Here is a 57671-nt window from a genome sequence, read left to right on the forward strand (position 1 = left end):
GCATTATAGTCAAGATATGGATTCTTGACGCCACCTGCTGACATATTACCGTTTGCTTTAGCATCAGCTTCATGAGTAGTGAGGACATTAGATGTGTAGCAAGAGAAACTTAAAAAGTCAGCGGGATATTCTTTGATTAATTCATAATCTTCTGGGCGGTCATCTAGCTTAATTCCATCTCGTTCATACTCCTTAAGGCGGTATTCAGGGTAGCGGCCACCAGTTTGAACATCCGAATAGAAAAGCATCTCTTGCTTAGCTTTCATGACTAAAAGCTGATCTGCTGGATCTGATGTATATGGATAGTAAGCAGAGTAGGCAAGCATTTGACCAACTTGGTTATTTTTATCAATTTCATGAGCTAACTTAACGACTTTGCTGCTGGCTACAAATTGATTATGAGCTCCTTGAGCACGATTTTGCTTGCTTCCATCAATTAGACCTCCACCCATATAAGGAGCCATATCCATCGCATTAATTTCGTTAAAAGTAAGCCAGTACTTAACTTTACCCTTGTAGTGGTTCATAACGATGTCTGCATAGTGAACGAAGATATCGATCATTTTTCTGTCTTTCCAGCCGCCAAAGCGATTGATCAGAGATAGGGGAGTTTCATAGTGTGAAAGGGTAACAAGTGGTTCAATTCCGTACTTAGCACATTCATCAAAGACCTTGTCATAGAAAGCTAAACCTTCTTCATTTGGTTCTTGATCGTCTCCATTTGGTAAAATACGTGACCAATTCAGGGATAAACGGAACATATTAAAGCCCATTTCAGCCATATATTTAATATCTTCTTTATAGTGGTGGTAGAAATCGGTTCCTTCATGGCTAGGATAGTAATAGTTATCTAAAAGTGCAGGCTTTGCACCATCAGGTAATTTAAATTCTTTTCCCCACGTCATTGGAGTAACACCAGTTTTGCCATCGTTTGTTTTCCAAGTTACTTTTCTTGGCTCAGTAGCAGAACCATTAGTCAAAACATCAATAGCGTTTAATCCTTTGCCACCTTCGTTATAACCACCTTCATATTGGTTAGCAGCACTAGCACCGCCCCAATAAAAATCTTTCGGCATTGAGTAGGTTTTAGTCATTATTTTTCCCTTCTTTATTTGTTTAAATTTATAAAAAAAGTTCTAGACTTGCTCTAGAACTTTTACTTAAAAGCTGTTTGTCTCTAAAACGACATAATTTCGTTCATCGTAACGATTACGACTGGTTGAATATTCAACTGGTTGACCATTATTTAACCATACGATTTGCTCAAGCTCTAAAATTGGGTCATCTTTTTTAGCTTTAAGATATTTTTGATCCCAATCGTCTGCTTTAGCAGCCTTGATTTTACGATATGCGACGCCAAACTTAAGTTTTAAGTCATGATGAAGATAATTATAAATAGAATTATGCAAGATATCCTCAGTTAAGTTGGGAACTAAGTGAACTGGCATAAAAGTATGTTCAAGAATCAATGGCTTTCCTTCAAGTCTTCTTAAGCGACGGATATTATAAACTGGGTCGCTAGACTTTAATTTTAGGTAATGTTGAATATCTTCACTGGGAAACTCAACGTTAAACTCAATAATATCGCTAGTAACCTCATCTGATCCAAGTAGATTGGCTAAGCCACTAAAGGCATTTGCTGGTGAATCAAATTTATCCTGGATTGGAACCGGACCTAAGACAAAAGTTCCTAAACCAGATTCTTTATATACAAGACCTTTTCTTTGTAATCCATCTAAGGCTTTTTTGACAGTTAACCGGCTTACTTGTAATTCGTCTGCAAGTGTTTTTTGGTCAGGAAGGGGAGTTTGAGTTTTATATACTCCATCTTCAATTCTTTTTTGTAGAATTCGAGCAACTTTTAAGTATTTCGCTTCTGCAGTCATTATTTTTCAGCCATTTTTTTGTAAACAGCTACTACTTCTTTAGCTAAGTCAATAAAAGTAATGGCTGTCATCAAGTGGTCTTGTGCGTGAACCATGTAAAGGTCAACTTTTACGTGGTTACCTTGTGCTTCTTGGGTCAACATATCAGTTTGAACGTTGTGAGCATTTACTAAACCTTCATTTGCTTGCTTAATAAATTCGTCAGCCTTGTCAAAATCGCCTTTCTTAGCAGCTTGAATTGCTTGCATAGCAGCAGCTTTTGCATTACCTGCTTGCATAATAATTCCCATTACAGCTTGCATGTTATCGCTATTTTCTTGTGCCATAATTTAAATTCTCCTAGTTAATGTTTTCAAAATAAAAGATGCTCCTGACAATATTTTATTTTACTATGTCAGCGAGCATCTCCCATAAATTATTTTTGTTTTAATTCTTGAATTCCTTGATCAATTGCTGCATCACAGTCAATTGGTAGTTGTAGCATCATTTTTCCATCAATTTCAACTCCCTTAGGAATCTGAATAATACCTGGAAAATGATAGCCGTGGTGAGCTTTAGTTTCATCGTCTATATAGATAGAAACTTGTCCATCTGCGCTAACGCCAATTTTGAAGTGATGACCATCACGATCAAATTCATTAACAATTTTTACTTCGTCATTCATTTTGACTATTTGTCGCCCATTAATTCTTGAGCAGTTTCAAGAACATGTTCACCATTCATCATGCCATAGTCTTGCATGTTGATGACTGTTAATGGGATACCTGCTGCATCAGTAATCTTCTTAACACTGTCTTCCATGTATTGAACTTGAGGTCCAAGCATTAATACATCTGGGTGTTCCTTGTCAATTTCATCTTGAATGCCTGATGCTGCAGTAGCAAAGATCTTATAGTCCTTGCCTTTTTCTTTAGCTGCGTTTTGCATCTTTGATACTAATAATGAAGTTGACATTCCTGCTGAACAAGCAAGCATAATAGTTTTGTCTGCCATAATAATTATCTCCTTTGTGAATATAATTAAGTGTTTTTCAGTGTCTGAGTGTTGATCTATAAATTAAATGTATGCACTTTCATCATTGAAAGCATTTACATTATAGCACTTTTTTAATGATAAGTGTCAATTAATAACTGAAAAAATTATTTACCTTCAGCCTCGTCTTTCTTGAGAGCGGCAGCTTCACGTTTAACAAGAATGTTGTCGTATTTCTTAGCAAATGGCCAGTAGATTAAGGTTGAAATTACTAAGGTACATGCTTGCCAAATTGCCATCTTCCAGCCGCCAATTAGGAAACCAGAAATAACTGCTGGCATCGTCCATGGACAGGCAAAACCATTTAGAGGAGGAACAATACCAGTTTTAATTACGAAGTAGGTTGAAATAGCAACTACAACTGGAGTTAAGAAGAATGGTATTGCAAGGAATGGGTTCATAACAATTGGTAAACCAAATAGGAATGGCTCATTAATGTTAAAGATACCAGGAACTAATTCAACTTTACCAATTGAACGTAATTGTGCTGACTTAGCTGCAATTAAGATAAAGATAATTAAACCAATAGTAATACCTGAACCAGTTAAGTTAATGAAGTTGTTGTAGAATTCGTTAGTAACAACGTGAGCACCATTAGCAATGGTTAACTTGCCAGCCTTGTATAATTGAGCGTTGTCAAATGAGTTTGCTTGAAGCATAGGACCAGCAAGAGAACCGACGATTAAACCACCGTGGACACCGAAGAACCAGAAGAATGGTACTAAGAATCCAATGGCAATTGCGCCACCAAGTGAGTCAGAGATACCTTGAAGTGGAATTTGAAGAGTTTGGTAGGTCCATTGTAAAAAGTCTGAACCAGTAGTTAACTTGAAGCCTGCGTAAATAAGCATAGTACCAATTAAGATAATTCCTGATGGAATCATAGCAGTAAATTGGTTAGAAACAGCTGCTGGAACTTGTTCAGGCAACTTAATAGTCCAGCCTTTTTTCATAATAGCTGAGTAAATCCAGCCGACTAATAAACCAACAATAATTGCGGCGATCATACCGTCTCCGCCAAGCCAGGTAATATTAAATACACCTGTGACCGGGGATTCTAAGAAGCTTTGCAAGGCATGTGGTAACTTATCGATATTTTCGGTTACGGCTTTAGCAGTCATTTGACCGTCAATACCTTTAGCCATCGCATTCTTTAATGGACTATCAATGGTTAAAGTTTGAAGCATTAAGAATGCTGCTAAAGAAGTAAGGCCGGGAGCAAGTGGCTCATAGCCTTCATTTTTAACATAAATATAGGCGATACCAACAGATGCCCACATAGCCATAATACTAAAAGTAGTAGTGTATGCTTGGTTAAAGAATGCTCCCCAACCAGAAGCATTAATGGCATCAGCTACTGATTTGATCGGAATATTTCCTAAAATAAGGAAGATAGATCCGATTAAGATGAATGGTAAGGTGTAAATCATACCATTTTGCAAGGCTTGAATAGCCTTGGTATTAACAAATTTCATTACTGGGGGCAGGATGTGTTTATTAACGAAAACACTAACGCCCGATTTTTTCTGTTCACTCATTATATTTCGTCTCCATTATCTTTTAATACTTTTTGGAACCAATAAAATGATTTCTTAGGAACACGTTTTAAATCTTTCAAATCATGGTTTGACCGGTTAACATAGACAGCGCCATAACGCTTTTCCATATCGGCATGTGAACTTGGAATATCAATTAATCCCCAGCCTAGGTAGCCAAGAACTTTGGCACCATCTAAGAACATTGCATCTTTCATTGCTTTGATATGTTCTTCATGGTAAGCAATTCTTTCATCATCTTCGATCATATGCTCACCGTCCCAAGTTTCTTTTAAGCCAATTCCGTTTTCAATTGGGAAGACTGGGATCTTGTAATGGTTGTACATTGTCGTAATGGCGTTTCTAAAACCAAGTGGATCAATCGTCCAGCCCCAATCATTAGTCTTGAGATATTTATTTTCAACACCGCCATAATTCATGTAACGGTTAGGTGCTGCATCTTTTGGAATTTTATCGGCTGAGAGAGTCCAAGAAGAGTAATAGCTGAAAGCTAGAAAGTCAGCTTTTGCTTTTTTCATTTCTTCTTTGTCTTCCTCAGTAATATCCCAGTTAATATGATGATCTTTTGCATACTGCATAACTTCTGGCGAGTAACCACGTCCAGTATCTGCATCATAAATATTAAAGTTCAAAAATTCTTGAACTTGCTTAGCAGCCCAAACGTCAGTAGCCTTTGAAGTTTCTGGATAAATTTGTTGGTAGGCTAGCATGCCGCCAATTTTTACATCATCATATTTTTCATGAATATAATTAGCTAAACGAATGTGGCTAATCATTGTATGGTGAAAGATTGTGTACATGTCGTCTAAGGTTTTGTCGCCTTTTTCATAGCCAGAAATATTAAATACTTCGTCTTGGAAGTAGAGATTATGTTCATTAAAGACAATCCAGTATTTAACACGGTCTGAAAAATGATCAATCATCTTTTTACCAAATCTAACAAAGGCATCAACAACATGTCTTGACATAAAGCCGTTATAATTTCGGGCTAAATGTAGTGGCATGTCGAAGTGATAAAGACAAATCATTGGTTCAATACCACGTTTAAGCATGGCATTAATCAATCTGTCGTAAAAATCGATTCCTTTAGGATTAAATTCTCCATCTCCTTCAGGACAAACTCTTGACCAGGAAATTTGAATACGATACATATTCATATTCATTTCTTTCATCAGGTCTAAATCTTCATCATAACGATGGTACTCATCAATTGCGGTGTGCCAATCTGTGGTGTTTTCTGTAGCAGGTCGTACATCGTAAACTGATAAGCCTTTACCATCCTCATTCCAGGCACCTTCAGTTTGCATACTTGAAACTGAATTACCCCAGAAGAAGTCTTTAGGCATTTTCTGCTTATTCATAACATTCCCTCTTTGCAATCGCTTACATATTTTACGTGTATAAATATAAACTTATTTCTGGTAAAAGTAAAGCGCTTTTATGTAAAAATATATACTTTTCTTAAATTAGATAACAAAAAAGGACCGAGATAGTATTCTCAGTCCTTTTTGTGATGCTTTCAAACACATTTATTTAATAATAAAAAAGTGTCTATATAAAATTTAATGCTCTTTTTCAAAATCTGCAACAGCTCCACGCAAATTTGCTTCATTTTTTAAGGTACAGATGTCTAAAATTGGCTTAACGGTCGCAATATTTAATTTATTTCTTATTTTTGAAATTTCATCATTAAGAAGAGGTATTAATTCTTGGTTTTGAGAAATTCCGCCACCGATGATGATTTTTTCTGGATCAAAGCTATGTTGAATATTATAAATAGCAGTAGCTAAAGCATGAATCAGCTTGCCACGTTCTTCCTGTGCAACCAAATCATCAGTGTCAGCAAGTTCAAATACTGTCTTTCCATCAAAATCTTTACCAGTTTTTTCATTATAGTGTTTAGCCATTGAAACCGGAGAAGCCAAGGCACTAAGTTGTTGACCATCAATAATCATAAAGCCAAATTCACCACCATAAAGATGAGCGCCGTGCCAAATTTGATTGTTAATAATAATACTACCGCCAACTCCGGTTCCAATAACTAAGAAAGCCATGCTGCTGCATCCTTTAGCTGATCCGTCAACAAGTTCAGCTAGAGCGGCACAATTTGCATCATTTTCAATACTTACTGGCAAGCCAAATTTTTTTTCTAATTCGGGTACAATTTTAAAGTTATGGATATAAGGAAGGGCACTGGCTCCTTCGATTACTCCAGTCTTCTTATTAACAGCCCCAGGAGATGAGATGGCAACGCCATCAATTTTATTTTTTGCTTTAATTTCGTTTACAGCATCAGTTAATTCTTCATAGAAAGTATCTAAATTATCAGGTGTATCAATCGTAAAGACCATTTTTAGTTTTTGGTTTATCCAAGTAGCGATCTTGATTGTTGTACCGCCAATATCAATTGCAATTAAGTTCATAATAAATGTTTCCTCTCTTGTTTTTCTTCACTTTCATGCTAATTATAAATGAAAGCGTTGTCAATAAGTATATATTTTTAATGAACTATAAATAACGTTAAGTGCTTTGTTATAATAAATGCAGTTGATATAAAGGGGAAGAAGCCATGAATACGCCATCATCAAGGCAAGGAAATTTAACTAGATATGCTGTTTATTTAGTTCTTTATTTGATAGTAGTTGGAGTAAAGAAATTAACATTATTAAATGATCAAGTAAATAAGATTGGATATTTTTTCTTTTTAATTTTTTCGCTGTTTGCCTTATATTTCTACATTAGGCAATTTAATCGCGAGCAACGGTTCTTTGAAAAAAGGCCAAGTATGCCGCTTTTAGCAGATTACGGATTTATTGTGGGAGTTTCGATCTTAGTGATTCTAGGAAGAATTTTTATTTCATATCTACAGGCTAAAGGAACGGTTCCGTTGATGAATTTTCAAGTAATTTATCAAAAGGGTGAGTGCAATCTCTTATTTTGGTTTTTCATTTTTTCAATCGGGATCTTAATACCAGCGTTGCAAGTGTATTTAACGAATGGCTTTTTCTTTAATTACGGTTTTAGAGCACAAAATATGACTAGCGGAATAGTTGGGATCATTTGTTCAGGCTTTTTCTTCGGAATTCTCAATTTTCAAACTTCATTTGCCTTGTTTATTATTAACAGTCTTTATGGGATGCTTCTTGCTTGGTCGTACCTATATTCACAGCGAATAATGATGCCAATTTATCTAGCAATTTTAAATGGAATTTTTATGGTTATCTTGGCATAACAAAAAGGAGGAACAAAAAGTTCCTCCTTTTTTAATATAAGCGGATAGCGTGAATCGAACCCGCATCTTCAGCTTGGGAAGCTGACATTTTACCATTAAACTATACCCGCGTAAGCAAAATGATTATATCATTTTTGTTAACGATGTGGCAACTGATGTCGAGCCAAATTATATTCTGAACGGTTAAGTAGAGAAGTGAAGTTTTGAAAGAGCCAGCGACGTAATTCGGATGGCTTTAAGACTAATGGCATGCGTTCATGAACAGGAAGAACGGTACTGTTAGCAGCAGTTGTTACCATTGAAAAATCGTCGCCTTGATAAATGCCAGCGATTAAAGTCATTGGTTCTTCTTTAGCAGTAAAAGAAGAGTGTTCATGGTAGGTCTGATTATTTGAAGCAAGGTAAGTTTGTTTACTGCTTTCCCAAAATTCATTGGCTAAGATAATGCAGCGCTGCCGAGCAAATGAGTTGTCCCACATTGATGGTTTTTCTTCATAAAAACGTTCTATGCAAGCGTTGTAAAGAACACGATTCTTTTGAAAAGGGCTCGGATAGCCCCATTTCTTTTCAACCAGTTTTAATTCGTTGTTGCTGTAAAGCATTACTAAGGATGAAGATTTAGGATAGATTTGCGTGACAGCAGAAAATTTTTCTTCAATGTTTTTAGGTACAATCAGTGGTAATTTTAAATCAGTTGTCAAGTAAGTCTTAATTTCTTTAAGAGAGGGCATTGCATAGTGGCTACACATGATTTTTCATTCTTTCTAGTTTGATTAGTTCTTTCAATTTAATTCTAGCAATTTTTGAGTAAGTTTAAACGAATAAGGTTTTTTGCTAGAATTGGAGGTAAAGCTAAAGATTAACAAATATTGGAGAAAATTATGACGAAAGAAATTTTATTAACTGGAGATAGACCAACTGGTAAGCTTCACATTGGTCACTATATTGGGTCCTTAAAAAATCGTGTTAAGTTACAAAATGAAGGTAAATATGAACCTTATATTATGATTGCGGATACGCAAGCCTTAACTGATAACGCAAGAGATCCTGAAAAAATTAAAAATAGTTTGATTCAAGTAGCTTTAGACTACTTAGCTGTTGGTTTAGATCCTGAAAAATCTACTATTTATGTTCAATCGCAAATTCCCGCTTTGTTTGAGTTAACTGCATATTACATGGATTTAGTAACAGTTGCACGTCTAGAAAGAAATCCAACTGTTAAAACTGAAATTAAGCAAAAGAACTTCAAGGATTCAATTCCCGTAGGATTTTTAAACTATCCGGTTTCTCAAGCAGCAGATATTACTGCTTTTAAGGCAACAGTGGTCCCAGTTGGGGATGATCAAGAACCAATGCTTGAACAAACTCGTGAAATAGTACGTACTTTTAATCGGGTTTATAACACTGATATCTTAGTTGAGCCAAAGGGCTACTTCCCACCAAAGGGTCAAGGAAGACTTCCAGGATTAGATGGAAATGCCAAAATGTCTAAATCATTAGGAAATGCAATCTATTTATCTGATGATGCAAAGACTGTTCAAAAGAAAGTAATGTCCATGTACACTGATCCAAACCACATCCACGTGGAAGATCCAGGACAAGTTGAAGGAAATACTGTCTTTACTTATCTTGATGTGTTTGCACCAGACAAGGATAAAGTGGCTGAACTTAAAGAACAATACCAAAAAGGTGGCCTGGGCGACGTTAAAATTAAGCGCTACTTAAATAAGGTTCTCGAAGAAGAGCTTGGACCAATCAGAGAACGTCGTGAAAAGTTTGCTCAAAATCCAGATGCTGTTTATGAAATGCTACTAGAAGGATCAAAGAAGGCAAATAAAGTTGCTAACCAAACTTTAAAAGAAGTTAGAGAAGCAATTGGTTTAAATTATTTTGACAGATTAAATAAATAATTTAAAGAGGGTAAGAACAATGACAAGAGACAGGATTCCGTGGAAGCAATATTTTATGATGCAGGCTTTAGTTATTGCACAACGTTCTACCTGTGATCGTGCCTTAGTTGGAAGTGTATTAGTTAAAGATGACCGGATGATTGCGACCGGATATAATGGTAGTGTTTCGGGACAGCCTCATTGTGATGATGTTGGTCATTTGATGGTGGATGGGCACTGCGTAAGAACGATTCACTCTGAAATGAATGCCTTAATTCAATGTGCAAAAAATGGTATTTCCACTGAAGGTACTGAAATTTACGTTACTTATTTTCCTTGCTTTAATTGTAGCAAGTGCTTAGTGCAAGCTGGCATTAAGAAAATTAACTATTATTATGATTATCATGATAATCCTTTAGCCTTAAAACTATTGCGTGAAAAAGGTGTTGCAATTGAACAAGTAACACTTGATCATAAATACGTTCAAAGCTTAGCAGACAGGCTAGAGAAGGCTGACAATGAAAAATAAAATTATTAGTTTGGTGTCACTGCTTATTTGTTTATTAACGTTGACTGCTAGCACCAAGTCTTTTGTTAGTGATCCGCAAGGATTATTTGATAATCAGACAAAAGAACTTGTTAATCAGAAAAATGAGAGTTATCAAAAGACTAAAACTAAACCTGAAATTCGCCTTTTAAGCTTAAAAGACAGCAATGATTTAAATCGAATTCAGCCACTAAAGAATCAGATAATTATTGCTGTTGCTCTTCAAAACAAAAAGAAAAATGTTCAAATTATTGTCGGTAAGAATTATCAAGATCCTTTAACTCAAAGTAAATGTGGCAATATTGTTCGTTATGCGGGGAATAAATTAAGAAGTGAAAAGGCAGCAACTTTTAATTCCGGAATTCGATTAGTGTTTAATGCTTGCGCTACTTTGGTTGCCCAAAAAGATAAGCTGTCTTATGATAAAAATTCGCTAACACAAGATGAACTGCAAAAAATAGATCATCCACAGAGTGTAAACTTGGTTTGGGGATTAGTAATTGCAGCTTTAATCAGTTTCGGACTAGTTCTATTTAAGAGTTTTCGAAAAAAGAAGTAGGGACTTGACTAATTCTTAGTTAGCCGTTAAAGTATCAATAGAAATTAAATATTAGAGCAAATAAACTGTTAGGTGAGACTCCTACGTGAACATATGCTGTCGCCCAGCAACATCCAGAGATGCCAACGGGTCAAACAGGGATCGTCGATATAAGGCCCTCCCCAGCCAGCTAGTTATGTTAAATAACCTTACGTCACGTAGTGTTAAAACTGAACGACGAGTATAAAAATCGCTTGGATTTGAGCCGATGCAGTTTTTGCATCGGTCTTTTTGTTTGTTTGCTAGGTTCTTAAGAAAGGATGTTGAAGATGTTCAAAATCAACACTTCCGGCACAAGAAATACTACAGACACCAAGCTGGTGCGCCGGATTGCATGCGAAGATAAGTTTGCGACGCTGCAACGATTAAAAACCTCAATTAGCGGCCTTCAAAGTAAAGATGCGAGGCAACGCTTAGCAAAATACGGATCTAATGAAATAATAATTAAACATGATAAGACAAAACTTCACTATTTGTTAAAGGCTTTTATAACTCCTTTTTCCCTTGTTCTGCTTTTTTTAGCAATTGTAGCAATTTTTTTAAATTCCTCTCAACATACTCTTAACCTAAGTCCAGCAATTTTTGTTTTAGCAATTTTATTTATTTCAGCCATTTTAACTGCTATGCAAAATATTCGTATTAATACTAATATTCAAAATTTGATAAATCGAATTTCTAGAACAACTCAAGTAATGCGTGATTGTGAACCACAGCAACTTTTAACCCGTGATCTAACAATTGGAGATGTGGTACTACTTAAAGCTGGAGATATTGTTCCAGCTGACGTTAAATTACTGAAAAGTAATGATTTAGAGTGCTCATTACTTGGTGAAGAAGACACTGTGAAAAAGAGTGCTACTAATTACATTGGTAAAAATAATAACTTAGATTATGCTAATATTTTATATGCAGGCACGATTATTCTTTCAGGTTCAGGCATTGGCGTTATCTTTGCGACTGGTAAAGAAACTGTTTTTGGAAAGGTAGTTCAAAATCTTTCTAAGATTAATCTAGAGAACCATCTCTTTAATTTTAGTATGAAAAAATTAACCAAAATCTTTTTAACATTAATTCTAGTTATTGTTCCAGTTGTTTTGCTAATTAATGAAATAATGCGTGGTAATTGGGAGAATGCTTTGATTTTTGCTATAGCAATTACTATTGGCATAACGGCTGAGGTAATGCCAACAGCTATTGTAAATAACTTGGTAAAAGCCAATATCGATATGCCTAGGATTCGAGCGACATATGACAATTAATTATCTAAATAATTTATAGGAATTCCGTATTTTATAGAATTCCTTTTTTTAATGTACAAATTAAGTCCTACATGCTATGTTATACTAGCAATTAAAAGACTTATGAGAGGAAGAATAAAGATGGCTGAAAAGAAAACTTTCTATATTACTACACCTATTTATTATCCATCTGGAAAATTAACTATCGGTAATGCTTATACTACGATTGCTGCTGATACAATGACTCGCTACAAAAAATCTCGCGGTTTTGATACCTTCTTTTTAACAGGTACTGATGAACACGGTTTGAAGATTGAACAAAAAGCTGAAGCACAGGGTATTAAACCTCAAGAATTTGTAGACAAGATGGCAGCTTCTTATAAAGAGTTATGGAAGATGTTAGATGTTTCTTACGATCGCTTTATTAGGACAACTGATGAAGACCACGTTAAAGCTGTTCAAAAGATTTTTGAAAAGTTGTTAAAGCAAGGCGATATTTATTTAGGCGAATATACTGGCTGGTATTCAGTTGAAGATGAAGAATACTTTACTGAATCACAACTTGCTGAAGTTTATAAAGATGATAATGGTAATGTTATTGGCGGTAAAGCTCCGTCAGGCCACGAAGTTCGTTTGGTTAAAGAACCTTCATACTTCTTTAGAATGAGTAAATATGCTGATCGTCTTTTACAGTATTATAAGGATCATCCAGACTTTATTTTGCCTCACTCTCGTGAAAAAGAAATGGTAAATAACTTTATCAAGCCAGGTCTTGAAGATCTTTCAGTAACTCGTACAACAGTTGACTGGGGAATTCCTGTACCAAGCGATCCTAAGCACGTAGTTTATGTTTGGATTGATGCACTTTCTAACTATATTACTGCCCTAGGTTATGGCTCAGATGATGATTCATTATTTAAGAAATATTGGCCAGCTGATGTTCATTTAGTAGGTAAGGAAATTGTGCGTTTCCATACAATTTATTGGCCAATTATGTTAATGGCATTAGGCTTGCCACTTCCTAAGCAAATCTTCGGCCATGGCTGGGTTTTAATGAAAGACGGTAAAATGTCTAAATCTAAAGGTAATGCCGTTTATCCAGAAATGATTGTTAAACGCTATGGATTAGACGCTCTTCGTTACTACTTGATGCGTGCAATTCCATTTGGTTCAGATGGTATTTTTACTCCTGAAGATTTCGTTGAGAGAGTTAACTTTGATTTAGCTAATGACTTGGGTAACTTGCTAAATAGAACTGTTTCGATGATTAACCAATACCAAGATGGTCAAGTTGCACCAGTTGCAGCAGAACAAGATGAATTTGCTCAAGACTTAATTAAGACAGCTAACGAAACAATCGCAGAATATCAAAAGCACATGGATGCTCTCCACTTCTCTCAAGCTTTAGACAGTGTTTGGAAGCTTATTTCTCGTGCAAATAAATATATTGATGAGACAACTCCTTGGACTTTGAATAAAGAAGGCAAGAGCGAAGAATTATCTAAAGTAATGTCTAATTTAGCTGAAAGTCTTCGTTTAGTTGCTATTTTAATTGCACCAGTAATGACTCAAAGTCCAGTTAAGATGTTTGAACAACTTGGTCTTGACTGGAATAATGAGGAACAAAAGAAACTTGAATTTGGCGGCTTTGACTGGAATGTTAAAGTAACTGAAAAACCAACTCCAATCTTCCCAAGACTTAAGAATGATGTTGAAGTTAAATACATTAAGGAAGAAATGAAGAAGGCAAAACCAAAGAAGAAGACTAGAAGCCAGCAAAAAGAAGAAAAGCATATCACCATTGATGACTTTGACAAGGTTAAGATTCAAGTTGGTCAAATTTTATCAGTAGAACCAGTAAAGGGTTCAAGTAAGCTGTTGATGTTTAAGCTAGACTTTGGCGATGGAAATGAGCGTCAAATTTTGAGTGGTATTCGCAAGTTCTATCCAGATGCAAGCGAACTTTTAGATAAAAAGGTGCTAGCAGTAACTAACTTGAAACCACGTAAAATGTTAGGTCATGAAAGTCAAGGTATGCTTTTATCTAGTGAAAAAGATGGTCAGGTTAAATTAGCTATTGTAGGCGATGAACATGAAGTTGGGGCTGAATTAGGCTAATGAAAATTTTTGATTCGCATACGCACTTAAATGACGTGCCTTTTCGAGGAAAAGAAGAGATCTACCTTGATCGAGCAAGAGAATTAGGTGTGGTAAAAAGTGCGGTTGCTGGACAAGATCCAGAATTTAATGAACGAGCAGTTGATCTAAGTCAAAGATTTGATAATTTATACGCTATTGTTGGCTACTGTCCAGACGTAGCTAAGGATTATGATCAAAAATCAGAAGATAAGCTAGTTGAGCAGCTAAAAAAGCCTAAAACTGTTGCTTTAGGAGAAATTGGACTAGATTATTACTGGGATGAATCGCCAAGAGATGTTCAACGAAAAGTTTTTGCGCAGCAGCTTGATTTAGCTCATAGCTTAAAGATGCCAGTAAATATTCATACACGTGATGCTTTTGAAGATACATATCAAGTTTTAAAAGATAGTCATGTCGGTGAATATGGAGGAATAATTCATAACTTTAATGGTGATCCTGATTGGCTTAAAAAGTTTCTTGACTTAGGGATGATGGTGTCATTTTCTGGCGTTGTTTCTTTTACTAAAGCGGTTGATGTCCATGCTTCGGCTAAAGTTGTTCCTTGGGATAAATTTTTAATTGAAACGGATGCACCATACTTAACGCCAAAGCCATACCGCGGAAAGCAGAATGAAACTGGATATGTGCGTTATGTTGCGGAAGCGATCGCTAAGTTACGTGACACATCTGTTGAAGAGGTAGCAAAGCACACGTTTGAAAATACGATGAGGGCATATGGAATCAAATAATCAAAAACAGTTTAATGCGGTAGTTGTTGTTGAAGGACGAGACGATACCAAGAGATTAAAACAGTTTTTCCCAGGAATTGAAACTATTGAAACTAATGGCTCGGAGGTATCTGATCAAACTTTAGCAGAAATTAAGAAACTGGCAAAAACACGAGAAATAATTATCTTTACAGATCCAGACTATAATGGTGAAAGAATTAGAAGACTGGTGACTAATGCTGCACCCAATGCTAAACAAGCTTTTATCACTCGTAAAGAGGGAGAGCCAACTAAGAGAGGAAATAGCTTAGGAGTTGAACATGCGTCAAAAGAAGCACTAGTACGTGCTTTGGGTGATTTGCACGAGGTTCAAGCAGTAGAGAGTGATATTACTAAAGAAAAGTATGATGATTTGGGTCTAGCAGTTAGTCCAGAAGCGCGTCTTTTACGTGAAAAAGTTGGGATTAAGTTAGGAATTGGATATGGAAATAGTAAACAATTCTTAAAGCGCTTAAAAATGTTTGGAATTACTTATAAAGAATTAAAGAGGGCAGTTGAAGATGTCAAATAGTATGCCGATTGCTAGTCCAGTTCGGACTCAGGCGATTGTTAATCGCTACTTTATGCATGCAAAAAAGAATTTGGGGCAAAATTTCTTAGTAGATTTAGCCGCAATTAAGGGAATTGTTGAAGCGGCTGATATTCAACCAGGTGATCAAGTTATTGAAATTGGACCAGGAATTGGGTCTTTAACTGAGCAGCTTCTTTTAGCTGGTGCCAAGGTGTTAGCTTATGAAGTTGATCAAGATTTACCTGAAATTTTAAAAAATGAATTGCCACAAAAAGTTGCTGGTGAAGAATTAAGCAATCGCTTTAAATTAGTCATGAAAGACGTATTAAAGGCAAACTTTACTAAAGATAGCGATGGTTTTCTTGATTTAAATAAGTCGGTTAAAATTGTTGCTAATTTGCCTTACTACATCACAACGCCGATAATTTTTAATCTAATTAAGAGTAATTTAGCTTTCAGTAGTTTAACGCTAATGATGCAAAAAGAAGTGGCTGAGCGTTTAGTTGCTAAACCCAAGACTAAGGAATATGGTCCTTTAACAATTGCTGTTCAAAGCAGAATGAATGTGAAGCTAGCAGAAGAAGTGAAAAGTACGTCATTCATGCCACGCCCAAAGGTTGACTCTGCAGTTGTTGTCTTGACGCCACTTACTGAAAAGCCAGATATTGACGATTATTCTTTCTTTGATCATGTTGTAAAAATGTGCTTTGCTCAGCGCCGAAAAACACTAGCTAATAACTTAAAATCCTTAGTCAAGGATAGAGATATGCGTGAAAAAATGATTAATGATTTAGGACTAGATCTTCGAGTTCGTCCGGAAGAATTAACGCTAAATCAATTTGTAGAGTTAGCACATCTTTTAAAAGATCAGCAAGCATAGAACGCTTACAATTTACAGACTTGAAAAAATATTAATTTTTTGATAGAATAGTACCCAAGCAAAGGAGTGACGTCCAGTGCCAACAACACTAATGGCAATTAAACATAATTTGGATTCTCATTTGGGCGAAAGCTTGGTAGTAGTAGCTCAAGCAGGAAGAAAGAAAGTAACACGCCGTAAAGGTAGATTAACTAAGACTTATCGTGCAGTGTTTGTAGTTGACCTTGATCAAGATCAAAACAACTTTGAACGAGTATCTTACAGTTACACGGATTTATTAACTAAGAACATTGAGCTTGAGTTTGATGAAATGTAAGCGACAATAGAATATATTACGAACAATCACTAGTATTTTTCTTAAAATGCTAGTGATTGTTCTTTAGATAGAGTATATTTAAGTTTAGAAATTTAATTTAATGTTTAGGAAGGTAAAAGCATGAAACGTTCAGAAAGATTAGTTGATATGGTTAAGTATCTTTTAGCTCGCCCTCATACTTTGATTGCATTGCCATTTTTTGCAGATCGCTATGGCGCAGCTAAATCTTCAATTTCAGAAGACTTGGCAATTTTACGTCAAACTTTGGCTAGCGACCAAAATGGTATTTTAGAAACTGTAGCAGGAGCTGCTGGTGGAGTGAGATACATTCCTTTTGTTGGGAAAAAAGAGGCTACTAACTATCTTCATGATTTAGCTGACCGTATCGAAGATCCTGATCGTATTTTGCCTGGTAATTTCGTTTACTTATCTGATATTTTAGGCTCACCACAAGATTTGCAGCAAATTGGACAATTGATTGCAACCAAATATGCCTACAGTAATGTTGATTATGTAATGACAATTGAAACTAAGGGGATTGCTATCGCGCAAGCAGTTAGTCGCTTTTTAAACGTACCATTTGTGATGGTTAGAAGAAGACCTAAAATTACTGAAGGATCAACAATCTCGGTTAACTACGTTGCTTCGTCAAGTGAACGAGTTGAAAAAATGGAATTAGCAAAAAGACTACTTCCAGAAGGAAGCAATGTATTAATTGTTGATGACTTCATGAAAGGCGGCGGAACTTTAACTGGGATGGAAGAACTAGTTAAGGAATTTAAGGGAACAGTTGCTGGAATGTGCGTTCTCTGTGAGACAAAATACGCTTCTCAAAAGGTCGTAGATGATTATCAATCACTGATTAAGATTACTGAAGTTGACAGAACTAAAAAGCTAATTAAAGTACGGCCAGGTAATTTCTTAGAACAGACGGACTTCAATCTTTTTCCAAAATGATATACTGATAGTTGTTTAAATATAAAAATTGAAGGGATATAAAACTAATGAATAAGTATGTTGTTATCTTAGCTGCTGGAAAAGGTACCCGCATGAAGTCCCAACTTTACAAGGTATTACATAAGGTTTGCGGTAAAACTATGGTAGAGCATGTGGTGGATGCTGCTAAGGGCACTAATCCAGATAAGATTATTACTGTAGTTGGAAATGGTGCAGATAGCGTTAAAGATGTTTTATCAGGTCAATCAGACTTTGCTTTTCAAAAGCAACAATTAGGTACTGGCGATGCTGTACTGGCAGCTAGTGATTTATTAGCAAATCTTGAGGGTTCAACTTTAGTTGCTACTGGTGATACTCCGTTATTTACTGCTGAAACTTTTAACAACTTATTTAAGAAGCATGAAGAAAGTGGAAATAGCGCAACTGTTTTAACTGCAAAAGCGCCAAATCCATTTGGTTACGGCCGTATTATTCGTGACGAAGATGGAAATGTTTTAAGAATTGTTGAACAAAAAGATGGTACGCCAGAAGAATTAGCAGTAGATGAAATTAATACTGGTGTCTTTTGCTTTGATAATAAAGAACTATTTAAGGCTTTAAAACAAGTTGGCAATGACAACGCTCAAGGCGAATATTACTTAACTGATGTTTTAGAAATTATGCGTAAAGCTGGTCATAAAGTTGGTGCGTATGAAATGCCAGATTTTAGTGAGAGCTTAGGAGTTAATGACCGAATTGCTCTTGCTCAGGCAACTAAGATTATGCAAAGAAGGATTAATGAAGAGCACATGAGGAATGGTGTTTCATTTATTGATCCAGATACAGCATATATTGATAGTGACGTTAAGATCGGTAATGACACTGTTATTGAAGGAAACGTTGTTATTAAAGGAAACACTGAAATTGGCAGTGACTGTTATATTACTAATAGTTCAAGAATAGTTGATTCTAAGATTGGTAATCATGTTACTATTACTTCTTCAACTCTTCAAGAAGCTCAAATGGATGATAATACTGATATTGGACCTAATTCTCACCTTCGTCCAAAGGCAATTATTAGAAAAGGTGCTCATATCGGAAACTTTGTTGAGATCAAGAAAGCTGAAATTGGTGAAAATAGTAAAGTAGGACACTTAACCTATGTTGGGGATGCTACTTTAGGTAAAGATATTAATATTGGCTGTGGTACTATTTTCTCTAACTATGATGGTGTGAAGAAGTTCCATACTAATGTGGGGGATCATTCATTCATTGGTGCTGGTGCTACGATTATTGCCCCAGTTAATATTGCAGATCATGCATTTGTTGCAGCTGACTCAACTATTACTAAAGATGTTGAACGCTATGATATGGCAATTGCTAGGGGAAGACAAACGAACAAGCCTGATTACTGGCATAAGTTACCGCTCTCAAAAGATAAAGAATGGGAATAAATTAAAAGAAGTTGTTAAACACAACTTCTTTTTTTGCTATTTACAAGCGTAAAGGATATTTTTTTGCTATTATTAAGTATGGAATTGTAATTTTTCAGTGGAGGAAATTATGTCTCAATTAGACAAAGAAATCAAAATTTTTGCGCTTAACTCTAATAAGCCTTTAGCAGAAAAAATTGCTGATAAGGTTGGAGTTAAGCTTGGTAAATCTGATGTTAAACGTTTCAGCGATGGTGAAATCCAAATTAACATCGATGAGTCAGTTCGTGGTAAAGATGTTTACTTGGTACAATCAACTTCAGCTCCAGTAAATGATAATTTAATGGAATTATTGATCATGATTGATGCCGTTAAACGTGCATCAGCTAGAAGCGTAAACTTAGTTATGCCTTACTACGGATATGCACGTCAAGATCGAAAGACCCGTGCACGTGAGCCAATTACAGCTAAGTTAGTAGCTGATATGTTGCAAAAAGCTGGTGCTGATCGAGTTCTTTCGCTTGATTTACATGCCCCACAAATCCAAGGATTCTTCGATATTCCAGTTGATAATTTAATGGGTGCCCCACTCCTTGCTGACTATTTCTTGAGTCATGAATTAGAAAAAGATGCTGTTGTAGTTTCACCTGACCATGGTGGCGTAACTAGAGCAAGAAAATTGGCAGAATTTCTTAAGACTCCAATTGCTATTGTGGACAAACGCCGTCCAAAGGCAAATGTTGCTGAAGTTATGAATATTATTGGTGATGTAGAAGGCAAACGTGCAATCATTATTGATGATATGATTGATACCGCAGGTACCATTACCTTAGCTTCTCAAGCTTTAATGGATGCTGGTGCAACTGAAGTTTATGCATCTGCAACTCATGCTGTTTTGTCTGGTCCAGCAATTGAGCGTTTAAATAATTCTCCTATTAAGAAATTGATTTTAACTGACTCAATCAATCAACCTGAAGAAAAAGACTTGTCTAAGGCTGAAATTGTTTCTGTTGGGCCATTGATGGGTGAAGCAATTAAATTGATCCAAGAACATAAACCAGTTAGTCCACTGTTTAATACTCGTTTTCAATCACATAACTAAATGAACTATAAGGTGATACCTATAAGTAGGTATCGCCTTTTTTTATTGCTTTAAAAATAATAGTTTTAATTTTTAGACTCGCTAAGCGTTTACATTATTAGAATAATTACGGTAATATTAAGTTATACAGTTTTAAAAAAGGACTTAGAAGTATTATGACTACTTTATCTGATGTAGCAAAAAAAGCTAGCGTGTCTAAGATGACGGTATCACGCGTCATTAATCATCCTCAACAGGTTACGCCTGAATTAAGAAAAATTGTCGAACAGGCAATGGAACAACTAAATTATCATCCAAATTCAGTTGCTAGTGCACTAGCCCACCGCCGTACAAATGTAGTTAAATTAGTAATTCTGGAGGATATTGATACAACTGAACCTTACTACATGAATTTACTTTTCGGGATTGCTAGTGGATTAGGTAAAAAACACTATGCACTACAGTTAGCAACCGATAGTGAGGTTGGTGGCGGCGATGGTTATATTATCACAGGTGGCAGAGCAAATGATGCCAAATGGCTGGACCAATTAAATAAACCATTTGTGTTATTCGGTGAAAATCGCTATGGCTATGATTTTATTGATACCGATAATAAATTAGGTGAACAAATAGCCACACAATATGCTCTGGATAAAAATTATCAATCAATTGTTTTCATTGGAATTGATGAAAAAGAGCCTTTTGAATATTCGAGAGAGGCTGGATATATCAACACCTTGCAGAAGCATAATATGATTCCTAAGATTTTTAGAATCCAAAATCATAGTAGTTTAGCTGAAAAACTAATTATTAGTAATTGGAAAAAGTTTGCCCCCAACACTTGTTTTATTTGTGCAAGTGACCGAATAGCGGTTGGGGTTGTACGTGCTATTCAAAGAAAAAATGGAAATATTCCACGGGATTTTGGAATTATTGGCTTCGATGGAGTTTTCTTAGATCAGGTGTCAAATCCTAAGCTAACAACTATTAAACAAAATTTGTTTAAGTTAGGTGAACTCTTAGCAGAAATGATTTTGCAAAAGATTCAACAAGGCGGAGCTCAGCAGGGCGAGGTTCTTATTGAACCGGAATTAATAAAAAGTGAATCTACTAGAATTTAAGAAGCTCTGGATGAGCTTCTTTTTTTGATACCGGTAACATTTAAATAACGTTGTAAGCGCTTAAAATTATTGCTTAAAATAGGATTTATGGAGGAAGTTTATTATGAGACATTGGTATGACCAAGCAATTATTTATCAAATTTATCCTAAGTCTTTCCAGGATTCTAATGGTGATGGTATTGGTGACCTAAATGGTATTAGGAAAAGAATACCGTATTTGAAGGAATTAGGGGTTAATGCTGTCTGGCTGAATCCGGTCTTTGTTTCCCCGCAAGTTGATAATGGCTATGATGTATCAAACTATTTTGCCATTGATCCCAAAATGGGAACTATGGAAGATATGGATAATTTAATCAAGGAAATGCATGGAGCTGGAATTCATGTAATTATGGATTTTGTTTTAAATCATACGTCTGATCAACATCCCTGGTTTCAAGATGCCATTAAAAATCCTGATAGTATTTATCGGGACTATTATATTTTTGCCGGCCAAAATAATCAGCGACCAAATAATTGGGGAAGCTTTTTTGGAGGTAGTGTTTGGGAGAAAGATCCTGCTGAAACAGGACAGTTTTATTTTCATCTTTTTGATAAAAGAATGCCTGATTTGAACTGGAAAAATCCTGAAGTTAGACATGCAATGAGTGAAATTGCAAAGTATTGGCTAGAAAAAGGAATTGATGGTTTGAGATTAGATGCCTTTATTCATATTGCCAAAGCAGACTTAAGACAGAATTTCCCAGTTAATAGTAAAGCTGAAGAACCCGTAGTAGCCGAGCCATTTTTTGCTAACTTACCGCAAGTACAAAAATGGATGCGACCTTTCTGTGAGGAAATAAAGCAAGATTATCCTGATGCACTCTTGTTAGGAGAAGCAGCGAGTGCGAATGTTAATTTAGCAGTCGATTATACAAATAAAGATAACCACTTGATGGATAGCGTAATTACTTTTAGGTACTTTACAGAAGATCAAAGTCAGGTGGATCCTAGTTTTTCAGCTCAATATCAGCCGAAATCATTAGATTTAGTAAAATTTAAGCAAAATCAGGCTGTCTGGCAACAAACTTTAAGTGGCGTGTCTAAGCCCACTTTGTACTGGAATAATCATGATATGGCTAGAATAGCTACTAGAATTGCTAAAAATGATATTCAAGCTCGGAGCTTAGCCATGCTAATGTATTTACAAAATGGCCTGCCGATTATTTATTATGGCGAAGAACTCGGAATGAAGAACTTGGAGTTTGAAGACGTAACACAATTTGAGGATGAAACAGTTAAAGAATTTATTGAAAGTGCCAAAAAGGCTGGAAAAACTAGTCAAGAAGCATTGTTAATGGTAAGTAAAACTCATAAATTGCCAGCTAGAGGGCCAATGCCTTGGAATAATGCAAAAAATAATGGATTTAGTGATGGGAAACCTTGGCTTAAAGGAAAGAAAGTTGATCATGCTAATGCGGCTGATGAAATAGCAGATAGCCATAGCATGTTTAATTTCTACAGAAAATTAATTAGCCTAAAGAAAGAAGCATTGTTTGAAGATGGGGGCTATTATTTATTGCCAACGTCAAACGATAGTTATGTTTATGAACGTAATTTAGAAGATCAAAAAGCATTAGTCGCTGTTTCTTTAAGTAAAGATGCTATAGAACTTGACGTAGATCCTGAATTTAAGCAAGAAAAATTAGTAGCAGGCAACTACCAATTGAAAGATGGAAAATTAAAATTGGCTCCGTATGCAGGAGTAGTATTAACAAAAGACTGAGGAGTAAAATATGCAACTAGCAGCTTTAAGACATAGAACTGAAAGCGAAGACTGTACTGTAATTGATCATTCGCACGTAAAAATTAGACTTCATACTGCTAAAAATGATGTAAAAAAAGTTATTGTTCACTATATTGATAATTATTTGCCACCTGCAGATGCAGCAACGCTAGAAATGAAAAAAGCAGGTAGCGGCCAAGTAAACGATTATTGGACAGCGACTTTAACAGCACCATATCATCGAATTAAGTATACTTTTGAAGTTATTGGTAATGATGGCAGCCACGTTATTTTTGGTGATCGTAGTATTGAAAAATTTAGCGATGAGAAATTAAGAGAAGATGGCTTATATTTTAAAGTGCCATATTTTCATGATATTGATCGTATTAAAACGCCCGCTTGGCTCAAAGACATTGTCTGGTATCAAATTTTTCCAGAACGCTTTGCTAATGGAGATAAAAGCAATGATCCAGTTAACGTTAAGCCTTGGAATCCAGAGGATCATCCCGGCAGAGAAGACTTTTACGGTGGAGATTTGCAAGGAGTGTTAGATCATTTAGATGATTTACAAAAGTTAGGAATTACTGGCTTATATTTTTGTCCTATTTTTAAGGCAAGCTCTAATCACAAATATGACACCATTGATTACTTACAAGTTGATCCAGCTTTTGGCGATAAAGATTTATTTGCAAAAGTAGTTAATGAAGCCCACAAGCGCGGGATGAAAGTGATGTTAGATGCAGTTTTCAACCATCTTGGTGACCAATCAATGCAGTGGCAAGACGTGGTTAAAAATAGGGCCAACTCTCGCTTTAAAGACTGGTTCCATATTAATTCTTATCCTGTTGAACCTTACCGGGATCCAAGTAAGGGAGAAAAGAATCCGCCATATGAAACTTTTGCTTTTGAAAAGCACATGCCCAAATTAAATACTGCTAATCCAGAAGTACAAGATTTCTTATTAGAAATTGCAACTTATTGGGTAAAATATTTTGATATTGATGCTTGGCGCTTAGATGTAGCAAATGAAGTTGACCATCACTTTTGGAAGAGATTCCATGACGAATTAATTAAAATTAAGCCAGACTTCTATATTGTTGGCGAAATATGGCATTCAGCTCGCCCGTGGCTTCAAGGAGATCAATTTACGGGTGTAATGAATTATCCATATACTTTGCAAATTGAGGATCATTTCTTTAAGCACAACTTAGATGCTAAGGAACTTAGTGAACACTTAACTGATCAATTAATGATGTATCCAGATATTGTGGACCAAGCGATGATGAATATGCTTGATTCGCATGATACAGCTCGAATTTTGACTTTAGCAAAAGGTAATCAAGACTTAGCTTTGCAAGCGATAGCTTATGAATTTGCTCAACCCGGGATACCATGTATTTACTATGGGACAGAAATGGGGATGAGTGGCGATAACGATCCTGATTGTCGTAAGCCGATGGATTGGAGTAAGTTGAATGGACCAGTCTGGAAGAGAGTTCATGAATTAGTCAAATTCCGTTTAAAACATCGAGATACTTTAAATCAAGGTGACATTAAGTTAACGGTAACAGAAAATGGTCTACTAAAAGTTGAACGAATAGGAAAAGAAACAATAAATGCATACTATAATACCAGTGCTCATGATGTGAAAATTGATAAGAAACCAGCGCTTAGTCAAAACTATGAAGACGGTATTTTAGCGCCAGATGGCTTTTTGGTAGAAGTAAAAGCTTAAATTTATGATAAGAAAAAGCAGCGATAAGAGGCTGCTTTTTTTCTTATAATTTTTTGATACCGGTAACATAAAAATGATCATTGTTAAGCGCTTTCAGTAAATAGATAATAGACTTGTAAACAAAAAACCTCACAGAAGTGATGGAGAATGATGATGAAGAGAATTTTTGAAGTTGATCCTTGGAAAGTAACAACGCATAAATTTTCTAAGGAAGATAAAAGATTACAAGAAAGTATTACCGCAATTGGTAATGATTATATGGGAATGAGAGGAAACTTTGAAGAGGGTTATTCTGGTGATACTCTTCAAGGAACCTATTTAGCAGGTGTTTGGTTCCCAGATAAAACTGTTGTTGGTTGGTGGAAAAATGGTTATCCAAAATACTTTGGTAAGACTCCAAATGCACCAAGCTTTATTGGAATTGGAATTACTGTTAATGGTGAAAAGCTTGATTTAGCAAAAGTTAAATTTAGTGATTTTGAATTATCACTTGATATGCATCAAGGTCTTCTCTCAAGAAGCTTTGTCTATGAAGGAAAAGATGTCAAAGTTAAGTTTGAATTTGAACGTTTTCTTCATATTATTCAAAAAGAAGCAGCCTTAATTAAAGTTAAAGCAACTGTACTTGAAGGACATGCAAAAATTGATTTTGATTCAACTTTAGATGGAACAGTTGTTAACGAAGACAGTAATTATGATGAACGTTTCTGGGTTCCACTTGGTGAAGATAAAGATAGAAGAACTATCCAAGTAAAAACTAAGCCAAATCCATATGAAGTTCCTCAGTTTACGGTTTTGCTTAAGCAAGCATTACGCCATAACGGGGAAGCACTTCAAGGTGAAGTTTCAAGTCAAGAAGCCAAGTTAAGTGAAAAAATTTCAGTTGAATTAGATCAAGATCAGAGCTATGAGCTTGAAAAAGACGTCATCGTTGTAACAAGTCGTGACGTTGAAGAGAAAGATCAAGCTGATGTTGCAGAAAACTTAATGAGCAAGCTTCAAGCAAAAAGCTTTGCAGAAAACTTGGCTGAACATACTGCTACCTGGGAAAAGCGTTGGGAAACAAGTGATGTTGAAATTGCTGGGGATGCAGCCGCTCAACAAGGCATTCGTTTCAATATTCTTCAATTATTTATGACTTACTATGGTGAAGATGAAAGATTGAATGTTGGTCCAAAAGGATTTACTGGTGAGAAATATGGTGGCGCTACTTATTGGGACACCGAAGCATTTATTGTTCCAATGTACTTAGCCATTACTAAACCAAGTGTTACTAAAGCATTGCTAGAATATCGTCATAATCAATTACCAGGCGCTTATCACAATGCTAAGGAACAAGGTCTTCCAGGTGCGTTATTCCCAATGGTTACCTTTAATGGTATTGAATGCCACAACGAATGGGAAATTACTTTCGAAGAAATCCACCGAAATGCTGATATTCCGCACGCAATTGCAATGTACACCGAATATACTGGTGACGATAGCTATGTTAAGAACGAAGGCATGGATGTCTTAGTTGGGACTGCAAGGTTCTGGGCAGCTAGAGTTCATTGGTCTAAATGGCGTAATAAATATGTAATGCATGGTGTTACTGGACCAAATGAATATGAGAATAATGTCAATAATAACTGGTTCACTAGTACTATGGCAAGATGGCTCTTGAAATATACGCTAGAGCGTTTGCCGCTTGCAACTAAAGAAGCTCAAGAAAGAGTTCATGTCACTGAGGAAGAAAAGGAAAAGTGGCAAGACATTGTTGATAAAATTTATCTTCCAGAAGATAAAGATTTGGGCATTTTCTTACAACAGGATGACTTCCTTGATAAAGAAATTCGTCCAGTAAGCGAAATTGAGGATCAAAGACCAATTAATCAACACTGGTCATGGGATAAGATTTTAAGATCGCCATTTATCAAGCAAGCAGATGTATTACAAGGAATCTACTTCTTCCCAGAAAATTACACTAAAGAACAAAAAGAGAAGAACTTTGATTTTTATGAACCATTAACCGTTCATGAAAGCTCATTATCTCCTTCAATTCACTCAGTTTTAGCAGCTGAACTAGGAAAGAAAGATAAGGCTGTTGAGCTTTATGAAAGAACTGCAAGACTTGACTTAGATAATTACAACAACGATACAGTTGACGGTTTGCACATTACTTCAATGAGCGGTTCATGGCTAGCAATCGTGCAAGGCTTTGCAGGTATGCGTTATGATCACGATCAATTAAAATTCAATCCATTTATTCCAGATAACTGGAATCATTACAGCTTCAAGATTAATTATCGCGGTTGCTTGATTGAAGTTTATGTTGATCACCAAGAAACTAAGATTTCACTGCTTAAAGGTGAAAATCTCGAAATTTTAGTTAATGATCAAAAAGTTATGCTCAAAGAAGGTGAAACTGAATGCTTAAAGGCTTAATTTTTGACTTAGATGGGGTTTTAACTAACTCGGCTGTTTACCACTTGACTGCTTGGAATAATTTGGCTAAAGAATTAGGAATTAACCTAACAGATGAACAGCTTAATAGCTTAAGAGGTATTTCAAGAATGGATTCATTAAATTTGATCTTGAAATACGGTGGTCAAGAAAATAAATATTCTGAAGCAGAAAAAGAAAAATTTGCTGCAGAAAAGAATACTAAGTTTGTTGAACAAGTTGAAAAGATGACGCCAGCAGATATTTTACCGGGCATTCCTGAATTACTTAGTGATGCAAAGAAGCAAAATTTAAAGATGGTTATTGCTTCTGCCTCAAAAAACGCACCTAAGATCTTAACTAAATTAGGAATTATGGATGAGTTTGATGGCATTGTTGATCCAGCTACTCTTCATCGAGGAAAACCAGATCCAGAAATTTACGAAAAAGCACAAAAATTACTGGGTTTGAATGCAGATGAAGTTATTAGCTTTGAAGATGCTCAAGCTGGTGTTCAATCAATTAAGAGTGCTGGACAATTTGCAGTAGGGATTGGAGATAAAGAAGTCTTAAAAGAGGCTGATTATGTTGTTCCAACTACTAAAGAATTAAAACTTTCAGAAATTGAATCAGTTTTTAATAAAAAATAAGAGGGAAGTAGGGAAAGAGAATGGTTGAAGTAGATTTAAACCATATCTATAAAAAGTACGAAGGAAATGATAAATATTCAGTTAATGACTTTGATTTACACATCAAAGACAAAGAATTTATCGTTTTTGTTGGGCCATCTGGTTGTGGTAAGTCAACTACTTTAAGAATGGTTGCTGGTCTGGAAGATATTTCTAAAGGTACTTTAGAAATTGACCATAAAGTAATGAACGATGTTGCTCCTAAAGATAGAAACATTGCCATGGTATTCCAGAACTATGCTTTATACCCTCACATGTCAATTTACGACAACATGGCTTTTGGATTGAAGCTTCGTCACTACAAGAAAGATGAAATTGATAAACGGGTTAAACATGCTGCTGAAATTTTGGGCTTGTCTGAATACCTTGATAAAAAGCCATCGGAATTGTCTGGTGGTCAAAGACAGCGTGTTGCCTTAGGACGTGCAATTGTGCGAGATGCACCAATCTTCTTGATGGACGAACCTTTATCAAACCTAGATGCAAAATTACGTGTCACAATGCGTGCTGAAATTGCTAAATTACACCAAAACTTAGGAACTACTACTATCTATGTTACTCACGATCAAACTGAAGCTATGACTTTAGCTGACCGAGTAGTTGTTATGTCAGTTGGTCAAGTTCAGCAGATCGGAACGCCACTTGAAGTTTACAACAAGCCTGTAAATATGTTTGTTGCTGGTTTTATCGGTTCTCCACAAATGAACTTCTTCAATGTTCACTTTAAGGGTAATCGAATTAGTGACGGCAAAGGTTTAAATATCGAAATTCCTGAAGGTAAGGCTAAGATGCTTAAAGATAAGGGATATGAAGATAAAGACTTAGTCTTTGGTATTCGTCCAGAAGACATTCACTCAGAAGAAGCCTTCCTTGAGACTTGGCCAAACCAAACTGTTAAATCTACAGTTGTCGTTTCTGAATTGCTGGGATCAACTATTCAACTTTATCAAAAAGTAGATGGCACAGAATTTGTAGCCATCGTAAATGCCCGTGATTACCATACTCCAGGCGATAAGGTAGAAATGGGATTTGATGTCAACAAAGCTCACTTCTTTGATAAAGATACAACGAATGCCATTCGTTAACTTGCAGAAGAGGACGCTTCTGCAAATATTGATTAAGCTTACAACGAGTGTGAAACTTGGTTCACGGTTGTAATAATGTGTTTAGCCTTTTATGGCTAGGAGGAAATATCATGAAGTTATGGAAAAAATTGGCTTTAGGTAGTGTCGTAGCTTTATCAGCTATTTCATTAACTGCCTGTGGTAAGAGTTCTAATTCAAACGAATCAAAGAGCTCAGATAAACAACTAACCCTTTGGGTAGATACTGCTCGTGTTAGTTGGTACAAGGGTGTTGTAAAAGACTTTGAAAAAGAACACCCTAACATTAAAGTTAAGGTTACCCAAAACCCTAATGGTTCTGCTAATGCCAAGACTGACGTTGGTAAGGACCCTTCAAAGGCCGCAGATGTTTTTGGTGTTCCAAACGACCAATTAGGTCAAATGGCAGATTCAGGTTATATCAATCCACTTTCACCATCTGATACTAAAGAAATTAAGAAAAACTCAGTTCCAGAAGCATATAAGGGTGCTGAATGGAAAGGTAAGCTTTACGCATATCCATACGCAGAACAAGCACAAACCGTTTACTACGACAAGTCTAAGCTTTCTCCAGAAGATGTTAAATCTTGGAAGACCATGACTTCTAAAGGTGTAGTTGCAACCGACTTTACTAACGCTTACGTAATGTGGCCAGTAATGTTCTCAGCAGGCACTAAGCTATTTGGCGACAGCGGAGAAGAAGTAAAGGGTTCAACATTTGACTCACAAAATGGTGTTAACGCAATGAAGTGGTATGCAGAACAAAAGAATAACAAGGGTGTTATGCAAACTTCTAATGCGCTTAACCAATTAAAGAAGGGTCACGCTCAAGCTATCTTAGATGGTCCATGGAATGCAGCAAACATTAAGAAGATCTTAGGTAAGAACTTAGGCGTTGCACCATATCCAACTATTGAACTTGGTGGCAAGACTGCTCAAATGGAAGCTTTCTTAGGTATTGAATGTTTCGCAGTTAACTCTCATACTTCTAACGCTAAGAATGCTGCAATATTGGCTAAATACTTATCAAACAAAGAAAACCAATTAATCGTTCACAAGAATGCTGGTGAAATTCCTGTAAACAAGGCAGCTCAAAATACTGCAGAAGTTAAGAATGATCCAGTTGCTAAGGCTGTAATTCAAATGGCTCAACCAGGCTACTCAGTTCTTCAACCAAAATTGCCACAAATGTCAATCTTCTGGAACGACTCAGCTCCATTAATTAGTGGTGCATACGACGGCAAGATTAAGCCATCACAATACAAGACTAAGCTTGCTAAATTACAAAAGAGTATTTCTAAGAAAGAATAATCTTAAAAAATCACATAAGCAAAGGTTTGATTAATTATGTTTAAGAAAAAACATGCTACGCCTGCGGTTACCTTAAAGGAAACGTGGAAAGATGGAGATACCGCAACCAAATTAACATTCTTCATCATGGGTTTAAATGCTATAAAGCATCGGCAATGGCTAAAAGGATTTTCGCTTTTATTTTCCGAAATTGTATTTTTAATTTGGTTCTTTTTAAGTGGAATTCATTCAATTGCTGGCTTGAGTAATTTAGGTGCAATAAAAACAAAACGAGTTATATTTGATAAAGCACAAGGAGTATATGTTACTCAGCAACCAGATAATTCAGTTTTGATCTTATTATTTGGTATTTTAGCTTTATTCATCGTTGCTGGCTTTATTTACCTATATATCATTAATCTGAAATCTAATAAGCATACTTTCTTATTAGAAAAAAGACATGAACATATTCCAACTAACCGCGAAGAGATTGCATCTTTGTTTGACCAAAGATTACATGCAACCTTGATGACAATTCCAATTGTTTTAATTATCTTATTTACTGTTTTGCCAACTGTCTTCATGATTTCCATGGCCTTCACTAATTATGATCGTCAACACTCAATCGGATTTTCATGGACTGGATTCCAAGCATTTGGAAACGTGTTAGGAGGAGACTTAGCTGGTACTTTCTTCCCAGTTCTAGGTTGGACTTTGATTTGGGCAGTGGCAGCTACTGCTACTACTTTCTTCTTTGGAGTTTTGCTTGCACTTTTGATTGAATCAAAGGGGATCAAGCACAAGAACTTATGGAGAACAATCTTTGTAATTGTCTATGCTGTACCACAGTTCGTTTCTCTATTAATGATGGCTCAATTCCTTGATTATCAAGGACCATTGAATACATTACTTATGAACTGGGGCTGGATTAGCCACCCAATTCACTTCATTGATAATCAGGCTAGTCCACTTGTCGCAAGAATTACAGTTATCGTGGTTAACATGTGGATTGGTATCCCAGTTTCAATGCTAACTTCAACTGCTATTATTCAAAACTTACCTCAGGACCAAATTGAAGCTGCACGTATTGATGGTGCAAGTCCAGTACAAATTTTTAATCACATTACATTCCCACAAATTCTCTTTGTAATGTCTCCAGCTTTGATTCAGCAATTTATTGGTAACATCAACAACTTCAATGTTATCTACTTGCTGACTGGTGGTGCGCCAATGAATAATAACTACAACGGCGCTGGTTCTACTGACTTGCTAGTAACTTGGCTATATAACTTAACATTTGGTCAAGAGCAACGCTACAATGCCTCAGCTGTCTTAGGTATCTTGATCTTTATCATTAGTGCAACGTTCTCACTAATTGCATATCGTCATACTAATGCGTACAAGGAGGGCTAAAAATGAAGTCTTATCATAATCAAAGAAAGATTGCATTAATTTTTAGATATGTTCTATTAGCCATCTTGGCCGTTTTATGGATATTCCCAATTATTTGGATTATTTTAGCTAGTTTTTCATACAACAACACAGGATTCGTATCTACCATTTGGCCAGATAAGTTTACTTGGCAAAATTATATTGGTATCTTTACTAACTCACAGTATCCATTTGTCAACTGGGTATTAAATACATTGTTTGTCGCTGTTATCTCAGCAACATTATCAACTTTTGTTACAATTGCGGTTGCTTACGTATTATCAAGATTACGTTTCCGCTTCCGTAAGCCATTCTTACAAATTGCTTTAGTTTTAGGGATGTTCCCAGGCTTCATGTCAATGATCGCTTTATACTACATCTTAAAAGCTTTGAACATGTTAAACCTTGGCGGCTTGATCTTAGTTTATGTTGGTGGTGCAGGATTAGGTTTCTACATTGCTAAAGGATTCTTTGATACAATGCCACGTGCAATTGATGAAGCCGCTGAAATTGATGGTGCAACTAAGTGGCAAGTATTTATTCATATTGGATTGCCACTTTCAAAACCAATGATCGTTTATACCGCACTTACTTCATTCATGGCTCCATGGGTAGACTTCATTTTCTCAGGTATTATCCTCTCTACCTCTGGAAATCCGAAGACTTACACGGTTGCGTATGGTTTATACAACATGGTCCACTCATCAAAAGGTATGATGGCTCAATTCTTTACTCAATTCATTGCTGGTTGTGTGGTTATCGCTATTCCAATTACAATTTTATTCATTGTAATGCAGAAGTTCTACGTTAACGGAATTACAGCAGGTGCTGATAAGGGTTAATCAAATTAAAGTTTATGTGAAAAAAGTGTTCTGCGTTTGCAGGACACTTTTTATTTAAAGGAGGAAATTTATGACACCATGGTGGAAAAAAGCAGTTGTTTACCAAATTTATCCCAAGTCATTTCAAGATAGCAATGGAGACGGAATTGGAGATATTCCTGGGATTGTCTCAAGACTTGAATACTTAGAAAAACTAGGAATTGATGCAATTTGGCTATCTCCAGTTTACTTATCTCCTGGAGTAGACAATGGCTATGATATTTCAGATTATCAAAAAATAGACCCACAATACGGAACAATGAAAGATATGGATAATCTAATTAAAGAAGCTAAAAAACATCATATACGGATTATTATGGACCTTGTCGTAAACCATACTTCTGATCAACATCCTTGGTTTGTTGAAGCAAAGAAGAGTAAAGATAATCCATACCGTGATTTTTATATTTGGCGTGATTCAGTAGATGGACATGAACCAAACGATTTAAAATCTGCTTTTTCAGGATCAGCTTGGAAATTTGATGAAAAAACAGGACAATATTATTTGCATTTTTTTGCAGATCAACAGCCAGATTTGAATTGGAAGAATCCGAAACTAAGAAATAAAATTTATGACATGATGAATTATTGGATTGATAAAGGAATCGGCGGCTTTAGAATGGATGTCATTGAACTAATTGGTAAAGAGCCAGATCAACGAATCCGTGAAAATGGTCCAATGCTTCACCCATATTTAAAAGAAATGAATGAGCATACCTTTGCCCGTCAAGATATGATGACCGTGGGTGAGACTTGGAATGCAACGCCTAAAATTGCAGAAGAATATTCTGACCCAGCACGTCATGAATTGTCGATGGTCTTTCAATTTGAAAACCAAAATTTAGATCAAGAGCCAGGAAAAGAAAAGTGGGATTTAAGACCGCTTGATTTGGGAGAATTAAAAAAAGTATTAGTTAAATGGCAGACAGAAATTGATTTTAACCATGCTTGGAATAGCCTTTTCTGGGAAAACCATGATATTCCACGTGTTATTTCACGTTGGGGAAACGATCAAGAGTACCGCGTTCAATGTGCTAAAATGTTTGCGATAATTTTACATTTAATGCATGGAACTCCTTATATTTATAATGGTGAAGAAATTGGTATGACTAATTGCCCTGTTAAGTCTATTGCTGAGGTCGAAGATATTGAAAGTATCAATATGTATCATGAAAGACTAGAGCAAGGATATAAAAAAGCTGATCTAATTAAGTCAATTAACGCCAAAGGCCGCGATAATGCAAGACGGCCAATGCAATGGTCTAATGAAGAGAATGCAGGATTTACTAGTGGAAAACCGTGGTTAAAAGTAAATCCAAACTATCAAAAAATTAATGTTAAAGCTGCTCTAGCAGATCCAGGTTCAATTTTTTATACCTATCAAAAATTGATTAAGCTTAGACATGAAAATCCAGTCGTAGTCTATGGTGATTTTGAACTCGTTGAAAATACTGGCGATAGTGTGCTAGCCTTTTGGCGTAAATTAGGAAATGAGAAGTGGCTAGTTGTTGCTAATTTGTCTGGTGAAAAACAAGGATTTAATTTAGATAGTGATTTCAAAGAAGTTTTAATTAGTAATTATGAAAAACGAGCTAGTTTAAAGAATATTGTTCTAAAGCCATATGAGGCTTTTGCAGTTAAGGCGTAAAGAAAAAGTACATTGATTTCTGCAATCAATGTACTTTATTTCATGACTATTTTTTCTTATTTGGACGTCTTAAGTAACGCAATGTATTGTTTCTAATATACTTCTGAAATTCTTGATAAATTGGATCAAAAATTTGCGGCTCATCAGTTTCTTTAACCATTACTTTAGGAAAGAAGAAACGTTCGTCTCCTTGAAGCGTACCATTTAAGGATTTAACTAGGGGACTTAACTCAGATAGTTCTACTAAGCTACCATCAGCTTGCATGATTTCAATCGGACTGTGGGCATTTTTACCAGTGGGCTTGTAAGCGTCATATGGTTCATCAAATGCAGAATTAGTAGCAGTGTAGTAGTTAGGATCAAAACCTGCTTGTTTAATTAAATTCTTTAATTTAGGTAGTAAACTCTTAGTATCTTCATTAATCTTGACACTTTCAAGGGGATGACGATATAAATAACGGCTTGAAAGATCTGATAGAATTTGGTCACCTGAATTAGTCCATAATAGAAAATTGGTTTCCATTACGCCATCATCTAAATTAAGATAATCTTCAAGTGTCCAATTTCCTTTTAGAAAGGCCTCTAGTTGTGGAGTAACTTGGAGCTTACCTGCTTCATATATGATTTGCGCTCTTTCAAGTAAGTGATGCAAGATGACTTCCATTGAGCGATTTACGCGGTGAAAGTAAACTTGTTGATACATCTGGTAGCGACTAATAATATAGTCTTCTACAGCGTGGATACCCTTATCAGTGAAGCAAATTCCATCACGGTAAGGACGAATCACTTCTAAGATTCTAGTTAAATCAAAACTGCCGTAGGTTACTCCGGTAAAGTAAGCATCGCGAAGTAAGTAATCCATTCTATCAGCGTCTGCTTGACTAGAAATTAATTTCACAACTTGTGGGTTAGAGTAGGTCTTGGCAATTACGCTAGCTACTAATTCTGGAAAATTAGGACTAACTTGTCTTAAAGCTTGATTGACTTCAGTATTTTTATCAGTAATAATTTGTTGGCCCATTTTTTCATGGTTAGTACCAAAGAGATGCTCAAAGGTATGAGAATATGGGCCATGGCCAATATCATGAAGTAAGGCAGCACATTCTGCTAAAAGACGTTCGTTAGGATCCCATAACCCATCTCCGGGTTCTTTGCTAGTGTATTTTTCTTCAAAAATATCGCAGATTCGGCGTGTTAGTTCATAAACACCTAAGTTATGTTCAAAGCGGGTATGTGTTGCTCCCTGAAAAACATAGGAAGCGGGTCCTAGCTGTTTAATACGACGCAGGCGTTGAAATTCTTTTGAATTAATAATGTCTAGAATGACTTTATCTTTAACATGAATATAATTGTGGACAGGATCACGCAATACTTTTTCATGATCCAACTTTTTACTTTGAAATTTTTCCATTTTTCTTATACTATTTTCTCGGATAATAAAATAATCGGTTAACTCTTAATTAACTTGATTATAACAATAATGCTACTGTAAGGCTATCTTAGCATGGATGAAGGTGAAAATAATGAATAAAGAAGTTGAGATAAAGATTACCAGTGAAATTCATCAAGAAGATGATTCGGCTGTTTTTGAAAGAGAAGGTTTGGGAAGCCTTGAAAGAATTGGTAATAATTGGCGATTAAAGTATAACGAAAAAAACAAGGAAGGCAACGTTGAGGTTAAACTATTAATTAAGCCAAATGAATTAGTAATGCAGCGAGGAGATATTAAAGGCGATCATACATTAATGAAATTTGAACCAGGAGAGAAACAAAAATGTAAAGTTATGGCTGCTGGTAAGCAAATGGATTTAGTATCTTTGACCAATAAATTAGATTTTTCCAAAATTTCTCCAGGAAAGATGCAACTTAAAGTTGAATATGATCTCTTTTCTGGTCTATACTTAGTAGGTAACTATGCAATAAAGATTGAAGTAACAGATCTTTAGCAAATTTAGATAAATTGATTACGTGAAAGGACGTGCCACTGTGGGGTTAGATGATTTTAAAGGCCAAAATAAAGACGAATTGTCAATGATCGAAGTTGCTCGTGCAATTTTACAAGATAGCGGCAAGCGAATGGCCTTTGCTGATATCGTTAACGCCGTCCAGAACTTTCTGGGTAAGAGTGACGAAGAAATTCGTGAGCGTTTGCCACAATTTTACACTGATATGAACACTGATGGTGAATTCATTTCAATGGGTGATAATGTTTGGGCATTGCGTTCTTGGTTCCCATATGAATCTGTTGATGAAGAAGTAAACCATCCAGAAGATGAAGATGATGTGCCACGTAAGAAGCACCACAAGAAGGTTAATGCCTTTATTGGTGATTCTGACGATGATGACATTATTGACTATGATTCAGATGATCCAGAAGATGAAGATTTGGACGTTGATGACGACGACAATAATGAAGATGATTACTCAGATGATGATCTTGACGATGCTGACGACAATGAATTAGATGACGGTATCGAAGGACAATTATCAGAACTTCATCAAGATGATCTTGATGACGATGACGATTAAAGTACTTGACGGGAAGAGAATTTCCCTTTAGTATTTTGTATGGGCACTCTGTGTGCATTTAAGCTCCCATGAACTTGGGAGCTTTTTTTTGATTTTAACGAATAATAAAAGAAAAGAGAGGAAGCACGGCATGACAAAGTATATTTTTGTAACTGGTGGGGTTGTTTCATCATTAGGTAAAGGTATTTCAGCCTCAAGTTTAGGACGCTTACTTAAAAATCGTGGTTTAAAGGTTACCATGCAAAAGTTCGATCCTTACATTAACATTGACCCAGGTACAATGAATCCATATCAACACGGTGAAGTTTACGTTACTGATGATGGTACTGAAGCCGACCTTGATTTGGGTCACTACGAAAGAATTGTTGATGTTAGAACAAGTAAATATTCTAACGTGACTACAGGTAAGATTTACCAAGAAGTACTTGATAAAGAACGTCGCGGTGACTATCATGGTGCAACTGTTCAAGTGATCCCACACATCACTGACATGATTAAGAAAAAGATCATGCGTGCTGCCTTAACGACTGATTCAGATGTAATTATTTCTGAAATTGGTGGTACAGTAGGCGATATTGAATCAACTCCATTTATGGAAGCAATTCGTCAAATGCGTCGTGAAGTTGGTGAAGAAAATGTAATGTACATCCACTGTACTTTAGTACCTTATCTTCATGCAGCTCACGAAATGAAGACTAAGCCAACTCAACACTCAGTTGCTGAACTTAGAAGTATTGGTATTCAACCTAATATGCTTGTTTTAAGAGCAGAAAAACCAGTACCTCAAGATTTAAAGAATAAGATTTCAACTTTTACAGATGTTCCAGTAGATCGAATTATTGAGTCTATTGATGCTCCTTCACTTTTTGATTTACCACTTGCCTTTCAAGCACAAGGGATGGATCAAAAGGTTTGCGATTTCTTACATTTAGAAAGTCCAAAGCCAGAAGCTGATATGGAAGCTTGGAAGAAGCTTGATGAGCGTGCTAAGAACTTGAAACACGAAACTACTATTACTTTAGTAGGCAAGTATGTAGAGCTTGAAGATGCATATATTTCAGTTACTGATGCATTGCAACACGCAGGTTACTTATACGATACCAAGATTAAAGTTAATAAAGTTCAAGCAGAAGATATCACTGAAGATAATATTGCAGAAATCATGGAAGGTTCTGACGGTTTAATTGTACCTGGTGGTTTTGGTACACGTGGTCTTGAAGGAATGATTACTTCAATTAAGTATGCTCGTGAACATGACATTCCTTTCTTGGGTATTTGTTTAGGTATGCAAATGGCAAGTGTCGAATTTGCTAGAGATGTACTTGGATTAAAAGATGCAAATAGTGCAGAGGCTGATCCAAAAACTAAGAATAATATCATTGATATCATGGCTGACAAGCGTGACGAAGAAAATATCGGTGGAACTCTTCGCTTAGGGTTATACCCAGCAACTTTAAAGAAGGGCACCAAGACTCGCGCAGCTTATGATGATCAAGATGTTATTCAAGAAAGACACCGTCACCGTTACGAATTTAACAATGATTATCGTGAAGCTTTTGAAAAGGCTGGTATGGTCTTCTCCGGCGTTTCTCCAGATAACCACTTAGTAGAAATTATTGAAATTCCAGATAAGAAATTCTTCATTGCAGCTCAATACCACCCAGAATTTCTAAGTCGCCCACAAAGACCAGAGGGCTTATTCAAAGCCTTTATTGGTGCAGCTAGTGGTCTTCCAGCACAACATTTTAATTAGGCTTTTTAAAAATTAAATTTCGGTAACAAGAGGGCCATAATACACGGGTTCTCTTGTTTTTTTCGCGTTTTTCATTTAATATATTTTGTGATACATTTGGGTATTACAAATAGAGAAAAGGATTGTTTCCCCAATGAAACAGATGATTATTCATGGTGGAAAGCCCCTGAAGGGCGACGTATGGATCGGCGGTGCTAAGAACTCCACTGTAGCACTGATTCCAGCGTCAATACTTTCGCGGACTCCTGTTACCCTAGAAGGGGTTCCGCGAATTGCTGATGTAGATAATTTGATGGATCTGCTTAGTGAAATGGATGTGAAGTGTGATTTTCACGAAACCACTTTACGGATAAATCCTGATGACATTAAGCGTAGTCCCCTTCCAGCAGGTAAGATTAAGAGTTTGAGAGCTTCTTACTACTTTATGGGTGCATTGTTAGGTCGTTTTGGTAAAGCTGTAGTAGGCTTTCCAGGCGGCGATGATATTGGCCCTCGTCCTATTGATCAACACATTAAAGGTTTTGAAGCACTAGGCGCAACTGTTGAAAATGAGAACGATCAAATTATCATCACAGCTCCTAAGACTGGGCTTCGTGGTGCAAAAATTCATTTAAAGATGCCGTCTGTCGGCGCAACAATGAACATAATTATGGCTAGCGTAATGGCTAAGGGACAAACTATTATTGAAAATGCAGCTAAAGAGCCAGAAATTATTGATTTAGCAACATTTTTAAATAATATGGGAGCCGTTATTCGTGGTGCTGGTACTGATGTAATTCGAATTGAGGGTGTAGAAGAGTTAAAAGCTCAAACTCCGCATACTATTATCCCTGATCGAATTGAAGCTGGAACCTATGTGGCTTTAGCTGCATGCATTGGTGATGGAATTAGAATTCATAATATCATTGAAGAACACCTTGATTCATACTTAGCAAAAGTAGAAGAAATGGGTGTAGTAATTGATGCTGATGAAGATTCACTTTATGTGTATCCAGCAGGTGATTTAAAGATGGTTCAGGTTAGAACTGACGTCTATCCAGGATTTGCAACTGACTTGCAGCAACCAATTACTCCACTTCTTTTAACCGCTAAGACGGGTGAGGGTGTAGTAATTGATCAGATTTATCCTAAGCGAGTAGGACATATTCCTGAACTTCAAAAGATGGGTGCAAACATCCATGTTGAAGATAATATTATTTTAGTTCACCCAACTCATCATTTACATGGAGCACACGTCAGCGCAGGTGAAATTAGAGCAGGAGCATGTTTAATGCTAGCTGGTTTAATGGCTGATGGCGAGACTATCATTTCAAACGCAGGTAATATTTTGCGTGGTTATGATAGAATTGAGCAAAAGTTGCGTCAATTAGGTGCAGAAGTATCTGTAATTGATGTTTAAAGTTTTTGAATAAAGTAAAAAGGACTTGGAAAACTCCAAGTCCTTTTTGTGTGGTTTTAAGAAAAATTTTTAATTAGTGTTGTACCTCAATTTTTTCTGGTGCAGCAGGGATATGCTGCTCTTCTAAGCCAGATTTTCCTTTAAATAAGAGGTTGAGGATAGTAGCACTTAAGCTAGCTACAACAATACCGTTTCCAAGGAATAACTGAACAGTTTCAGGTAAAGATTGGAAAACTTGCGGATAAACAGTAACACCTAATCCTAAACCAATTGAAATGGCTACGATTAAGATGTTGCGAGTATCATCGAAATCAACTCGCTTGAGCATCCGCATTCCTTGGACGGCGATCATAGTGAACATTACTAGCATTGCACCGCCCAAGACAGAATCAGGAATAATAGTTACTAAAGCACCAAATTTTGGTAATAGTCCCATTAACATTAAAAATCCAGATGCCCAGTAAATTGGGCGTTTAGTGGTGATGCCTGATAATTCAAGCAAACCAACATTTTGAGAAAAAGTAGTATATGGGAAAGTGTTGAAGATACCACCGAGAATTTGAGCTAATCCTTCAGCACGGTAGCCCTTCTTGAGGTCATCGCTTGAGATATCTTTGTGGAGCAAGTCCCCAATAGCAAAGAAAACACCCGTTGATTCAACCATTGAAACTAGTGCAATGATAATCATGGTTAAGCTAGATGACCACTCAAATTGTGGCATACCGAAATAAAATGGTTGTGGTAAGTGGAACCAAGAAGCTTGTGCAACTGGTGTTAGTGATACCATTCCAAGCATACTTGCAATTAGAGTTCCTGCAATTAATCCAACTAAAACAGCAATTGATTTGATAAATCCTTTGCCCCAAACCTGTAATGCTAGGATAATTGCGACAGTTATAAAACCAGTTAAGAGATTTTTGGGATCACCAAAACTCTTAGCAGCAGAATTTCCTCCGCCAAGATTTTGAATAGAAACTGGAATTAAAGAAAGTCCAATAACTGTGATTAAGCTCCCCGTTACAACTGGTGGAAACAATTTTTTGATTTTTGAAAAATATCCTGCTACTAAGAAGGCGAAAATACCTGCGACAATAATAGCGCCATACATCGTTCCGATAGTAAATTTCTTACCAATCATTTGAAGTGGAGCGACTGCTTGAATTGCACATCCTAAGACAACTGGCAAGCCAATTCCAAAGTAACGATTACGCAAGAGTTGAAGTGCAGTGGCTAAACCACACATAAAAATATCAATTGAAACTAGGTAAGTCATTTGTGTGGAGTTAAATTTTAATGCTGTACCAATTAAAAGAGGAACAGCGATAGCTCCAGAATACATCGCCAATAAATGCTGCAATCCTAATAAAGCTGCTTTTTTGTGGTTAACTTGCATATGCTTCATTTATTTTTCTCCTACAAAATGTACTTGATTATTTTCAAAGTTAGCAATTCTAGCTAGGGCTTCAAGACGATAGCCATGTTCTTTAACCCAGTCGCTACCACCTTGGAACTCTTTGGCTACTACCACGCCGACGCCTGCTACAGATGCATCTGCTTGCTTGGCAATATTAAGCATTCCCTTAACAGCTTCACCGTGTGCTAAGAAATCGTCGATAATTAATAAATGGTCATCACTACTTAAAAATTTCTTTTCAACACAAATTTTATTGTTAACCTTTTTTGTATAAGAAAATACATCGGCCCAGTAAACGGCATCGTTGAGAGTAGATGGCTTTTTCTTTCTTGCAAAAACCATTGGAACGCCTAATTGATAAGCTGCCATAATACCAGGTGCAATTCCTGAAGCTTCGCAGGTAAGAACTTTAGTGATTTTTTCGTTTTCAAATAAACGTTTGAATTCTACTCCTACTTGCATCATAAGTTCCGGATCGACTTGATGATTAAGAAAAGAATTAATCTTTAAGACGTCACCGTCTAGTACTTCACCATCTTTGCGAATCCGTTCCTCAAGTAATTTCAATTTTTTCCTCCTGCATAAAAAAAGACTTCTTCTACCCGTGAATTAGGGTAAAAGAAGTCTATTGTACTGCTACTTATGACATCGATTACCTATAGTCCAGAATTAATTGGTTCCGGGTAGAAACTGTCGACCTTATTACGACGATATATAGATATTTTGATATTTAGAGTGTAGCAGAATCATTTTCCGAACACAAGAGCCTTTTTAGCGATGAATCATTCTGATATTGCTTTTTTCTTTTTTAGCGACATGACCGCTTCAAAGATTCCATATGCAATTCCAGCTAATGGCCAAATGATCCAGCTCTGGTTCCAATTGTTGCTCATAAAACTGTAGGCAAGGTAGACAAAAGAAATTGTCATCCAGTAAATAGTTGCGTATTTTTCAATCAACTTTTTACCAGCTTTTTTCTCACTTGTGTAGTCATCAAGTTGTAGGATAATATTGAAACTATCATGAATGATATTAGTTTTAACTAAGAAAAATACGCCAATGCCAACGAGTAAAAGCGTCGCTGAAGAAAAGCCAGTCATTAAGTCATCAAGTCTACTGCTAGCAAGTGCATCTACAAATAAGGCGCCACTCATTAATGGAATAGCAGACAAAATGCAAAAAGTAATGCCAATAATTTTAAAAATCATATGTTGGTTTTCATAGACTTTATTTTCTTCGATAATTTTTTCTCTTACATTGTTTGAAAGATTGCAGTCTTCATATTCGTAATTTTCATGAACTTTAAGCCATCGGTTTCCAGCTATGAATAACGCAACTGCTGTGGCGATAAAAGCTAGTAAAATAATTACTCCAATTCCAGTTGCAAAATTGATTGACCAGGTTAAGATGTCTAATCTAGTGAGACTAATTAGAATTAATAAGACAATTGGTGAGAAAATACATAGCATTACGCCACTAGCAATTAATGTAGAACTGCGTCTTCTAGCAGATAAGAAATCTTGGGTAGCAGAATAAGATATGTAATTTTCGTTAGACATGATAATCACCTCTTTAATATATAAATAGAAGTTTGTATAGACTATTTATATTTTATCGATCAAGAAATGAATACGCTATTTTAATGCTTAGGGATAGAAAGATAAAAGAAATGATTGACCAATTGAATTTTTCTTAGTAAAGTTTCTAGTAAATAGGGATGAATTATTTTAGAAGGAGAAAATTGTGGCTAAGACTAATCTAAACGACTTTGACAAGATTATCGTGCTTGATTTTGGTAGTCAATATAACCAACTGATTACCCGTCGAATTCGTGATTTTGGTATTTATTCAGAACTTTTGCCTCATGACTTGAGCATTGAAAAGATTAAGAAAATGGCACCTAAAGGAATTATCTTTTCAGGTGGTCCTAACAGTGTTTATGATGAAGGCGCATTAAAGGTTGATCCTGAAATCTTTAAGCTAGGTATTCCAATTTTAGGTATTTGTTACGGGATGCAGCTGATGAGTTACGACTTAGGTGGCAACGTAGAAAAGGCTGATAATTCAGAATATGGCCGTGCAGATATCGAAGTAACTGATCCAAATGCGGTCTTGTTTGAAGGTTTACCTAAAGAGCAATATGTATGGATGAGTCATGGAGATTTAGTGACTAAGGCACCAGAAGGCTTTAAAGTTACTGCTAAGAGTAAGAACTGCCCAATTTCTGCAATTGCTAATGATGAAAAGAAATTCTATGGAATTCAATTCCATGCGGAAGTTCGTAATTCAGAATATGGGTTAGATATTTTAAAGAACTTTGCATTCGATGTTTGCGATGCAAAAGCTAATTGGACAATGGACGATTTCATTGACATGCAAGTTGATGAAATTCGTGAAAAAGTCGGTGATAAGAAAGTCATCTTGGGCCTTTCAGGTGGTGTTGATTCAAGCGTTACAGCAACACTTTTGCACAAGGCAATTGGTGATCAATTGACTGCGATTTTTGTTGATCATGGGATGCTTCGTAAGGACGAAGGCGACCAAGTAATGCAAGCCTTGAACAAGGATCTTGGTGTAAACATTATTCGTGTTAATGCACAAAAGCGCTTTTTAGGTAAACTTAAGGGCGTAACCGACCCTGAGCAAAAACGTAAGATCATTGGTAAGGAATTTATTGAAGTCTTTAATGAAGAAGCTAAGAAGCTTAAGGATGTTGATTTTTTAGCTCAAGGTACGTTATATACTGATGTGATTGAATCAGGTACTAATACTGCTCAAACAATCAAGTCTCACCACAATGTTGGAGGCTTACCTGAAGACATGCATTTTGAATTGATTGAACCACTTCGTAAGCTTTTCAAGGATGAGGTTCGTGAACTAGGAGAAAAATTAGGTATTCCACACGACTTAGTATGGCGTCAACCATTTCCAGGTCCAGGTCTTGGTATTCGTGTACTTGGCGAAGTTACCGAAGATAAGCTCAAGATTGTGCGTGAAAGTGACGCAATTTTACGTGATGAAATTAAAAAAGCAGGACTACAAGAAGATGTTTGGCAATACTTCACAGTCCTACCCGGTATCCGCTCAGTTGGCGTGATGGGCGATGGAAGAACTTATGACTACACCATTGGTATTCGTGCCGTAACTTCAATTGATGGAATGACTGCTGACTTTGCTAAATTGCCATGGGATGTATTAAGCAAGATTTCTACAAGAATTGTAGATGAATGTGATCACATTAACCGCGTAGTTTACGATATTACCAGTAAGCCACCTTCCACAATTGAATGGGAATAATAGAATATATAAATAAAGCTCGCAATTAGATTTGCGGGCTTTTATTTTGAAAAATATGGTATAATTTGTATAAAGAAAAAGGAGATCCGATGATCTCCTTGCAGCCCGCTTTAAGAGCGGTGGTCGATATTATAAAAATCGTAGAAAACGACGCTCTATAACTCGCCAAAGTTATGTAAGTAGAGCGGCGTTTTTATTTTTTGTGGTGGTCTATATAGGTTAGCAAAGCTAACACAAACGTACCAAACAAAAGCATTAAAGAAATGCTTTCGTAAACCGACAACCCTTTCTGCAGTGTATTGACCATAGGCCTCACCTCCGGGAGGAAAAACAACCGCCGCTCATAAAACTTTCTGCGGAAATAATTATACAGAAACTGTGTTTGTAAAAGAAGACGAACAAGATAAAAAGCTTGCAATTAACTTTGCGGGCTTTTTTAATGAACATCATTGCTTGGTGTTGATACTATTCTTATTTATGGTATAACTAGTTTATAAAATTTTGGAGGATTTGATTAAATGAATTTCAAAAAACAATTATTTTTGGGGGCAATTGCACTCCTTACTGTCGGTTTAACAGGTTGTGCAAATAATACTTCTTCTAATAGTTCTAACAGTCAAGCTACGTCTAGTAAATCAAGTAAAACTAATCAAAGTTCAAGCCATGAGTTAACTATCACTGATATAATTGGAACATATGTAAATAAAGATAAGACAGCCGCAGTTGTGTTACAAAATGGACATACATTATGGTATTACCAAACTAAGAACCATAATGATGGTTCAAAAAATGATTCTGGTAATTGGCATTACGAAGGTCACAATAAATTTACAATTACCATGTCACACAGAGATGATAATAATCAAGAAGTAGATACTAAAGGTTCTTTAGTGTTAGATGGTAAAACTTTGACAATGACTGAAAATAATAATTCAGCTAAACAAGTCTTTACTAAGACAAGTAATGAGGAAAAAGAATATGATGAGATCTTTAATCCAGGTAAAAAAGTAGACTTGGATGATCCATCAACTAGCGCAAATAAAAATGATCAAAGTTCAAATAATTAACTTTGTGGTTAATAAATTAAAAAGCTCGCAATTAAATTTGCGGGCTTTTTGAGTAAATTATTCAGCTTTTTCTTTAATAAAGAAGTATGTAAATAGACAGTAAACAATAATACTGAAGTCTATGAAAAGTGTAGGATTAAAAAAGGGTATATACAAGCCATAAGGAAGTCTAGTAGTAATATAAAAAATACCCAAAACACAGAAAGCATAAATCCAACTGCCATAGACAAACAATCTGTGAAGCTTAATAGGTAAATGCTTTTTATGCTTAATCAAAATAGAAAGATAATTTCTTTGGAATAAATAGAAATTAAAAAAGTATAAAGCAACGCTAAAAATTGAAAGAGATATTCCTCGGGTAATAAGTGGCTCAAAGCCAGATAGAACGGATGTGCTTTCCATTATTGGACCTATAATGCTTAAAACTGCTAGAATACTAGCCAAAACAAGATATTTATCATTATTTTTATGAAATGTCTTAATTGTAGCTTCTAGTTTTTTCTTTTCTTCTCTGACATCGAAATTCTGCATTTTAAGTTGTTTGAACTCGCGTACATTCATTATGCTGTAAACGAATAAGACTGCTGCAATTGCTATAGTTATAATAAACAAAATATAGCCAATAGCAGAAACTATTGAGGTTAAGCGATCACCATATTTTTCTAAGAAATATTTTGTGTCTAAACTATACCTTAATGCACGTGTGAAGCAAATACATGCTAAACCAAAAATAATTAAGGCAATAGCTAACGCACGTAATTTTGCACTTTTTCGACTAGCAGTTAAATATTTTTTTACTAGTTCATCAGATAAAATAGGTAATTTATCTTTATCATTAACATCTTCATTTTTAAGTTCAAATGAAGGTTCGCCACTCTTTAATAGATAGTCAGTTGTGACACCAAATAATTCTGATAAATTAACTATTTTTTCAATATCTGGAATTGATTGTTCACTTTCCCATTTTGAAACAGCTTGGCGACTAACGTTCATTTTTTCAGCTAAGCCTTCTTGAGAAAGATTATTCTTTTTCCGCAAGTCTGCGATTTTTTGACCTAATCTCATAATAGATCATCCTTTCTGTTTTTATTGATCTTAATTTATAAAAAATCTTGGTTGCAGACAACCACTTTTTGATTGCTTAACGGGCAACTATTAGTTGCAAATACCTTTTTATAGGCTAAATGGTGCTATATGTATCTACAAAATAATAAAATATAATCACATAAAAAAGTGGGAGGTAGTCTTATGGTCTTTTTGAAAGATAAAGAAAATAATAAAACGGCCAAAGTTTTTAAAACAGAAAATTCAGAAGCAATTAGGTTAACCAACCAAGATACTGCTATCTTTAAAGTTAAACCTGAAGATCAGGTAATCAAAGAGGTCGGATGTCGATTACATTAAAAAAGCCTGAAGTATCAGAGGATGTAAAGAAAAAAGTTAGCGAGATCTTAAATGAAGATGCAGATTTAATTCAAGCATTAAAGGATTTGTAAAGATGGAAACGCATGATCCATTAATAAAAATATGTTATAATTTGTGTAAAGAAAAAGGAGATCCGAAGATCTCCTTGCAGCCCGCTTTAAGAGCGGTGGTATATTATAGTTTAGACTGACGCCTACTCAATAACTGACCAAAGTATGATTGAGCGGCGTTTTTATTTTTTGTGGTGGTCGATGTAAGTTAGCAAGGCTAACACAAACGTACCAAACAAAAGCATTAAAGAAATGCTTTCGTAAACCGACATGGTTGAACCCTTTCTGCAGTGTGTTGACCATAGGCCTCACCTCCGGGAGGAAAAACAACCGCCGCTCATAAAACTTTCTGCAAAAATTAGTATAGCGAAAATTTGTTCGTAAAGAAAGACGAACAAGATTAAAAAGCCCGCAATAAAAATTTAAATAAAATATTAAAACTCCCAACAAAAATTGGGAGTTTTTTGCGTAATAAGGATTAGAAATAAAATTTTTAGTAGAAGAGGAAAAATCATGGAATATATTAAAAAATTATTTGCTGATCCAAAAATGTACAATGAAGTTGAGTTTGGTAAGAAGATTCATGAAGAGAATGTATTACTAAAATTGATGCAAGAAATTCTTCCTGAAGAACATGTTGTATCAGCCGGATTTCGTTTTCCCGAAGATAAAGATAATCGAAATATTTTTGCTAAAACTGCTGATGGAGAAACTATAATGATTGGACTGCTTGTAGCTGATAAAGAAACTTGGCCGAGTGGTTTAAACTATCTTCAAAATATGTTGAAAGATGAAGTCTATCGTTTTATGAGAAATGAATTATTGCTTTGTAGAACTTATTTTATTTTGTTAACTCCAGTAGATCCATGGAAAAATGGAAGAGAAAAATACACTATTTCATTTCGAAATGAGCAATCAGAAGAATTGACTGAGATGCTTAAATCTAAGTTAGTTATTGTTTGTCCAGAGAATTAAGAGGTAATAGCTTTGCGCAATTTAGATATAGATAGGTAAAATAGAAAGGAGAAGATAATGATTTTACTGATGAGAAAAGGTGAGAGAATGTTATATCCATACATTGAATTGCCAGATGAAACGATTATTACACATTCGGAAATTTTAGAAAATAACTCCGTTTTAATTAATTTCGAACAGCCTTATGATGACGGATTTAGGGAAGCAAGAATTGAGTTGCCAAGTTATAAGTGGTTATATAATGACGGCTTTAGTAATGAACAAATAAAGTTCTTTGTTCAATTTGCACATAAAAATGCTGCTGTAATTTATAAATATGCTAGATTAGGTGGAATAGATAATGCCTAATATTTTTAGTACTTTAGGATATCATATATATTTTTGGTCAAATGAGAATGATGAACCTATTCATGTTCACGTATCTAAAGGAAGACCAAACGCTCATGCAACAAAGTTTGGCTTACTAAATCTGGAGGATGTGTGCTGGCTAGTAACGGAAGTAATCTTAGCAGTCATGATATTAATAAATTGATTGATGTTATTACGGCGCAATACGATTTGATTTGTGAACGCTGGTTGAAATACTTTAATGCAAAACAAATTCAGTTTTATATATAACCAAAACTATATTTTATAATTAATGCCAAAAAGCTCGCAATTAATTGCGAGCTTTTTACTATGCTTAGATTAATTATTACCATACTAATCCTATAAGCGAGAAGATGATTTCACTGACTAGTACTAGCAAAACATTCATTAAAATCCCTTTAAATGTAGTTTCTTTATGAGGATCCTTAACAAAGGTTCTAGTTGAACGATAGACTAGTGGAATGGTAAGTAAACTGCCTAAAGCAAGGGTAGGTAGATAGTGCAAGAATAGTGCAAGACAATGCTTAGAATTAAAAAGATATATGCTAAAACGTAATATGTGCATAAAACAATCAAAGCATTCTTGCGACCAATATAAAATGGGAGAGTTTTACGACCAATTTTAACGTCTTCTTCTACGTCACAAATATTGTTGGCTAGCATTACGTTGGCAATAACAAAGATCGCAGGGCAGGCAACAATGATTGCTTTAGCCCAGAAAAAACTATCAAAGGAATGTATGTTGTAAATATTGACGTAGATACCTAAAAGAGTGATGTTATAGCCCATTGTAATTCCAGAGGCGGGTTCGCCAAAAGGAGTTTTTAGAATTGGGTAAGGACCGCCTGAGTAGCAATAACCAATTAAGTAGCTAAAGAAACCGATTAAGAGAATTATCCAACCGACTTTAAAACTAAGTATGATGCCAATAGTCGCAGAAACAAGGGTTAATAGAATAATTACATTTCTAGCCCAATTTCGGGAGATGTTGAATTTTTCTAAAATATTATTGTAACTAGTAACATGATTTTTCTTATAGCGAAGATAATCAGTATATTGATTATGACCATTAACGGCTAAGTGAAAAGAAATTACGGCTAGAAAAAGCCAAAGACAATAAGATAAATTGAAATGGTGATAATAGTAACTAGCCATTAATGAGCCAATAATATATGGCAAGGCTGAAATGATAATTGTCTGTATTTGAACAAGTGCGTTAAATTTTTGAATTATAGAGTATTTTTTCATAAGTAATTACCTTAAATAGTGATTACTTAAAATTATAGTCTAAACTTTGCTAAGTTGAAAAGAATGATAAAAATGGAAACTCAGTAAAATTATATACAAGTTTATTTTTATTAAGGCTTTTTAAACTGGCTTATGTCTACTCCTTCAAGTTGAAGTAGTTTAATCTTTTTATCAATACCACCACCATAACCGGTTAAATTGTGGTTAACGCCGACAACACGGTGGCAAGGAACAATAATGCAGATATGATTTCGACCAACAGCCCCACCAGTTGCTCTAATAGGTAAATGTTTTTTATCTTGTGCAGCTTTCATAGCGATATATTTATAAGTAGTAGTTGTCCCATAAGGGATTTTTAGTAAGGCTTGCCAAACTCTTTTCTGGAAATCAGTACCAGTAAGGTGCAATTGAGGAATAAAATTAGGCTCTTTTCCTTGAAAAAAAATATTTAACCATTTTTTAGCAGAAGATAGATATTTGTTTTCTCCTTCGGAATAGTTTTTTGCAAGAATATCTCCATAGTAACGATCAGTATCTAGCCATAGACCAACTAGACCTTGCTCGTCACTAGCGAGCAATATTTTTCCAATAGGTGAATTGTAGTAAGAAATAGTTTGCATGAAACACATCCTCTTTTGTTTAATATATATCAATTCTAAGCCTAGCAAAAAGACCAGTGACTTGAAGTGTTCACTGGTCTTTTCATTATTTAGCGATCTTATGTACCTTATGTGCAATGACCATTTCTTTATTACGGTCAGTATAAATCGCATCTTTGAGATAATTTAAAGGTTGTCTTAACAAACCTTTATTAGCTAAGAATAAAAAATCTGCATGATGATGATTCAAATGACGCAAATATCTTTTAGCGTTCTTAATCTTAGCATGATGCTCTAAAGCAAGTTTGGGCTCAAAGTCAGTAATCTTGTGTTCAGCATTATATACTGGCGTAACTTTGTGATGCCACTTGTCGATATGGTGGGTATTATGTGCACCAATTTCTTTACTTGCCTTAACAATGTCTTTTTTAGTGGCTAAATTATCTTGATGCTTTAACTGTGAGTTTTTGTCATAGTAGTAATTTCCAAGGCCATCTTGACGATAAAGCTGCAAATTCTTTAATGACTTATCTTTATTATCAACAGTTACCTTCAGAACATCGCCATTTTTATGATTCATAAGATACATATCATGGTCAATTGTGTAATTATCCTTCATGACTAAAATATCCACCTCTTTTATTTATATCTGAATGATATTATAGCCACATTTTAAGAGAAAGTATAGTGATTAAGTTATAGTTTTAATCAATTATTAAATTAGTTAAACTTTATTAATAATTAATAATATTATTACGCTAAAAGGCAGTTAGAAATTAATCCTAGCCGCCTTTTAGTGTATATACTTAAATTTATTAATCTTAATTAGTGTTCTTTTCCATCAATGATAACGTGAACACGAGGATTCTTTGGACCTTTGGCTTTAGAAATAACGCCCTTGTTAACTAAATTTTCGATTTGATCTGCATCATAACCAAGTTCAGTTAAAATTTCCTTGTTGTTTTCACCAAGGTCAGGTGCTCTGTCATAAGCTGGTTTGTAGTTTGAAAGACTGAATGGTAAACCAATAGTCTTGAACTTACCACGATTACCACCTTGGTCGATAGTAACGATTGTACCATCGCTATTTAGATCTGGATCGTTTTCAAGTTCGTGCCAGTCTAGAACTGGTCCAACTGGAACGCCAGCAGCACCGAGCTCTTTAGTTAGAGTATATTTATCGTATTGCTTAGTGTAGGCTTCAATTAATGGATATAATTCTTCTTTGTGTAATTGACGGTGTTGCCAGTCGACAAATCTTGGATCTTTTTCCCATTCTGGGTGACCCATGGCTTCACACATCTTATCCCATTTCTTATTTTCGTTTTGAATAACGATGTATACATATGCATTAGGATCAGTTTCCCAACCCTTAGCCTTGTAAGTCCAACCGATAACTTGTCCACCTTCAGTGTTCTCAGCACGCGGAATTGCCTTGCCCCACTTCCAGTCAGGGTAAACTGCATAGTGAGGTAAAGCACCCAAGTTATCAAGCATAAGTTGGTCACGTAACTTAATACGGCAAAGGTTAAGAACAGCATCTTGCATTGATTGATAAACAAAAGTACCTTCACCTGTGTGCTCACGTTGTAATAAAGCGGCTAAAATACCGATAGCTAAGTGCATACCAGTATTTGAATCACCTAGAGCAGCTGCAGATTGAGTAGGAACATTGTTTGCACCTTTGTTCCAACCTGTTGCAGATGCAGAACCACCAGCAGCTTGAGCAACTGGTTCAAAGGCTTTAACATTCTCAAAACGTGATCCTTCGTTAAATCCCTTTAATGAAGCATAAATTAATCTAGGATTGATGGAGTGAAGCTTTTCCCAACCAAAGCCGTTACGATCAGCTGAACCTGGTGCAATATTTTCAACAAAGACATCAGCTTTTTTGGCTAAATCGTACATAATCTTTTTACCTTCAGGAGTCTTAATATCCAAAGTTAAAGATCTCTTGTTGGCATTTAATTGTAAGTAGTAAAGACTCCATGAATCTTTAATATCAAGTAATTCATTTCTAGTTGGGTCACCGGTATTAGTACGTTCAATTTTAATAACATCAGCACCGAGCCAAGCTAAAAGTTGAGTACATGATGGACCTGATTGGACTTGAGTCCAGTCAACAATTTTAATACCTTTTAATGGAGCATATTCATTTTGTTCGTTTTTTTCGTTTTCACTCATTTTAATTACTCCTCATCAATTTTCTTTTGTTCAGCTTCTTCAAGAGGCTTTAAGTTTAATTCTGGGTTTAAATTACCAATGTGGCCTGATTCTTTGCCCATTGAAGGATCAATTTGAACGTTGATAATACTTGGACGGCCTGAGTCAACAGCTGTAGCAAAAGTATCTTTCATTTCTTGATAGTTAGTTACGTAGTAATTATCACCGCCGAAGGCTTTAGCAATTAGGTCATAGCGACCAGTTGGATCAAGTGTAGTTGGACCCAATTGATCTGGAACAACATTATCAACACCATTATAAATACCACCATTGTTAATAACGACAACAGTAATTGGTAAATTGTAACGGCACATTGTTTCAACATCCATACCGTCAAAACCAAATGCACTGTCCCCATCTAAGGCAACAACATGCTTACCAGTTTCGACAGCAGTAGCGATGGCATACCCCATGCCAACACCCATGACGCCCCAAGTACCAGTATCAAGTCTGTGGCGAGGAAGTTTCATACCAATCATGTCACGACCAATATCAAGGGTATTAGCACCTTCACTTACAAGGTAGGTGTCTGGATGTTCTTGGAAGTAATCATTAATAGGTTCGATAGCGCCATAATATCCAAATTCTGGGTTAGTTTCCCCAGCTTTAATTCTTTTAGCGAACTTAGCGTCATTCTTAGCAGTATCTTGAGCAATTGCATCAAGCCAGTCAGAAGGTACCTTGTAGCCAGTTGCAGTAAGAGCTGGAACTAATTTATTTAAAATAGAGGTTAAGTCACCTTGAAGTGGTGCAGAAATCTTTTGTGCAGAATCAAATTGGGTTGCATCAATATCTAATTGGATAAACTTAGCATCTGGGTTAAATTGTGGTGCATCACCATATGAAAGCATCCAGTTTAATCTTGCGCCAATTAGAATTACTACGTCTGCATTCTTTAATGATAATGAACGAGCAGCAGCAGCAGAGTGTTTGTCGTCATCTGGAACAAGACCTTTAGCCATTGACATTGGTAAGAATGGAATATCGGTCTTGTTAATCAATTCTTGAACTTGCTTTTCAGTTTTGTCATAAGCAGCACCTTTACCAAGAATGATCAAAGGCTTTTTAGCTTGTTTAATGATGTTAACTGCGCGGTTAATTGCATCGTCACTTGGTTCTTGAAGTGGAGCTGGATCAACTAACTTGTAAACACCCATGTTCTTTTCACTCAGGTCATCATTAAGTTGAGCAATAGTGTCAGCTGGTAAATCAAGGTAAACACCACCTGGTCTACCAGATACAGCAGTACGAATAGCACGTGCAACTGCTAAACCAACATCTTATCTTGTGCACGATCAACACGGTAAGCCTTTTTACAGAAAGGTTTAGCAACGTTATATTGATCTAAGCCTTCGTAGTCACCTTGAGCTAAGTCGATAATATGACGTTCTGAAGAACCAGAAATCATAATTAATGGGAAACAGTTTTTAGTAGCTTGTGCTAAAGCAGTTAATCCATTCAAAAAACCTGGTGCGGATACAGTCATTGCTACACCAGGTTTTTTAGTTAAAAATCCGGCAGCTGCGGCAGCGTCTACGGCTGAGTCTTCACGACGAAAGCCATAATACTTCATTCCTCTTAATTCAGCTAATCTAGCTAAATCAGTAATCGGAATACCTACAACTCCGTATAAGTTGTTAATACCATTTTTTTGTAAAGCGTCAATTAATAAACTGGCACCAGTTCTATTTAAAGAGTCATCTACCATAACGTAACCTCCATGGTAATGATAATTACTATTTTATATAAAAGCGCTATTCCAAAATGGGATTGCGTACAACTAATTTATAACTTTTTTTGAATTTGTTAGCAAGAAAAAAACTATAAAAAAACTTTTATTTCAATATAAAAAGCGCTTTCTAAGTATGAATATATAATAGTTATCTTCTATTAATTGTTTCTTATATATTGCTTCTGATATACAGTGAATTTAAAATAACGATTTTGTCAGAATTATGAAATCGTTCCACTTGCTTATATTTTGATAAAGTCTATATTTAGTTTGTGATGAAGAAAGTTTTCATCGGGAATAAACTGGTCAGATTATAAGCGAGGTATAGAGATGATTAGTATCTTAATCAATGACATAATCCCAATTTTGGTGATTATGTTACTAGGTTATCTCTGCGGAAAGTTTTACTTTTTCGATAATGATCAGAGACAAGGATTAAATAAATTAGTTCTTGATATCGCATTACCAGCAGCTTTATTCATTTCAATTGTTAAAGCTACCAGAAAAATGTTTGCGCAAGATATCGTATTAACGTTAATTTCTATTGTTGGTGTTGTTGGGCTATTTATGCTGAGTTATTACTTAGATAAATTGCTCTTTCATAGAACTACGCAACAAGCAGCTGTTTGTGCTTTGATTGCAGGTTCCCCAACAATTGGTTTCCTTGGTTTTGCTGTATTAGATCCTATTTATGGAAATAATGCAACAACTAACTTAGTTATTGGAATTGTATCGATTGTGGTTAATGCTATTACCATTCCATTGGGATTAGCTTTAATTAACAAAGGTCAAACCTTAACTAAGAAGAAAGCTAAAGCAAATCCAAATAATAAGGGAACTAAAGTTGAAGTAGAAGACATAAAGGGAAAGGGCTTAAATAAGACTAAGAAGAAGGTCGTAGTAACTATTCCCGATGGTGTTCCAGTTACTGATGCGGAAGCTAAGGCTTTGAAAGAAAAGGGGATTGAGCGTGAAATTGATTTAGCTAGAGCAGAAATTGCTGATCATGCTGATGAACCTCATAAGCCGATGAACCCAACTTTAAAATCAGTTATTAATGCAATTAAACAACCAGTTGCAGCGGCTCCATTAATTGCGGTTATTTTAGTTTTAATTGGAATTAGAATTCCTACTTCTTGGGCCCCAACTTTTGATTTAATTGCTAAGGCTAACGCGGGTGTTGCTGTTTTAGCAGCTGGTCTTGCCTTATCTACAGTTAAATTTTCAATTGACAAAGAAGTTATTTGGAATACTTTCTTTAGACTATTCTTAACACCGGCAGTGATTGTTGCAGCAGCATATCTTTGCGGTATGGGATCAGATCCTACCAAGATTTCAATGCTTTGTTTGGCAACCGGATTGCCACCAGCATTTTCTGGAATTATTATTTCCAGCCGCTACAACATTTATGTCAAGGAAGGTGCAAGTTCAGTTGCAGTTTCAACTGTCTTCTTTGCAGTCAGCTGTATTTTCTGGATTTGGCTATTACCAATTTTGGCGCATATGTTTTAGAGAGAATTTATATATAATTAAGAGACAGGAAGGTAACCTGTCTCTTTTTGTTAGGAATAAAAAATGATTGATAATAAAAATTTATTGAAACTTTTACGAATTGAATTGCGAAAGATGAGTAATGGTAACAAACTTAAATTTTTAACTTATAAAAAGGATCGCAGCGTTCTTGTGGAAAAGAATGGGGATAATTTTAGAATTGTTGAAGATGGCTATCGTAAAATCGTTTGGGATGATTTGACTGAAGCAGAAGTTTTGAAAAGAGTAAAAAGATTGCAGAAAATAGAGTTTCCCAGGAGCAATAAATTATATTTAGCTAGAGAAAGATAGAAAAAGACAGGCTTTATAAAACCTGTCTTTTTTACACACTATTTAATTTTAATATCTCCGTCTTGGCTAGAAGCTGTTAATACATTAGAGCTATTTTGATTTTCAACAAAGAAGTCATTAGAAGAGCGGCCCTTAACGTTAATATCACCATCACTAACATTTAGTTTATAACCGGTAAAATTAGATTGAGTTATCTTAATATCGCCGTCATCCGTGTTTACTTTAAAACCAACTTTACTACTTAATTTATTGATAGTAATATCGCCATCATTAGTATCAATCTTTCCACTTAGAGCTTTTAGGTTATTAATATTAATGTCACCATCGTTTGTATTAAGTGAAATTGGGTTTGTTGTAGCAATATTTTTAACTTCGATATCCCCATCATTAGTTGATAAGGTAAGTTTCTTTACTAACTGTTTAGGCACAGTAATTGTAATGGCTGGATCACTATTAACCTGGTGAATACCAATAGCTGATTGTTTAATAGTTAAAATACCGTTTTTTCTGCTAACAGTTGGCTTCAAATTCTTAGGCCCTTCATATTCAACCTGATATTTATCGCCATATTTGACAGAAATATCAGCGAGAGCAACAGAAATTTCTAGTTTATTGAATCCTTGATTACTGATTGTAGTTTTGATTTCTGGCTTAGTATCATCATGATTCGAAATGATAATACTACAAGCGGAAAGGATCATTGCTAAAGAAAATAGTAGAGAAATTAAGCCGAACTTTTTACTAATATTTTTCATAAAAAACTCCTAAGATAATAGTTAGGTTAATTATCTTATATTCATTAAATGAAGTAAATTCAAACAAAAAGCAGGAGGATAAGTTAATGAAAAAATTACCACCAATTCAAAAAATTTTAGAAGCTTATACTGCAATTGTGGATAATCATGTGAATTTAACAGAGAATGAGGCAAAAGTAACATCATCTAATGGAGCTAAAACTTACACAGTAAGTTGGGAGAACGATGTATATCATTCAAATGATAACGCGACTTACTGGCAAGGATATGCTGGCTATCCCGTGATTGCGGTTTTAATGCTGCAGGGAAAATTACCGTTTAATCAAAAACTAGCTGATAATTTTAAAGCAGTTAATTAGAATGAAATAAATTTAAGTTTTAAGCGCAACTACGCCAAGGCTGCTACTAAAGTTATTGAAGAAAAGGGGCTTAATGAAAATGAAGTAATGGCAGAACTTGAAGTTGTTTATGAAAACTTAAAAAAGTTACCAATTACAATTAAGCGTGGGTCTCTTAGACCGCCTAAGGCTAGAAAATAATTAAGAAGTACATTATTTTTCTATCCTACTCCTTATTTGCTAGCCAGTTCTTATATATTTGAATTAGATCTGTATTAATAGGATCTTTTTCAGCTTCAGGGTTACCTTGATTTTTAACCATGATCATTCCTGCCAAAACGTTAGGATCATCGGGAAAATCTGGTCGATCATTAGCAATGACAATATTAGTAGGATAACCATAGCCAGCATTACGTTCTTCTTTTAAATAACGACGACAGTTTATTTTCAGTTTTATTCCAGGATTTAATATTCCGAGGCTTTTAAATCCTTTAGTTAAATTGAATAATAAGTA

Annotated in this window: 56 protein-coding genes, 1 tRNA gene, 3 pseudogenes and 2 riboswitches (2 of these 62 only partly in view); of the genes and pseudogenes, 36 read left to right on the top strand and 24 right to left on the bottom strand. The window is 35.5% G+C overall.

The genetic code is table 11. The features are described 5' to 3' along the window. The 8 genes from F3I00_RS01075 to F3I00_RS01110 form a co-directional block, all read right to left on the bottom strand. Positions 1-1094, bottom strand: partial view of a glycoside hydrolase family 1 protein gene (locus F3I00_RS01075; protein WP_020806587.1) — the 5' portion only. Its footprint begins 400 nt before the window's first position; the window shows 1094 of its 1494 coding nt (coding positions 1-1094); its start codon is at positions 1092-1094; its stop codon lies off the left edge, out of view. 66 nt (positions 1095-1160) lie between these two features. Then, positions 1161-1886 carry a GntR family transcriptional regulator gene (locus F3I00_RS01080; RefSeq protein ID WP_020806586.1) on the bottom strand — a complete coding sequence of 242 codons (726 nt, stop codon included), beginning with the start codon at positions 1884-1886 and terminating at the stop codon, positions 1161-1163. Then, complete coding sequence (locus F3I00_RS01085; protein WP_020806585.1) at positions 1886-2212, bottom strand: PTS lactose/cellobiose transporter subunit IIA; 327 nt, start codon at positions 2210-2212, stop codon at positions 1886-1888. The genes F3I00_RS01080 and F3I00_RS01085 overlap by 1 nt, the downstream gene beginning before the upstream one ends. Before the next feature lie 89 nt (positions 2213-2301). Further along, on the bottom strand, positions 2302-2550 hold the full coding sequence (locus F3I00_RS01090; RefSeq protein ID WP_020806584.1) for a hypothetical protein: 249 nt from the start codon (positions 2548-2550) through the stop codon (positions 2302-2304). 5 nt (positions 2551-2555) lie between these two features. Next, complete coding sequence (locus F3I00_RS01095) at positions 2556-2879, bottom strand: PTS sugar transporter subunit IIB (RefSeq protein WP_003649545.1); 324 nt, start codon at positions 2877-2879, stop codon at positions 2556-2558. 146 nt (positions 2880-3025) lie between these two features. Then, complete coding sequence (locus tag F3I00_RS01100) at positions 3026-4456, bottom strand: PTS sugar transporter subunit IIC (protein ID WP_020806583.1); 1431 nt, start codon at positions 4454-4456, stop codon at positions 3026-3028. Next, positions 4456-5835, bottom strand: coding sequence for a glycoside hydrolase family 1 protein (locus tag F3I00_RS01105; protein WP_020806582.1), 1380 nt, complete (start codon positions 5833-5835; stop codon positions 4456-4458). The genes F3I00_RS01100 and F3I00_RS01105 overlap by 1 nt, the downstream gene beginning before the upstream one ends. 201 nt (positions 5836-6036) lie before the next feature. Further along, positions 6037-6897, bottom strand: coding sequence for an ROK family protein (locus F3I00_RS01110; RefSeq protein WP_065169734.1), 861 nt, complete (start codon positions 6895-6897; stop codon positions 6037-6039). Positions 6898-7043: 146 nt separating this feature from the next. On the opposite strand from F3I00_RS01110, the gene F3I00_RS01115 reads away from it, so the two are divergent. Continuing rightward, positions 7044-7706 carry a CPBP family intramembrane glutamic endopeptidase gene (locus F3I00_RS01115; protein ID WP_020806581.1) on the top strand — a complete coding sequence of 221 codons (663 nt, stop codon included), beginning with the start codon at positions 7044-7046 and terminating at the stop codon, positions 7704-7706. Between the two features lie 39 nt (positions 7707-7745). Here F3I00_RS01115 and F3I00_RS01120 read toward each other — a convergent pair. Both F3I00_RS01120 and F3I00_RS01125 read right to left on the bottom strand, forming a co-directional pair. Further along, positions 7746-7816 (bottom strand) — tRNA-Gly (locus F3I00_RS01120). 27 nt (positions 7817-7843) lie between these two features. Next, positions 7844-8455 (bottom strand): SOS response-associated peptidase family protein, encoded by a 612-nt coding sequence (locus F3I00_RS01125; RefSeq protein WP_020806580.1) that lies wholly within the window; start codon positions 8453-8455, stop codon positions 7844-7846. A 132-nt stretch (positions 8456-8587) separates the two neighbouring features. Between F3I00_RS01125 and trpS the strand changes: the two genes are divergently transcribed. From trpS to F3I00_RS01235, 22 genes are all read left to right on the top strand, one after another. Beyond that, positions 8588-9616: a tryptophan--tRNA ligase gene (gene trpS, locus F3I00_RS01130; RefSeq protein ID WP_020806579.1), complete on the top strand. Its 1029-nt coding sequence runs from the start codon at positions 8588-8590 to the stop codon at positions 9614-9616. 19 nt (positions 9617-9635) lie between these two features. Then, positions 9636-10124: a deaminase gene (locus F3I00_RS01135; RefSeq protein WP_003649538.1), complete on the top strand. Its 489-nt coding sequence runs from the start codon at positions 9636-9638 to the stop codon at positions 10122-10124. Then, positions 10114-10701, top strand: coding sequence for a TPM domain-containing protein (locus tag F3I00_RS01140; protein ID WP_020806578.1), 588 nt, complete (start codon positions 10114-10116; stop codon positions 10699-10701). The genes F3I00_RS01135 and F3I00_RS01140 overlap by 11 nt, the downstream gene beginning before the upstream one ends. A gap of 57 nt (positions 10702-10758) precedes the next feature. Then, positions 10759-10930, top strand: a riboswitch (M-box (ykoK) riboswitch). Positions 10931-11000: 70 nt separating this feature from the next. Then, positions 11001-11999, top strand: a complete 999-nt coding sequence (locus F3I00_RS01145) for a cation-transporting P-type ATPase (RefSeq protein ID WP_159310960.1) — start codon at positions 11001-11003, stop codon at positions 11997-11999. A 120-nt stretch (positions 12000-12119) separates the two neighbouring features. Then, positions 12120-14096: a methionine--tRNA ligase gene (gene metG / locus F3I00_RS01150; RefSeq protein ID WP_020806576.1), complete on the top strand. Its 1977-nt coding sequence runs from the start codon at positions 12120-12122 to the stop codon at positions 14094-14096. Beyond that, positions 14096-14866 (top strand): TatD family hydrolase, encoded by a 771-nt coding sequence (locus tag F3I00_RS01155; protein ID WP_020806575.1) that lies wholly within the window; start codon positions 14096-14098, stop codon positions 14864-14866. The genes metG and F3I00_RS01155 overlap by 1 nt, the downstream gene beginning before the upstream one ends. Further along, positions 14853-15416 carry a ribonuclease M5 gene (gene rnmV, locus F3I00_RS01160; protein WP_003649533.1) on the top strand — a complete coding sequence of 188 codons (564 nt, stop codon included), beginning with the start codon at positions 14853-14855 and terminating at the stop codon, positions 15414-15416. The genes F3I00_RS01155 and rnmV overlap by 14 nt, the downstream gene beginning before the upstream one ends. Beyond that, positions 15406-16296, top strand: a complete 891-nt coding sequence (gene rsmA, locus F3I00_RS01165; protein WP_003649532.1) for a 16S rRNA (adenine(1518)-N(6)/adenine(1519)-N(6))-dimethyltransferase RsmA — start codon at positions 15406-15408, stop codon at positions 16294-16296. The genes rnmV and rsmA overlap by 11 nt, the downstream gene beginning before the upstream one ends. Before the next feature lie 76 nt (positions 16297-16372). Beyond that, the gene (locus F3I00_RS01170; RefSeq protein ID WP_003647898.1) at positions 16373-16612 is read left to right on the top strand and encodes a Veg family protein; all 240 of its coding nucleotides are present in this window, start codon (positions 16373-16375) and stop codon (positions 16610-16612) included. A gap of 120 nt (positions 16613-16732) precedes the next feature. Then, positions 16733-17569, top strand: coding sequence for a pur operon repressor (purR, locus tag F3I00_RS01175; protein ID WP_020806574.1), 837 nt, complete (start codon positions 16733-16735; stop codon positions 17567-17569). 47 nt (positions 17570-17616) lie between these two features. Next, positions 17617-19002, top strand: coding sequence for a bifunctional UDP-N-acetylglucosamine diphosphorylase/glucosamine-1-phosphate N-acetyltransferase GlmU (glmU, locus tag F3I00_RS01180; RefSeq protein ID WP_020806573.1), 1386 nt, complete (start codon positions 17617-17619; stop codon positions 19000-19002). A 109-nt stretch (positions 19003-19111) separates the two neighbouring features. Continuing rightward, complete coding sequence (locus F3I00_RS01185) at positions 19112-20083, top strand: ribose-phosphate diphosphokinase (RefSeq protein WP_020806572.1); 972 nt, start codon at positions 19112-19114, stop codon at positions 20081-20083. Between the two features lie 155 nt (positions 20084-20238). Continuing rightward, entirely contained in the window at positions 20239-21183 is a 945-nt protein-coding gene (locus F3I00_RS01190) for a LacI family DNA-binding transcriptional regulator (protein WP_020806571.1), read from the top strand. Positions 21184-21286: 103 nt separating this feature from the next. Then, complete coding sequence (locus tag F3I00_RS01195) at positions 21287-22945, top strand: alpha-glucosidase (RefSeq protein ID WP_020806570.1); 1659 nt, start codon at positions 21287-21289, stop codon at positions 22943-22945. Positions 22946-22955: 10 nt separating this feature from the next. Further along, positions 22956-24680 carry a glycoside hydrolase family 13 protein gene (locus F3I00_RS01200; RefSeq protein ID WP_020806569.1) on the top strand — a complete coding sequence of 575 codons (1725 nt, stop codon included), beginning with the start codon at positions 22956-22958 and terminating at the stop codon, positions 24678-24680. Between the two features lie 153 nt (positions 24681-24833). Then, positions 24834-27104 (top strand): glycoside hydrolase family 65 protein, encoded by a 2271-nt coding sequence (locus F3I00_RS01205; RefSeq protein WP_020806568.1) that lies wholly within the window; start codon positions 24834-24836, stop codon positions 27102-27104. Continuing rightward, positions 27089-27751 carry a beta-phosphoglucomutase gene (pgmB, locus tag F3I00_RS01210; protein ID WP_020806567.1) on the top strand — a complete coding sequence of 221 codons (663 nt, stop codon included), beginning with the start codon at positions 27089-27091 and terminating at the stop codon, positions 27749-27751. The genes F3I00_RS01205 and pgmB overlap by 16 nt, the downstream gene beginning before the upstream one ends. Before the next feature lie 20 nt (positions 27752-27771). Then, positions 27772-28875: an ABC transporter ATP-binding protein gene (locus F3I00_RS01215; protein ID WP_003647890.1), complete on the top strand. Its 1104-nt coding sequence runs from the start codon at positions 27772-27774 to the stop codon at positions 28873-28875. Between the two features lie 110 nt (positions 28876-28985). Continuing rightward, complete coding sequence (locus tag F3I00_RS01220; RefSeq protein WP_003650750.1) at positions 28986-30203, top strand: extracellular solute-binding protein; 1218 nt, start codon at positions 28986-28988, stop codon at positions 30201-30203. Between the two features lie 36 nt (positions 30204-30239). After that, positions 30240-31595, top strand: a complete 1356-nt coding sequence (locus F3I00_RS01225; RefSeq protein WP_003649523.1) for a carbohydrate ABC transporter permease — start codon at positions 30240-30242, stop codon at positions 31593-31595. Between the two features lie 2 nt (positions 31596-31597). Further along, positions 31598-32455 (top strand): sugar ABC transporter permease, encoded by an 858-nt coding sequence (locus F3I00_RS01230; RefSeq protein WP_003649522.1) that lies wholly within the window; start codon positions 31598-31600, stop codon positions 32453-32455. A gap of 70 nt (positions 32456-32525) precedes the next feature. Further along, positions 32526-34142: an alpha-glucosidase gene (locus F3I00_RS01235; protein ID WP_020806565.1), complete on the top strand. Its 1617-nt coding sequence runs from the start codon at positions 32526-32528 to the stop codon at positions 34140-34142. 46 nt (positions 34143-34188) lie between these two features. On the opposite strand, the gene F3I00_RS01240 is transcribed toward F3I00_RS01235, so the two are convergent. After that, positions 34189-35553 carry an HD domain-containing protein gene (locus F3I00_RS01240; protein ID WP_003649520.1) on the bottom strand — a complete coding sequence of 455 codons (1365 nt, stop codon included), beginning with the start codon at positions 35551-35553 and terminating at the stop codon, positions 34189-34191. A 112-nt stretch (positions 35554-35665) separates the two neighbouring features. Here F3I00_RS01240 and F3I00_RS01245 point away from each other — a divergent pair, with 112 nt between their 5' ends. The 4 genes from F3I00_RS01245 to F3I00_RS01260 all read left to right on the top strand — a co-directional run bounded on the left by F3I00_RS01245 (position 35666) and on the right by F3I00_RS01260 (position 39823). Further along, positions 35666-36088 carry a DUF1934 domain-containing protein gene (locus F3I00_RS01245; protein WP_020806564.1) on the top strand — a complete coding sequence of 141 codons (423 nt, stop codon included), beginning with the start codon at positions 35666-35668 and terminating at the stop codon, positions 36086-36088. 40 nt (positions 36089-36128) lie between these two features. After that, a complete protein-coding gene (gene rpoE, locus F3I00_RS01250; RefSeq protein WP_003655719.1) occupies positions 36129-36671 on the top strand; it encodes a DNA-directed RNA polymerase subunit delta in 543 nt (180 codons plus the stop codon). Positions 36672-36801: 130 nt separating this feature from the next. Then, positions 36802-38424: a CTP synthase gene (locus F3I00_RS01255; protein ID WP_020806563.1), complete on the top strand. Its 1623-nt coding sequence runs from the start codon at positions 36802-36804 to the stop codon at positions 38422-38424. Between the two features lie 133 nt (positions 38425-38557). Then, on the top strand, positions 38558-39823 hold the full coding sequence (locus F3I00_RS01260; protein WP_020806562.1) for a UDP-N-acetylglucosamine 1-carboxyvinyltransferase: 1266 nt from the start codon (positions 38558-38560) through the stop codon (positions 39821-39823). A gap of 73 nt (positions 39824-39896) precedes the next feature. Here F3I00_RS01260 and F3I00_RS01265 read toward each other — a convergent pair whose 3' ends face one another. From F3I00_RS01265 to F3I00_RS01275, 3 genes are all read right to left on the bottom strand, one after another. After that, positions 39897-41225: a nucleobase:cation symporter-2 family protein gene (locus tag F3I00_RS01265; protein WP_159310961.1), complete on the bottom strand. Its 1329-nt coding sequence runs from the start codon at positions 41223-41225 to the stop codon at positions 39897-39899. Then, a complete protein-coding gene (locus F3I00_RS01270; protein ID WP_020806560.1) occupies positions 41226-41804 on the bottom strand; it encodes a xanthine phosphoribosyltransferase in 579 nt (192 codons plus the stop codon). A gap of 72 nt (positions 41805-41876) precedes the next feature. Further along, positions 41877-41975: riboswitch (purine riboswitch) on the bottom strand. 44 nt (positions 41976-42019) lie between these two features. Continuing rightward, positions 42020-42796, bottom strand: coding sequence for a hypothetical protein (locus F3I00_RS01275; protein WP_024273007.1), 777 nt, complete (start codon positions 42794-42796; stop codon positions 42020-42022). Positions 42797-42980: 184 nt separating this feature from the next. On the opposite strand from F3I00_RS01275, the gene guaA reads away from it, so the two are divergent. Continuing rightward, entirely contained in the window at positions 42981-44534 is a 1554-nt protein-coding gene (gene guaA, locus F3I00_RS01280) for a glutamine-hydrolyzing GMP synthase (protein WP_020806558.1), read from the top strand. A 193-nt stretch (positions 44535-44727) separates the two neighbouring features. On the opposite strand, the gene F3I00_RS10960 is transcribed toward guaA, so the two are convergent. Beyond that, complete coding sequence (locus tag F3I00_RS10960) at positions 44728-44841, bottom strand: putative holin-like toxin (RefSeq protein WP_196767642.1); 114 nt, start codon at positions 44839-44841, stop codon at positions 44728-44730. A gap of 211 nt (positions 44842-45052) precedes the next feature. Here F3I00_RS10960 and F3I00_RS01290 point away from each other — a divergent pair, with 211 nt between their 5' ends. Beyond that, positions 45053-45601: a hypothetical protein gene (locus F3I00_RS01290; RefSeq protein WP_020806557.1), complete on the top strand. Its 549-nt coding sequence runs from the start codon at positions 45053-45055 to the stop codon at positions 45599-45601. A 57-nt stretch (positions 45602-45658) separates the two neighbouring features. Here F3I00_RS01290 and F3I00_RS01295 read toward each other — a convergent pair whose 3' ends face one another. After that, positions 45659-46666, bottom strand: coding sequence for a helix-turn-helix domain-containing protein (locus tag F3I00_RS01295; protein ID WP_020806556.1), 1008 nt, complete (start codon positions 46664-46666; stop codon positions 45659-45661). 183 nt (positions 46667-46849) lie between these two features. On the opposite strand from F3I00_RS01295, the gene F3I00_RS10750 reads away from it, so the two are divergent. Continuing rightward, positions 46850-47005, top strand: a complete 156-nt coding sequence (locus F3I00_RS10750; RefSeq protein ID WP_020806555.1) for a hypothetical protein — start codon at positions 46850-46852, stop codon at positions 47003-47005. A 253-nt stretch (positions 47006-47258) separates the two neighbouring features. On the opposite strand, the gene F3I00_RS01305 is transcribed toward F3I00_RS10750, so the two are convergent. Next, positions 47259-47348 carry a putative holin-like toxin gene (locus F3I00_RS01305; RefSeq protein ID WP_077410116.1) on the bottom strand — a complete coding sequence of 30 codons (90 nt, stop codon included), beginning with the start codon at positions 47346-47348 and terminating at the stop codon, positions 47259-47261. Between the two features lie 241 nt (positions 47349-47589). On the opposite strand from F3I00_RS01305, the gene F3I00_RS01310 reads away from it, so the two are divergent. Genes F3I00_RS01310 through F3I00_RS01320 form a run of 3 tightly spaced genes read left to right on the top strand, consistent with a single transcriptional unit; the run spans position 47590 to position 48583 of the window. Further along, positions 47590-48051: a hypothetical protein gene (locus tag F3I00_RS01310; protein WP_020806553.1), complete on the top strand. Its 462-nt coding sequence runs from the start codon at positions 47590-47592 to the stop codon at positions 48049-48051. A 57-nt stretch (positions 48052-48108) separates the two neighbouring features. Then, positions 48109-48399 (top strand): hypothetical protein, encoded by a 291-nt coding sequence (locus F3I00_RS01315; protein WP_003649506.1) that lies wholly within the window; start codon positions 48109-48111, stop codon positions 48397-48399. Beyond that, positions 48392-48583, top strand: coding sequence for a DUF4160 domain-containing protein (locus F3I00_RS01320; protein WP_020806552.1), 192 nt, complete (start codon positions 48392-48394; stop codon positions 48581-48583). The genes F3I00_RS01315 and F3I00_RS01320 overlap by 8 nt, the downstream gene beginning before the upstream one ends. A gap of 162 nt (positions 48584-48745) precedes the next feature. Here the strand turns inward: F3I00_RS01320 and F3I00_RS01325 are convergent. The 5 genes and pseudogenes from F3I00_RS01325 to oxc form a co-directional block, all read right to left on the bottom strand. After that, positions 48746-49668, bottom strand: a pseudogene (locus F3I00_RS01325) (prenyltransferase). A gap of 110 nt (positions 49669-49778) precedes the next feature. Beyond that, entirely contained in the window at positions 49779-50288 is a 510-nt protein-coding gene (locus F3I00_RS01330; RefSeq protein WP_020806549.1) for a methylated-DNA--[protein]-cysteine S-methyltransferase, read from the bottom strand. An 85-nt stretch (positions 50289-50373) separates the two neighbouring features. Then, positions 50374-50886, bottom strand: coding sequence for a hypothetical protein (locus F3I00_RS01335; RefSeq protein WP_003649502.1), 513 nt, complete (start codon positions 50884-50886; stop codon positions 50374-50376). 206 nt (positions 50887-51092) lie between these two features. Then, positions 51093-52451 carry a formyl-CoA transferase gene (frc, locus tag F3I00_RS01340; RefSeq protein ID WP_020806548.1) on the bottom strand — a complete coding sequence of 453 codons (1359 nt, stop codon included), beginning with the start codon at positions 52449-52451 and terminating at the stop codon, positions 51093-51095. A 5-nt stretch (positions 52452-52456) separates the two neighbouring features. Further along, positions 52457-54198, bottom strand: a pseudogene (gene oxc, locus F3I00_RS01345) (oxalyl-CoA decarboxylase). 354 nt (positions 54199-54552) lie between these two features. On the opposite strand from oxc, the gene F3I00_RS01350 reads away from it, so the two are divergent. Together F3I00_RS01350 and F3I00_RS01355 are read left to right on the top strand one after the other, a co-directional pair. Beyond that, a complete protein-coding gene (locus F3I00_RS01350; protein WP_020806547.1) occupies positions 54553-55734 on the top strand; it encodes an AEC family transporter in 1182 nt (393 codons plus the stop codon). Positions 55735-55797: 63 nt separating this feature from the next. Further along, positions 55798-56064: a hypothetical protein gene (locus F3I00_RS01355; protein WP_020806546.1), complete on the top strand. Its 267-nt coding sequence runs from the start codon at positions 55798-55800 to the stop codon at positions 56062-56064. Between the two features lie 38 nt (positions 56065-56102). Here F3I00_RS01355 and F3I00_RS01360 read toward each other — a convergent pair whose 3' ends face one another. After that, the gene (locus F3I00_RS01360) at positions 56103-56819 is read right to left on the bottom strand and encodes a DUF4097 family beta strand repeat-containing protein (RefSeq protein ID WP_020806545.1); all 717 of its coding nucleotides are present in this window, start codon (positions 56817-56819) and stop codon (positions 56103-56105) included. Positions 56820-56905: 86 nt separating this feature from the next. Between F3I00_RS01360 and F3I00_RS10965 the strand changes: the two are divergent. Further along, positions 56906-57358: pseudogene (locus F3I00_RS10965) on the top strand (hypothetical protein). 25 nt (positions 57359-57383) lie between these two features. Here the strand turns inward: F3I00_RS10965 and F3I00_RS01370 are convergent. Continuing rightward, positions 57384-57671: the 3' portion of a hypothetical protein gene (locus tag F3I00_RS01370; protein ID WP_020806544.1), read on the bottom strand. 156 nt of this gene lie beyond the right edge of the window; only the last 288 of its 444 coding nucleotides appear in the window; its start codon lies off the right edge, out of view; the stop codon is at positions 57384-57386.

Source organism: Lactobacillus sp. JM1 (assembly GCF_009834385.1).
Classification (GTDB): Bacteria; Bacillota; Bacilli; order Lactobacillales; family Lactobacillaceae; genus Lactobacillus; species Lactobacillus paragasseri.

What these genes read in the sequence shown, in the direction of transcription:
- F3I00_RS01080 (WP_020806586.1), bottom strand. Translation starts at nt 1,886, where the DNA reads ATGACTGCAGAAGCGAAATACTTAAAAGTTGCTCGAATTCTACAAAAA.
- F3I00_RS01085 (WP_020806585.1), bottom strand. Translation starts at nt 2,212, where the DNA reads ATGGCACAAGAAAATAGCGATAACATGCAAGCTGTAATGGGAATTATT.
- F3I00_RS01090 (WP_020806584.1), bottom strand. Translation starts at nt 2,550, where the DNA reads ATGAATGACGAAGTAAAAATTGTTAATGAATTTGATCGTGATGGTCAT.
- F3I00_RS01095 (WP_003649545.1), bottom strand. Translation starts at nt 2,879, where the DNA reads ATGGCAGACAAAACTATTATGCTTGCTTGTTCAGCAGGAATGTCAACT.
- F3I00_RS01100 (WP_020806583.1), bottom strand. Translation starts at nt 4,456, where the DNA reads ATGAGTGAACAGAAAAAATCGGGCGTTAGTGTTTTCGTTAATAAACAC.
- F3I00_RS01105 (WP_020806582.1), bottom strand. Translation starts at nt 5,835, where the DNA reads ATGAATAAGCAGAAAATGCCTAAAGACTTCTTCTGGGGTAATTCAGTT.
- F3I00_RS01110 (WP_065169734.1), bottom strand. Translation starts at nt 6,897, where the DNA reads ATGAACTTAATTGCAATTGATATTGGCGGTACAACAATCAAGATCGCT.
- F3I00_RS01115 (WP_020806581.1), top strand. Translation starts at nt 7,044, where the DNA reads ATGAATACGCCATCATCAAGGCAAGGAAATTTAACTAGATATGCTGTT.
- F3I00_RS01125 (WP_020806580.1), bottom strand. Translation starts at nt 8,455, where the DNA reads ATGTGTAGCCACTATGCAATGCCCTCTCTTAAAGAAATTAAGACTTAC.
- trpS (WP_020806579.1), top strand. Translation starts at nt 8,588, where the DNA reads ATGACGAAAGAAATTTTATTAACTGGAGATAGACCAACTGGTAAGCTT.
- F3I00_RS01135 (WP_003649538.1), top strand. Translation starts at nt 9,636, where the DNA reads ATGACAAGAGACAGGATTCCGTGGAAGCAATATTTTATGATGCAGGCT.
- F3I00_RS01140 (WP_020806578.1), top strand. Translation starts at nt 10,114, where the DNA reads ATGAAAAATAAAATTATTAGTTTGGTGTCACTGCTTATTTGTTTATTA.
- F3I00_RS01145 (WP_159310960.1), top strand. Translation starts at nt 11,001, where the DNA reads ATGTTGAAGATGTTCAAAATCAACACTTCCGGCACAAGAAATACTACA.
- metG (WP_020806576.1), top strand. Translation starts at nt 12,120, where the DNA reads ATGGCTGAAAAGAAAACTTTCTATATTACTACACCTATTTATTATCCA.
- F3I00_RS01155 (WP_020806575.1), top strand. Translation starts at nt 14,096, where the DNA reads ATGAAAATTTTTGATTCGCATACGCACTTAAATGACGTGCCTTTTCGA.
- rnmV (WP_003649533.1), top strand. Translation starts at nt 14,853, where the DNA reads ATGGAATCAAATAATCAAAAACAGTTTAATGCGGTAGTTGTTGTTGAA.
- rsmA (WP_003649532.1), top strand. Translation starts at nt 15,406, where the DNA reads ATGTCAAATAGTATGCCGATTGCTAGTCCAGTTCGGACTCAGGCGATT.
- purR (WP_020806574.1), top strand. Translation starts at nt 16,733, where the DNA reads ATGAAACGTTCAGAAAGATTAGTTGATATGGTTAAGTATCTTTTAGCT.
- glmU (WP_020806573.1), top strand. Translation starts at nt 17,617, where the DNA reads ATGAATAAGTATGTTGTTATCTTAGCTGCTGGAAAAGGTACCCGCATG.
- F3I00_RS01185 (WP_020806572.1), top strand. Translation starts at nt 19,112, where the DNA reads ATGTCTCAATTAGACAAAGAAATCAAAATTTTTGCGCTTAACTCTAAT.
- F3I00_RS01190 (WP_020806571.1), top strand. Translation starts at nt 20,239, where the DNA reads ATGACTACTTTATCTGATGTAGCAAAAAAAGCTAGCGTGTCTAAGATG.
- F3I00_RS01195 (WP_020806570.1), top strand. Translation starts at nt 21,287, where the DNA reads ATGAGACATTGGTATGACCAAGCAATTATTTATCAAATTTATCCTAAG.
- F3I00_RS01200 (WP_020806569.1), top strand. Translation starts at nt 22,956, where the DNA reads ATGCAACTAGCAGCTTTAAGACATAGAACTGAAAGCGAAGACTGTACT.
- F3I00_RS01205 (WP_020806568.1), top strand. Translation starts at nt 24,834, where the DNA reads ATGAAGAGAATTTTTGAAGTTGATCCTTGGAAAGTAACAACGCATAAA.
- pgmB (WP_020806567.1), top strand. Translation starts at nt 27,089, where the DNA reads ATGCTTAAAGGCTTAATTTTTGACTTAGATGGGGTTTTAACTAACTCG.
- F3I00_RS01215 (WP_003647890.1), top strand. Translation starts at nt 27,772, where the DNA reads ATGGTTGAAGTAGATTTAAACCATATCTATAAAAAGTACGAAGGAAAT.
- F3I00_RS01220 (WP_003650750.1), top strand. Translation starts at nt 28,986, where the DNA reads ATGAAGTTATGGAAAAAATTGGCTTTAGGTAGTGTCGTAGCTTTATCA.
- F3I00_RS01225 (WP_003649523.1), top strand. Translation starts at nt 30,240, where the DNA reads ATGTTTAAGAAAAAACATGCTACGCCTGCGGTTACCTTAAAGGAAACG.
- F3I00_RS01230 (WP_003649522.1), top strand. Translation starts at nt 31,598, where the DNA reads ATGAAGTCTTATCATAATCAAAGAAAGATTGCATTAATTTTTAGATAT.
- F3I00_RS01235 (WP_020806565.1), top strand. Translation starts at nt 32,526, where the DNA reads ATGACACCATGGTGGAAAAAAGCAGTTGTTTACCAAATTTATCCCAAG.
- F3I00_RS01240 (WP_003649520.1), bottom strand. Translation starts at nt 35,553, where the DNA reads ATGGAAAAATTTCAAAGTAAAAAGTTGGATCATGAAAAAGTATTGCGT.
- F3I00_RS01245 (WP_020806564.1), top strand. Translation starts at nt 35,666, where the DNA reads ATGAATAAAGAAGTTGAGATAAAGATTACCAGTGAAATTCATCAAGAA.
- F3I00_RS01255 (WP_020806563.1), top strand. Translation starts at nt 36,802, where the DNA reads ATGACAAAGTATATTTTTGTAACTGGTGGGGTTGTTTCATCATTAGGT.
- F3I00_RS01260 (WP_020806562.1), top strand. Translation starts at nt 38,558, where the DNA reads ATGAAACAGATGATTATTCATGGTGGAAAGCCCCTGAAGGGCGACGTA.
- F3I00_RS01265 (WP_159310961.1), bottom strand. Translation starts at nt 41,225, where the DNA reads ATGAAGCATATGCAAGTTAACCACAAAAAAGCAGCTTTATTAGGATTG.
- F3I00_RS01275 (WP_024273007.1), bottom strand. Translation starts at nt 42,796, where the DNA reads ATGTCTAACGAAAATTACATATCTTATTCTGCTACCCAAGATTTCTTA.
- F3I00_RS10960 (WP_196767642.1), bottom strand. Translation starts at nt 44,841, where the DNA reads ATGGTCAATACACTGCAGAAAGGGTTGTCGGTTTACGAAAGCATTTCT.
- F3I00_RS01290 (WP_020806557.1), top strand. Translation starts at nt 45,053, where the DNA reads ATGAATTTCAAAAAACAATTATTTTTGGGGGCAATTGCACTCCTTACT.
- F3I00_RS01295 (WP_020806556.1), bottom strand. Translation starts at nt 46,666, where the DNA reads ATGAGATTAGGTCAAAAAATCGCAGACTTGCGGAAAAAGAATAATCTT.
- F3I00_RS10750 (WP_020806555.1), top strand. Translation starts at nt 46,850, where the DNA reads ATGGTCTTTTTGAAAGATAAAGAAAATAATAAAACGGCCAAAGTTTTT.
- F3I00_RS01305 (WP_077410116.1), bottom strand. Translation starts at nt 47,348, where the DNA reads ATGTCGGTTTACGAAAGCATTTCTTTAATGCTTTTGTTTGGTACGTTT.
- F3I00_RS01310 (WP_020806553.1), top strand. Translation starts at nt 47,590, where the DNA reads ATGGAATATATTAAAAAATTATTTGCTGATCCAAAAATGTACAATGAA.
- F3I00_RS01315 (WP_003649506.1), top strand. Translation starts at nt 48,109, where the DNA reads ATGATTTTACTGATGAGAAAAGGTGAGAGAATGTTATATCCATACATT.
- F3I00_RS01320 (WP_020806552.1), top strand. Translation starts at nt 48,392, where the DNA reads ATGCCTAATATTTTTAGTACTTTAGGATATCATATATATTTTTGGTCA.
- F3I00_RS01330 (WP_020806549.1), bottom strand. Translation starts at nt 50,288, where the DNA reads ATGCAAACTATTTCTTACTACAATTCACCTATTGGAAAAATATTGCTC.
- F3I00_RS01335 (WP_003649502.1), bottom strand. Translation starts at nt 50,886, where the DNA reads ATGAAGGATAATTACACAATTGACCATGATATGTATCTTATGAATCAT.
- frc (WP_020806548.1), bottom strand. Translation starts at nt 52,451, where the DNA reads ATGAGTGAAAACGAAAAAAACGAACAAAATGAATATGCTCCATTAAAA.
- F3I00_RS01350 (WP_020806547.1), top strand. Translation starts at nt 54,553, where the DNA reads ATGATTAGTATCTTAATCAATGACATAATCCCAATTTTGGTGATTATG.
- F3I00_RS01355 (WP_020806546.1), top strand. Translation starts at nt 55,798, where the DNA reads ATGATTGATAATAAAAATTTATTGAAACTTTTACGAATTGAATTGCGA.
- F3I00_RS01360 (WP_020806545.1), bottom strand. Translation starts at nt 56,819, where the DNA reads ATGAAAAATATTAGTAAAAAGTTCGGCTTAATTTCTCTACTATTTTCT.